Below are 56,304 nucleotides of genomic sequence, written 5' to 3'. Positions count from 1 at the left end.
GCTGGAAGCGATCCGCCCGAACAATGCCGAGGCGCTCTATGCCGTCGCGGAAGCCGCACTGGAGACACGCAATTTTGCGCTGGCCCGCGGCAAGGCCGAGGCCGCCGCACGCCTTGCGCCACGCGAAAGCGCCTTCCTGCTGCTGGCCGATATCGAGGATGCCGAAACCGGCGACCAGGGCCGCATCCGCCACTGGATGAACCAGGCGCTGAAAGCCCCGCGCGATCCGGCCTGGACGGCCGACGGCATCACCGCACCGGAATGGCGCGCCGTCTCGCCCGTCACCGGCCGTCTCGACGCCTTCGAGTGGAAGACGCCCGTCAGCGCGCTGGAAGGACCGGTCGAGGAAGGCTCGACGGATGCTGTCGACGAGGCGATCCGCACCCTGCCACCGCTCGCCATCGAGGCGAAGCCGGCCGCCAAAGTGGAAGAGGTCGTGAAGGTCAAGAAGGCGCCGGTCGAAAAGCCCGTCGTGGTGGCCGCCGTCGTCGAAAAGGCGCCCGTGGTGGTGGAAAAGGCCAAGGACGAGGCACCGGTTCAGGAGGAGGAACGCCCGTTCTTCGGCCTGCCGGATGATCCCGGTGTCAAGGAAGGCGCAGCCGTTAAACGGGATGGAACCAGCGGCTTCCGGCTGTTCTGATTGTACTGATTGTTCTTGGGGCTTGAGGGAACGGGGCTAAACCATCGATGTTCGAACGCTTGCAGCAGTTTCTGGCGAGCCTTTCCGGCGGCGACAGCAAACCGGCCTTCGCCGCCGACGATCCGCGGGTCGCGGTTATGGCCCTCTGCATCCAGGTGATGGAGGCGGACGGCCAGGTGCTGGATGTCGAGAAGAAAGCGCTGCACGACCATTTCAGCGAGCTTTACAGCGTCGATCCGGCGGAAATGGAGGCGCTGGTCGATGCCGGCGCCGATGCGGAGAGCGAGGCGATCGACTTCTTCCGCTTCACCTCCGAACTGAAGCGCCAGCTTTCAGAGGACCAGCGCATCGCGCTGATCGGCCTGCTCTGGGAGATCGTCTATGCCGATGGCGAACGCAGCGAGATGGAGGACCACGCCATCTGGCGTATCGCCGACCTGCTCGGCGTCTCCGGCCGGGAGCGCATCATGAAGCGACAGGAAGTGGCCGAACGAGTGGGCGCGGTGGCGCATGGGGAGCCGGACGAGGCCTGAGCCATGCTCGATTTCCCGCGAAAACCGCGTGCCAAACGCCCCGTTCTGATCGTGCTGCATCAGGAGACCTCCAGCCCCGGCCGCGTGGGGCAGATCCTGCAGCAGATGGGCCATGCGCTCGACATCCGCCGCCCCGTGCTCGGCGATCCCCTGCCGGAAACGCTTAGCCATCATGCCGGCGCCGTCGTGTTCGGCGGGCCGATGAGCGCCAATGACGACGAACCCTATGTGCGCCAAGAGATCGACTGGCTGAATGTGCCCCTGAAGGAGAACCGCCCCTTCCTCGGCATCTGTCTTGGGGCGCAGATGCTCGTGAAAAATCTCGGCGGCACCGTGTTCGGCCATACCGAGGGCTGGACGGAGATCGGCTGGTATCCGCTCGCTGCGACCGAGGCCGGCACCGCGCTGATGCCCTGGCCGGATATGGTCTATCAGTTCCACCGCGAGGGCTTCGACCTGCCCTCCGGCGCAACGCTGCTCGCCACCGGTCATCACTATGAAAACCAGGCCTTCCGCTATGGCGACAATGCCTGGGGCATCCAGTTCCACGGCGAACTGACGCTGGCCATGATGCACCGCTGGGTCGTGCGCGGCGCGCATCGCTTCGAGCTGCCGGGCGCCCAGACCGGCCGCCTGCATCTCGACGGGCGCCTGCTGCACGATGCGGCGCTGCGCCTCTGGATGACGTCCTTCCTCGACCGCATTTTTCACGAGGCCTGAGCGCCTCAAAAAATACCGGCACATTAAACATGTTACCGCACTGTCCGGCGCCGGCCTTGCTGGCAGGCCTTGCAATGGCTACATGTCGGGACGAAACCAATTGGAGACGTCAATGATAGCGGTCATCAACACCCTATTGTTCATCATCAGCATCGCATGGTTCCTGGTCATCGCCTCGGCGATCTTTTCCTGGCTCTATGCCTTCAATGTCATCAACGCGAACAATCAGGTGATCGCGACCATCGGCCGCTCGCTCTACCAGCTGACCGAACCGATCTATCGCCCGATCCGCCGCGTCCTGCCGAATTTCGGCGGCGTCGACCTGTCGCCGCTCGTCGTGCTGGTCATCCTGTTCTTCCTCGAACAGGTCATCCGCACGGTTCTGGCGCCCGCGGTTCTCTGACATTCGCTTTGACAAAAAAACCCTCCGGATCGCTGGCGACCCGGAGGGTTTTGTTTTGAGGCCCGAAAGCGCGCCTGCGCTTACTTCGAGGCGTTGTAGCGCTCGACGGCTTCGAGAATCATCTTCTTGGCCGTATCGACATTTTCCCAGCCGGCGATCTTCACCCACTTGCCGGGCTCCAGATCCTTGTAATGCGTGAAGAAGTGCTCGATCTGCTTGAGCGTGATTTCCGGCAGGTCGGTGTAGTTCGCGACCTTGTCGTAGCGGCGCGTCAGCTTCGGCACCGGCACGGCGATGATCTTCTCGTCCTTGCCGCCGTCGTCTTCCATGACCAGAACGCCGATCGGGCGCACATTGATCACGCAGCCCGGAACGAGCGGGCGGGTGTTGGCGATCAGCACGTCGATCGGGTCGCCGTCTTCCGACAGCGTGTGCGGCACGAAGCCGTAATTGCCCGGATAGGTCATCGGCGTGTAGAGGAAGCGGTCGACGACGAGCGCGCCGGCTTCCTTGTCCATCTCGTACTTGATCGGGTGGCCGCCGACCGGCACCTCGACAATGACGTTCACGTCTTCAGGCGGGTTCTTGCCAACGGAAATCGCATCGATACGCATGGGGGCTCCCTCAGTGAGATGCAGTGAATTCCGGGGCTTCCTAAAGCGAATCCCGCTGCGGCGCAACATGACTTTCGAATAGACGGACCGGATGTGCCGTCTTCCTTGCAACCGGAGGATTTTTCATGCGCCTGACGCCGCTTCTGCTTTCCGTCGCCCTTGCCGCATCCGCGGGCGCCGCCCGCGCCAACGAGAGCGCCTATACCGACCGGGACCTCGATGCCTGCAAGACGCTGTCCGAAGCGTCAGAGGAAGGCGAGAGCGTCAGCCTGCAATGCGCCGGCTACAAGGACCTTCCGGTCTATTTCAAGGAAGGCGATCTCCGGCAGAGCATCGCCTATGGCCCGGTCGGCAAGGCCTATATCGACGAAGCCTTCGAGACCTTCGGGCCGTTCAACCACACCGGCACCAAGATCGAATGGCGGCTTGGCGCAAAGGGCATGCCGGTCGCCACCATCGTGCGCTGGTTCGTCGCCGATCCCGAGACGACGGGCGAGGCCGATTCCAGGACGGGCCAGGTGCTCGTCGTCTCCACGGTGGCGACGAAGGACAATCCGACGAGCTGCGTCGTCGGTTATGTCGATGCGCTGGAGAACAAGGATGCTAACACACTCGCCCGCACGGTTGCGGATGAGGAGGCTGCGAACTTTGCCTGCGGCGTGAGCGAGCCGCAATGGCATGGGAAGCGGGGAAAGCTTGCGGGAGAACCGTCACGCACCCTGCCGGGTGCTGTCGAGTAGGCCTCAGGGCCAGACGAAACCGATCTTCTTCAGTTCCTTGTCGCCGAAATTCTCCATGCCCTCGGCAATGTCGCGTCCGCCGGCGGAGCGGAAGAAGCGGTCGGCATGTTCGCTGTCCTCAAGGCACCAGGCGATCATGCCGTTGCAGCCAAGCGACTTCAAAAGCCGCTGCGCCTCGCCGAACAGCAACCGACCAAGGCCGATGCCCTGGTATTCCGGGCGTAGATAGAGTTCGTAGATTTCGCCTTCCTGCGGCAGCGCGCGGGCGCGGTTGAGGCCGAGCGTGGCGTAACCGGCCACCGTGCCGGCGACATCGAGCACCAGCAGCGTCGCGGGGCCGCGGGTCGCCTTGCGCCACCAGGTCTCGTTGCGACGGTCGACCATCTGGTTGAGCGCAATATGCGGAATGAGGCCGCCATAGGCCTGCAGCCACGACACCCGATGCGTCTCGGATATCGCGCGCGCGTCCTGCGGCTCGGCGCGCCGCACATCGATCGACAGTGTCTTCATAACACCACTCTTATTCCCGCACCGATTCCACCGGAATCCCGCGCCTATACGAAGGCCTCCATTGCCCACAGGCGTGTTCCGGATGGCACGGGGAAAAGTTAACGCTTTTTTAACAAACGTCACAAGCCGTAAAACGATGGCACACACATGAAAAACCCCGGCCTTGCGACCGGGGTTCACATTTGTCCCGTTTCGGGAAGAAGCGCTTAGGCCGCGCCGGCAGCACGCTGCTTGTCGAATCGCTTGCGATCATTGGCGTCGAGGAACATCTTGCGCAGACGGATCGACTTCGGCGTCACTTCCATCAGCTCGTCGTCCTGGATCCACGACAGCGCCCGGTCGAGCGTCATGCGGATCGGCGGGGTCAGCTTCACGGCCTCATCCTTGCCGGCGGCGCGGATGTTGGTGAGCTGCTTGCCCTTGAGCACGTTGACCTCGAGGTCGTTGTCGCGCGAGTGGATGCCGATGATCATGCCCGCATAGACCTTCTCGCCCGGCTCGATGATCATCGGGCCGCGGTCTTCCAGGTTGAACATGGCGTAAGCCACGGCTTCGCCCGAACCGTTCGACAGCAGCACGCCGTTGACGCGGCCGCCGATGGCACCCTTGAAGGGCTGGTAGTCGTGGAACAGACGGTTCATGATCGCCGTGCCGCGCGTGTCGGTCAAGAGTTCCGACTGGTAGCCGATGAGGCCGCGGGTCGGTGCCAGGAACTTCAGGCGAACGCGGTTGCCGCCCGACGGACGCAGTTCCGTCATCTCGGCCTTACGCTCGGACATCTTCTGCACGACGATACCCGAATGCTCTTCGTCGACGTCGACGACGACTTCTTCGATCGGCTCCATGGTGTTGCCGTCTTCGTCCTTGTGCATGACGACGCGCGGACGCGACACGGCAAGCTCGAAACCTTCACGACGCATGGTTTCGATCAGAACGGCGAGCTGAAGTTCGCCGCGGCCGGAAACGTAGAACGAATCCTTGCCTTCGGCTTCTTCGATCTTCAGCGCGACATTGCCTTCGGCTTCCTTGAACAGGCGGTCGCGAATGACGCGGCTGGTGACCTTGTCGCCTTCGGTGCCGGCCAGCGGGCTGTCGTTGACGATGAAGGACATGGTGACGGTCGGCGGATCGATCGGCTGCGCCGTCATCGCTTCGGTGACCGAAGGGTCGCAGAACGTGTCGGCGACGGTGCCCTTGGAGAGGCCGGCGATGGCGACGATGTCACCGGCATGCGCTTCGTCGATCGCCGTGCGCTCGATGCCGCGGAAGGCGAGGATCTTCGAGATGCGGCCGGTTTCGATCAGCTTGCCGTCCTGGCCCAGAACCTTGACGGGCTGGTTGGACTTCAGCGTGCCGGATGCGATGCGGCCGGTGATGATGCGGCCGAGGAAGGGGTTGGCTTCCAGGATCGTGCCGATCAGGCGGAACGGGCCTTCTTCGGTGGTGGGCTCGGGAACGTGCTTCAGCACGAGGTCGAGCAGCGGCGCCATGCCTTCGTCCTTCGGGCCTTCCGGATTGAGGTTCATCCAGCCGTTACGGCCCGAACCGTAGAGGATCGGGAAGTCCAGCTGTTCGTCGGTGGCGTCGAGATTGGCGAAGAGGTCGAAGACCTCGTTCAGCACTTCCTCGTGGCGGCCGTCCGGACGGTCGATCTTGTTGATCGCGACGATCGGCTTCAGACCGACCTTCAGCGCCTTGCCGACCACGAACTTGGTCTGCGGCATCGGGCCTTCCGACGAGTCGACGAGAACGATGGCGCCGTCCACCATCGACAGGATGCGCTCGACTTCACCGCCAAAGTCGGCGTGGCCGGGGGTGTCGACGATGTTGATGCGAACGCCCTTCCATTCCACCGAGGTCGCCTTGGCGAGAATGGTGATGCCACGTTCCTTTTCGAGGTCGTTACTATCCATCACGCGTTCGGCGACGCGCTGGTTTTCACGGAAGGAGCCGGACTGCTTGAGAAGCTCGTCAACGAGCGTGGTCTTGCCATGGTCGACGTGCGCGATAATCGCGATATTGCGGATAGACATGGTTTAATCTCTGAGGTTCGGGGCGCGCAGGGTATAAGGGCGCCGTCTTCAATGGCCGGGCTCTTACATGTTTTTCCGCAAATGCGAAAGGGGCGGACCGCAACTCTGTTGCTCCGATGGCGCAGGGCTTCGCATCATGATGAACGCACGGGCGGCAGCACGACGCGCCAAAGCTCCTGATCCTCCCGGTCCATCAGCCGCACCGTCATCTCCTCGCTCGACCCGTTGATATCGACGAGACCGAAGAATTGCAGGCCGGCCGAGGGCGGCAGGTTGCTGTCGATGCCGCCCGAGGACGCCTTGATGAAGCGCACCTCCGGCCCGAAGGTCATGTCGAGCGGCTTCGGCCCATAGGTGCCGGAATGCAGCGGTCCGGAGACGAATTCCCAGAACGGATTGAACTCCTGGAATTTCGCCCGCGACGGGTCGTAGTGGTGCGCGGCCGTGTAGTGCACATCCGCCGTCAGCCAGACGACATTGTGAATGGCATTGTCGCGCATGAAGGAAAGGAGATCGGCAATCTCCCGCTCGCGCGCCGCCGGCGGGCCGTTCAACCCATCGGCCACGCCCTCGTAACCCAGGCTGTTGGCATAATCGTCCCAGATGACGAGGCCGAGCGGCATGTCGCAGGCGATGACCTTCCAGACCGCCTCAGAGGCGGCAAGCTCTCGGCGCAGCCAATCCGCCTGCCGCCAGCCGAACAGGCCGTTCTCCGTGCCGCCCTTGTTGGGGCTGCGATAGGAACGCAGGTCCACGAAGAACACATCGAGCAGCGGCCCGTAGCCGACCTTGCGAAAAATGCGGCCGGGTTCGGTGGGAAAGTAGCGGATCGGCGTCATCTCGTGGAAGGCGCGCCGGGCGCGCTGCTCGTAGATGCCGATATCCTTTTCCGGATAGCGCCGGTCGCCGGTCAGGTCGCTCGATTCCGACCAGTTGTTCAAAACCTCGTGGTCGTCCCACTGAAAGAAGGTCGGGCACTGGCTGTTGAAGGACAGCAGGTGCTCGTCGAGCAGATTGTATTTCCACTGGCCGCGAAATTCTTCGAGCGTGCGCGCCACGTTGCGCTTCTCGTCGGTGACGATACGGTTCTTCCAGATGCCGCCGTCACGCAGCGGGATTTCATCGGGGATCGGGCCGTCGGCATAGACCGTGTCGCCCGAATGGATGAAGAAATCCGGCTCGTGGCGCAGCATGGTCGAATAGGTCTTCATGCCGACATCGTCGATGCCCCAGCCCTGGCCTGCCGTATCGCCCGACCAGACGAAACGCACCGAGCGCTTGCGCATCGGCGCGGTGCGGAAACGGCCGACGACGGGCTCGGAGACGAGGTGGCTGGAATAGGGATCGTTTGCGGTAAAGCGATAGAAGATGTCCTGGTCCGGCAGGAGCCCTTCCAGCATCGCCTTAACGGCATTGTCGGAGGTGCCCATCGCCTTTTGAAGCGGCAGGCGCGTCACGTCGAGAAAACTGTCGGTGGTCGAATATTCGAGCGTCACCTCCGCCGGCCGGTCCGTGCGCGCCCAGACCATGCCGGAGGAACAATCGACATCGCCGGATTGCACGCCGTGCGAAAAGACCGGGCTGCCGTGACGCCGCGCATAATAGGGCACCGCCAGCGCCGAAGACGTCGCCAGCACACCGGCCCCTGCGGTCAAGAGAAACGAGCGCCGTGTCAGCGTCTCGGGAACAATCGCCATGCCACCTCCGGCCAAGCCCGCGAATCGACGGGCAGACCATCGGGCCGAGACATGTCAGTCCGGTAACGGCAGGATGACGGTTCACCCAAGCTTTGGTGACGGGAGAATGACGGGGGCGGACGAAGCCAGCGCCGTCTCCGACTGTATTTCTGCTTTAGCCACCACCCGCGCAGCCCAACTGACGTCATCCTCGGGCTCGACCCGAGGATCCACCGCCGCACCCGGAGCATGGATGGTCGGGTCAAGCCCGACCATGACGGAGGAGAGGTGGAGCCCCTACAGGAAACACCGACCTCAGGCGCCTTTCTGACAGACCGTTCAGGCCGCCAGCCCCTTCTTCTCCAGCATGGCCTCCGGCGTCGGCAGCTTGCCGCGGAAGGCCTTGTAGGCGTCCTCCGGGTCCACCGAGCCGCCGACGGCGTAGATATAGGTCTTCAGCCGCGCCGCCATGGCGGGGTTGAAGGCGTCGCCCGTTTCCGTGAAGGCGGAGAAGGCATCCGCGTCGAGCACTTCCGACCACATGTAGGAATAGTAGCCGGCCGAGTAGCCGTCGCCCGAAAAGACATGCTGGAAGTGCGGCGTCGCGTGGCGCATGACGATGGACTTCGGCAGGCCGATCTTTTCCAGAACCTCCGCCTGCACCGCCATCGGGTCCTCGACAGGCCCCCGCGTGTGGAACGCCATGTCGACCAGCGCCGAGGAGGTGAATTCCACCGTCGCGAAGCCGGAATTGAAGGTGCGGGCGGCGAGAACCTTGTCGAGCAGCGCCTGCGGCATCGCCTCGCCGGTCTGGTAGTGCACAGCGTAACGCGTCAGGATTTCCGGCACCGTCAGCCAGTGCTCATAGAGCTGCGAGGGCAGTTCGACGAAGTCGCGCGACACGCCCGTGCCGGAGACCGAGGGATAGGTGACGTCCGAGAGCATGCCGTGCAGCGCATGGCCGAACTCGTGGAACAGCGTGCGCGCATCATCGAGCGACAGCAGCGCCGGCTTGCCCTCGGCGGGTTTTGCGAAATTGCAGACATTGTAGATGATCGGGATCTCACCGACCGAACCGTTCGGCAGCGGCAGGCGATGCTGGCTCTGGTAGGAGCTCATCCAGGCGCCGGAGCGTTTGGAAGAGCGCGCAAAATAATCGCCGAGGAACATAGCGACCAGTCTGTCCTCGCGATCGCGGATTTCGAAGACCCGCACATCGGGGTGATAGACCGGCACGTCCTTCTTCTCGATGGCGCGGATGCCGAACAGCCGCTCGGCAACGTCGAAGCAGGCGTCGATGATCTTTTCGAGCTGGAGATAGGGCTTCAGTTCCGCTTCGGAGAAATTGAACTTCTTGGCGCGCAGCTTTTCGGCGTAGTAGCGCCAGTCCCAGGGCATGACCTCGTGGTTGCGGCCCTCGTCCGCGATGAGCGTGGCAAGCTCCGCCTCCTCCTCGCGCGCCCGCGCCACGGCCTTTTCCCAGACCTGCATCAAGAGGCCGTTCACCGCGTCCGGCGTCTTCGCCATGGTGTTGTCGAGCTTCAGCGCGGCAAAATTCGCGTAGCCGAGCAGCCCGGCCTTTTCCAAGCGGAGCGCAAGCGTGTCCTTCACGATGCCGCGATTGTCCGTCTCGCCGTCATTCTCGCCGCGCGCCACCCAGGCGCGGAACGCCTGCTCGCGCAGGTCCCGGCGGGCGGAGGAGGCAAGGAAGGGCTCGATGATCGAACGCGACAGGGTGACGGCATAGCGCCCGTCCTGCCCGCGGTCCCGCGCCGCCGACGCCATGGCGTCCTTCAGATAATCCGGCAGGCCGTCCAGCGCCTCGCCCTCGTCGAGGAAGAGCGCCCAGCTCTTCTCGTCGGCCAGCACGTTCTGCCCGAATTTCGCGCCGAGACCGGCCAGCGTCTCATTGATCGCCGAGAGGCGATCCTGTGCGGGCTTTGCAAGCTTGGCGCCCGATTTGACAAACCCCTTCCAGTGCCGCTCCAGCACGCGCACCTGCTCCAGCGAAAGGTTGAGGCCCGCACGCCCCTCCCACAGCGCATCGATGCGCTTGAAGAGCGCGGCATTGGTGCCGATCTTCGAATAGTGCCGCGACATTTTGGGTGCGATGTCGCGCTCCAGCGCCTGGATCGTGTCATTGGTGTTGGCGCCGGCGCGGCTCCAGAACAGGGCCGAGACCCGCGACAGCGCATCGCCGGCGATCTCCAGCGCCACGACCGTATTCTCGAAGGTCGGCACGTCGGGATTGCCGGCGATCGCGTCGATCTCCGCCTCATGGGCCGCTAGCGCCGCATCGAAGCTCGCCGCAAAGGCGTCGTCCCTTACGAGATCGAACCGCGGCAGGCCGTTGAGGCCGGTCCATTCGACGAGGGCGGGATCGATCGGCGTTTCGGTCATGGGAGATCCTTTCTGGCAAATCACTGTGCGGCGAATATAGGAACGGAGACGGGGCTTGGTACAGGGGAGCGGCACAAAAACCGGGAACAGAACCCCCGCTGCCGCGTTTGACCGGCTGCGGCACCCTGCCTCTTGACGCGGACGGCAACTTCGGTGAAAACAATCCGGTTCGCGGCCTTTTGACATCCTTGCCGCGACGAACCCTGGTGCCGGGCCCCTCTGGCGAGAGTTTTTACGGCGCTCTCGTGATGTCGGTACCGCCAGCAATTAGCCGGCGGATTCAAACGCACATGAACATCCTGACCATGCCTTACCCGCATGCCCGTCGTGGTATGCGCAATCTCACTTCCCGAACCTCCGTTGATATGGAGGCGCTGTCATGATCGGCAACGGCGAAGGCAAGACCACCCTCTCCTATCTCAAATGGGCCTTCATCTCGACGGTCATCGGCCTCGCGCTCGGCGCGTGGCTGGGCTGGCAGACGACCGGAACGATTTCCGGCATGGCGACCGTATTCTTCATCTGTACCGTTCTCGCGGTGCTGGAGATTTCGCTCTCCTTCGACAATGCCATCGTGAATGCCAACAAGCTCAAGGACATGACGCCGGTCTGGCAACACCGGTTCCTGACCTGGGGCATCGTGATCGCCGTCTTCGGCATGCGCATCGTGTTCCCGCTCCTGATCGTCGTCATCGCCGCCGGCATCGGCCCGATCGATGCGCTCATCCTCGCCGCCCGCGAGCCGGCGGAATACGCCCGCATCATGAACGAGGCGCATCTGCCCATCGCCGCCTTCGGCGGCACCTTCCTGATGATGGTCGGCCTCACCTACTTCTTCAACCATGAGAAGGACGTGCACTGGATCGGCTTCATCGAGAAGCACATGGCGCGCTCGGCGACCGTCAAGGGCATCGAGATCGCCTTCGTTCTGGCGCTGATCATCGGCTTCTCCAAGCTGCTGGAGCCGGCTGAGGCCAACACCTTCGTGCATGCGGCGGTCTATGGCCTCCTGACCTTCCTCGCGGTCGAAGTCGTCGGCGGCCTGCTCGATGCGTCGCAGAAGACCATGTCGGCAGCGGCAAAGGGCGGCCTCGGCGCCTTCATCTATCTGGAAGTGCTCGATGCCAGCTTCTCCTTCGACGGCGTCATCGGCGCCTTCGCGCTGACGCAGAACCTCTTCGTCATCGCCATCGGTCTCGGCATCGGCGCCATGTATGTTCGCTCGATGACCATCATGCTGGTGGAGAAGGGCACGCTTGCCGAATACCGATACCTGGAGCACGGCGCGTTCTATGCGATCCTGATCCTGTCGGTCGTCATGTACTGCCAGACCCTGGTGCACATCCCCGAGGTCATCACCGGCCTTGGCGGCGCGACGCTGATCGGCATCTCGCTGTGGTCCTCCATCCGCTATAACAGGCGGGAAAAGGAACTGGGGCATCATGCGGCCCCCCATGCCGGCGACCGCGTCGCCGCACAGCTTGGCGAGACCAAGGCTTAAAGACATTGGACCGGCCGTTTCGACGGCCGGCTTTTCTTTCAAAGCAACGCCAAAATACAGAAGGCCCGCTGGTCTTGCGACCAGCGGGCCTTTTTATCGGGAAATTCTCTTGTCGCGTTAGGAGCGCGGGAAGCCGGCGGGGTCGATGCCGAGCGTCTTGAGGTCGCGTTCCCTCGGGCGGCGGTGCCCTTCAACGGCCGCGGCGGCTGCGTTGGCAGCGCTCAGTACGGCGAAGGCCCGGCCGAAAAAGCCCTGGGCGAAGGAATTGCGGAGGGAGGTCATTGGAATGCTCGCTTTCTGTTTTAGCTTACGAGCACAAGATGATGTTTTAGGTCGAAAAGTACAACAGCCGGTTTGTCAGCCCAGCCATGCAACGAATGCAGGCCGGAAACGGGCGTTTCCGGCCTGCATTGTTTCAGCACCTCTGGGAAAGACTCAGTCCTCGTTGGCCGCAAGCTGCGAGAGAACTTCACCTCGGCCGCGGGCGCGCAGGATAAGCGGCACGGCGACGGCGAGGAAGGCAAGGCCGAAGAGCAGGACGGCGATCGGCGACATGAACAAAGCCGTCACGTCGCCCTGGCTGATCGCCAGCGCGCGGCGCAACTGCTGCTCGGCCATCGGCCCGAGGATCAGACCGACGACGACGGGCGCGATCGGATAGCCGAACAGCCGCATGGCAAAACCGAGCAGGCCGAAGGCGAGCAGCATGCCGAGTTCGAAGACCGACGGATTGGCGCCGATCGTGCCGAGCGTGGCGAAGACCAGGATGCCGGCATAGAGCCAGGGCTTCGGGATGCTGAGCAGCTTCACCCACAGGCCGATCAGCGGCAGGTTCAGCACCAGCAGCATGAAATTGGCGATCAGCAGGCTGGCGATGAGGCCCCAGACGAGCTGCGGATTGGTCGCAAACAGCAGCGGCCCCGGTTGCAGGCCGTATTGCTGGAAGCCGGCGAGCATGATGGCGGCGGTCGCCGAGGTCGGAAGACCGAGCGTCAAGAGCGGAACCAGCGTGCCGGCGGCCGATGCGTTGTTGGCCGCTTCCGGCCCCGCCACGCCTTCGATGGCGCCGTGGCCGAATTCTTCCGGATGTTTGCTCAGCTTCTTTTCCGTGGCGTAGGAGAGGAACGTGCCGATCTCCGCGCCGCCGGCCGGCATGGCGCCGATCGGGAAGCCGATCGCGGTGCCGCGAAGCCACGGTTTCCACGAGCGCGCCCAATCGTCCGCGTTCATCCAGACCGAGCCCTTTACGGCCTCGATCTTGTCCGGCTCGGAATCGCCCTTGGAGGCGATGTAGAGCGATTCACCGATGGCGAACATCGCGACCGCCAGCGTCGTCACTTCCACGCCGTCAAGAAGATCGGGAATGCCGAAGGACAGGCGTGTCTGGCCGCTCAGCTGGTCGATGCCGATGATCGCGAGCGTCAGGCCGACGAAGAGCGAGGTGAGGCCGCGCAGGGTGGAATCGCCGAAGGCCGATGAGACCGTCACGAAGGCGAGCACCATCAGCGCGAAATATTCGCGTGGGCCAAAGACCAGCGCGAGCTTGACGATAAAGGGCGCGATGAAGGCGAGCGCCAGCGTGGCGATGAGGCCAGCGACGAAGGAGCCGATGGCGGCTGTCGCAAGCGCTGGTCCGCCGCGCCCCGCCCGCGCCATCTTGTTGCCCTCGAGCGCCGTGACGATCGAGGCGCTTTCGCCAGGTGTGTTGAGCAGGATCGAGGCCGTCGAGCCGCCATACATGCCGCCGTAGTAGATGCCGGCGAACATGATGAGGGAGCCGGCCGGGTCAAGCTTGTAGGTGACGGGCAGGAGCAGCGCCACGGTGAGCGCCGGGCCGATGCCGGGCAGCACGCCGACGGCCGTGCCGAGCGTCACGCCGATCAGCGCATAGAGCAGGTTCATCGGCAAGGCTGCGACGGCAAGGCCTTGCAGGAAGAATTCGAATGTCGACATGGTCTGTCGCCCCTTCAGAAAAACAGGCGTTCGAGCGGCCCGGCAGGCAGAGATAGCTGCAGAAGCTTGGCGAAGATCACCCAGACGACGAAGGACAGCGCGATGCCGATGGGGATGGTCGCCCAGAGCTTGCGCCGGCCAAAGCCGCAGGCGGTGAGCGCGAAGAGCAGGCCCGTCGCGATCGAGAAGCCGGCCGGCTTGAGGAGCAGCATCTGCGCGGCGAGGCCCGCGACGAGACAGATGACCGGCATGCGGGCAACGGGCTCGCGCACCGGGAAATCACCGCGCCAGGCCTCGAAAATGGTCCAGATGCCGAGAATCACAAGGCCGATCGCGATCCAGTGCGGCACCGTGGCGGGGCCGATGGGCGCGACATTGCTGACGGCGGTGATGCGGGCGACATCCCACCAGATCACGGCGGCGACGATGAGGAGCGCGGGTCCGATGACCAGCGCCGCCCGGTCAGGGCGGCGCTTTCCTCGCGATTGGGAGGACGGGACCTCGCTCATTTGACGAGCCCGATGTCCTTGAGGATGCTTTCGGTAGCCGCGACATCCTTGTCGAGCTGCGCCTTGAAGGCGTCACCGGCGAGATAGGTATCCTGCCAGCCCTTGGTCTTCAGTATGTCCTTCCAGGCGGCGGATTTGACCATCTTCTCGATGTCGCCGTTGATCGCGGTCACCTGCTCGGCCGAGAGGCCGGGAGCAGCCGCCACCATGCGCCAGTTCTGGACGACGACGTCGAGGCCGCCTTCCTTGATCGTCGGCGCATCGATGCCTTCGATGCGCGCGTCGCTGGAAATGGCAATCAGGCGCAGCGTGCCGGCCTTCACCTGGCCTTCGAACTCGCCGTAACCGGAAATGCCCGCAGTCACTTGGTTGCCGAGAATGGCGGCCAGCGCCTCGCCGCCGCCGGCGTAGGCGATATAGTTGATCTTGGTCGGATCGACGCCAGCAGCCTTGGCGATCAGGCCGGCCGTGATGTGGTCCGTGCCGCCGGCCGAGCCGCCAGCCCAGGACACGGCGCCCGGATCGGCCTTCAGGGCCTTGATCAGGTCTTCCATGTTCTGGATCGGCGAGGCGGCGGGAACGACGATCGCTTCGTATTCGCCCGTGAGGCGGGCGATCGGCGTGACGTCCTTCAGCGAGACCGGCGACTGGTTGGTGAGGATCGCGCCGACCATGACATAGCCGCCGACGATGAGGGCGTTCGGGTTGCCGGAATTCTGGCTGGCGAACTGGGCAAGGCCGATCGTGCCGCCGGCACCCGGAACGTTCGTCACCTGCACGCTGCCGGAAATCTTCTCATCCTGCAAAACGGTCTGGATCGAGCGGGCCGTCTGGTCCCAGCCGCCGCCGGGGCCGGCCGGCGCGATGATCGAATAGTCGGCAGCAAAGGCCGGAAGCGCCATGGCGCCGGCGATAAGGGATGCCAGGAAGAAATGTTTCAAAGGTCTGTCCTCCGTCAGGCGCGGTTTTCGCGCACGTTTCCATGGCGGGGGATAGGCAGCCGTGGCGGCACGAACGTTTGGGTTCGCGGGCGCAAAAACAGTCGGCTGAAGTCTCCTCCCGATCTCCCGTCCGCCTCCACGGACGATGAAGAGCCCTAAACCAGCACAAGAAGCTGACATCTAACTGACATGGAGCGCAGCGGCGTGTTGTCGAGAGGCCAAACGGGTTATTAAAGCCGCAAAATCCGGCCTATTGCTTGCGCAGAACCTCGTTCCAGCGCGCGATCAGCCGGGCGCGCTTGACCTGGTCGAGATAGACCATCAGGCCGGGACTGACGGGAACGGGTTTCAGCTGCGCGCCGAGCAGCGCGCTCATGGTGCGCGCCGTGTTGGAGCCGGAGACATCGGGGCTGACGGCGGCGATCTGCAATTCGCGCGACAGGATTTCCTGGCCTTCCTTCGACATGAAAAAGGCGAGATAGCGCCGGCCGAGGTCCGGCGAGGCCGCTGCCTGCGGCACGAGGCCGATGCGCGACATCACGACGGTATAGTCCTTCGGCAGCACGATGCCGACATTCGGATCGCGCGAGGCCCAGTCGGCGGCATAGGAGCCGAGGATGTTGTAGCCGAGCACGAAGCGCCCGTCGGCGACGCGTTCAAGGATCGCCGAACTCGTCGAGTAGAGCTTGACACCGGCCGCACCCATCGCCTGGATCACCGTCCAGATATCGCCGAACTGTTCCTGGTCGCGTGCCATGAAGAGGAAGCCGACGCCCGAGCGCTCGATGTCATAGGTGCCGATACGGCCATAGACCTTTTCACCCTCGCTCTTCAGGTAATCCACGAACTCCGCCCGCGAGGCCGGCGGCTTTCTGCCCTTGAAGCTCGGCTTGTGATAGACGAAGACGGCGGGCTCGAAGGTCAGCGCATAGGCCGTGTTGCGCCAGTTGGCCCATTGCGGCCAGCGATCGCTCATCGGCAGGTCGCTGCGCTGGGCATAACCGTCATTGCTGAGCTTGACCTGCAAATCCATCGCTGAGGAGAAGGCAAAATCCGCGGTCTTCTCGCCGGCATCGGTCTCGTGCACGATGCGGTCATGCACCTCGCCGGTCAGCATTTCCTCATAGCGCACGGCGACATCGGGATTGGCCGCCTGGAACCCGCGGATCATCGGCCGCGCCAATGGCTCGTCGAGCGAGGAATAGACGACGAGAACGGGCGCCTGCGCATTGCCGTCGCGTGCCGGAAACAGGGTCGCATCGGCGAAAGCGGAGAGCGGCGCGGAAAGCAGCGCGAGAAGGGTGAGGACAAGACGCATGGCGCGACCTTGCCAAAGCGCAAGGCCGTTCACAAGCCCGCCCGCCACGGCTAAGGTCTGGCGGGGAGGACGACACGCTTGCGCATTCTACTGGTCGAGGACAACGAAGCCCTGGCGGATGGCCTTTTCGCGATCCTCAAGGGCACGGGCCATGCGGTGGACGTGGTGCGCGACGGCACCTCGGCGGATGCCGCCATCGCGTCGGAGAATTTCGATCTCGTCATCCTCGACCTGACCCTGCCCGAAATGGACGGGCTCGACGTGCTCCGCGCCATGCGCGCTCGCCAGAGTAGGGCCGCCGTCTTGATCCTGACGGCGCGCGGCGCCCCGGACGAACGGGTGCGCGGCCTCGATCTCGGCGCCGACGACTATATGATCAAGCCCTTCGACATCTCGGAATTCGAGGCGCGCGTGCGCATGCTGCTGCGCCGGCAGGCGGGCCTGCGATCCTCGGAAATCAGCTATGGTGCCATCGCGCTCGATCTCAATTCCCGCACCTTCTCCGCCGACGGCGCGCCGCTCGATATCCCGGCCCGCGAGGTCGGTCTTCTGGAAATCCTCTTCATGCGCGCGGGAAAAGTCGTCTCCAAGGAGGCGATCATGCAGTCGCTCGCCGCCTTCGACGACGACCTCTCCGCCAATGCCATCGAACAATATGTTAGCCGGCTCAGAAAACGCCTTGCGCCGCATGGCCTGACCGTGCGCACCGCCCGCGGCATCGGCTATTACCTCGACAAGGCGAGCGCGGCTTGACCCTCCTTCCCGCCTCCTCGCTGCGCCGCCGCCTGCTCGCCTGGCTGCTCGTCTCGACGGCCGTCATCGGCGTCGCCGCGCTCATCGATACCTGGCGCGAGGCGGTGAAGACCGCCAATGTCGTCTCCGACCGCGTACTGGCCGGCTCCGCGCTCGCCATCGCCGAACGCGTCGTGGTGACGGAAAACGGTGCACTGGAAGTGGACATCCCCTATGTCGCGCTGGAAATGCTGACCTCGGCGGCACAGGACCGCGTGTTCTACCGCGTCGATGGGCCGCCCGGCCAGTTCATCACCGGCTACCAGACCCTGCCGACCATCCTCGACATGCGGGGACAGTCCACCGCCTATCAGGATGCCACGTTCCGCGGCGAGCCGATCCGCATCGCCGTGCTGCAACGCTCCGCCTCGACCGGCATCAATTCCGTGCCCTTCGCCGTAACGGTCGCCGAGACCACCATCGCCCGCCGCCAGCTCGCGCAGGCCATCCTGCTGCGCTCGGCGCTGCGGCTGGCAATGATGATCGCGGGTGCCGCCACCATCGTCTGGATCGCCGTCACCGTGTCGCTGCGCCCGCTCTACCGGCTGAGCGATGCGATTGCCGAGCGCAATCCGAACGACCTGCACCCGATCGAGCAGCGCGTGCCGAGCGAGGTGCAGGGCCTCGTCGTGACCGTCAATTCCTTCATGGTGCGCCTGCAATCGGCGCTCGATGCGCTGCGGCATTTTTCCGGCAATGCAAGCCATCAGCTCAGAACGCCGCTCGCCATTATCCGCACCCAGCTGGCGCTCGCCGGCCGCGCCAATACGCTGGAGGAGGCGCAGGAGGCCGCCCGCAAGGGCGATGCCGCCGTGGCCCATGCCGAGCGTATTCTCGCCCAGCTCCTGCTGATGGCGAAGATCGATGCCGCCGGCTCCAACGAGCCGCAGAAACCGGCCCCGATCGATATCGCGGCATTGGCCCAACAGCTGACGGCCGACCGCGTGCCATCGGCCGCCGAAGCCGGCATCGATCTCGGTTATGAGGGCGACGGCCCCGCCTTTGCCCACGCCGAACCGCTGCTCTTCGGCGAGCTCTTGCGCAACCTCGTGGAGAATGCACTCGCCTATGTCGGCGACGGCGCGATGGTGACAGTCAGCGTGCGTCAGGCCGCCGATGCCGTGCTGCTGACCGTCGAGGACAACGGCCCCGGTATCGCGCCCGAGCGCCGCAACCTCGTGCGCCAGCGATTTTCACGCGGCGACCACCGCGATGCCCCCGGCATGGGGCTCGGCCTACCGATCGTCGAGGAGATCGCAACGCTCTTCGAGGCGACCATGGCACTGGAAAGCGGCGCGAACGATCGTGGCCTTCGCGTAACGATCCGCTTTCCCGCTGTCGTCGTTTAAGGTTTACGCCAGCCCAAGAGGCCGGGCGCGGCGTGCCAGACGGCCTGAACCGCAAAGCCCATGAAGAGCAGGCCGGACATGCGCACGATCGCCAACTCATGGCGGCGGTAGAAACGCCGCACCATTCCGGCGCCGATGATGCCGATCAGGATGATATCCGCCATCAGGAAGCCGAAGAAGGACACACCGAGCAGGGCCGGCAGCGCATCGAAATCCAGCGCATTGGACGAGCCGGCGAGCAGCGCCGTGAAGGTCGCCAGCGCCACCGGATAGCCTTTGGGATTGGTGAGGCCGAAGACGAGGCCACGGCGCAGCGGCCGTTCGACGGTCATGACGGCGGCTCCGTCCTGTCGAGGCTTGGCGCGCAGCGCCGACCAGCCGATCCAGGCGAGATAGAAGCCACACAACAGACCCAGCACGTCGAACACCATCGTGCCGATCGTCTTGGCGCCGACAATGGCGACGAGTGCCAGCGTCGACCACAGGAGATCGCCTGCGAGGTGGCCGCCCATGAAAAGCGCGCCAGCCTTGCGGCCCTGCCCCGCTCCGATGCCGAGAAGGGCGAGAAAGGCCGGGCCGGGGATAAGCACATAGAGCAGAGCAGCCATGAAGGCGCCGAATAGCATCGAGCTGGTCATGAAGGAATCCCCTTGAATCTCAAGGTATTCCAGCCCGTAGCAGCGGTTTCGTCAAGGGCGCATTTGCCGTTTCGCAAAGCAGCCATGCGCTACCGCTCTAGCTTGACGGTTGTTCATTCCGGCCGCGCATAGTAAGTTAAACTTACATAACTCAGAAAGCGATCATGCCCTCAAGACCCGATCCCGACGCCCTCGGTTTCGTCCTCATCGACGTTGCCCGCATGCTCCGCAGTGCCTTCGAGCGCCGCATCGCTACTGCCGGTCTCGGCCTGACGCCGGGGGAGGCGCGCACCCTGGTGCGTATCGCCACATTGGAAGGCAGCCGCCAGCTCGACATCGCCCAGCGCATGGGCATCGAGCCGATGACGCTTTCGACCTATCTCGACCGCCTACAGAGCCTCGGCTTCATCGAGCGCCGCGCCGACCCGTCCGACCGTCGCGCCAAATTGATCTACACGACACCGACCGCCGGCGTGCTGATCGGAAATATTCGTGACGAACAGGTCGAACTGATGCAGCATGTAACGAGCGGCATCGGCGAGCAGGACCTCGAAGCCATGCGCGAAAAACTGAAGCGGCTGCGCGCCAACCTGTCGGCCCTTGAGGAAGACAGCACCGCGCTAAGCCTCGTAAAGGAACTGGCGCAATGACACTGCCGCGCATGAGCGAACGGCGCACCAGCATCATCGCCGCCTTCCTCGTGGCGCTCGGCCCGGTCTCCATGGCGCTCTATACGCCGGCCATGCCGCAGCTGGTGCATGCCTTTTCCTCCACGGAATCGGCGATCAAGCTGACGCTGTCGCTCTATTTCGCCGGCTTCGCATTGGCGCAGCTGGTGTCCGGCACCACGTCCGATGTGCTCGGGCGGCGCAAGACGACGCTGATCTTCATGTCCGTCTATCTCGTCGGCAGTCTGATGGCCGCTTTTGCCCCGACCGTCGGCGTGCTGCTCGCCGGCCGCCTCGTGCAGGGCATCGGCGCCTCCGTCGGCATGACCGTCTCGCGCGCCATCGTGCGCGACCAGTTCACCGGCACCAAGGCCGCCCGTATCATGAATATGGTGGGCATGATGCTCGCCATCGGCCCGGCCGTCTCGCCCACACTCGGCGGCTTCGCACTCGGCCTGTTCGGCTGGCAATCGATCTTCTTCCTGATGGTCGGCTTTGCGCTCGCCGCCTGCGGCGCCGTCTATTTCTGCATGAGCGAGACGACGGTGCCCGATCCCGCCAAGGGCCATATCGGCCCCATCCTGCGCGGCTATGGTGAACTCGCCATGAGCAGCCGCTTCGTCTCCGCCACGCTCGTCATGGCCGGCGCCGTCGGCGCGCTCTACGGCCAGGCGACCATGCTGCCCTTCGTGCTCATCGACCGCGTCGGCCTGACGCCAACCCAGTTCGGCGTCGGTATGCTCATGCAGTCCGGTTTCTTCTTCGCCGGCACGGTCGCCGTGCGCCTGCTGATGCGCACATTCGCGCCCGATCGGCTCGTTCCGGCCGGTCTTTCCTTCATCGGCGTCGCCAGCATCTTCATCGCACTCGCCTCGCATCTCCTAGAGACACCAACCTTCCTCAGCGTCATGGGCCCGGTCGGCCTCTATGCCTTCGGCATCGCCTTCGTCATGCCCTATATGATGACGGCCGCCATGGAGCCCTTCCCGCATATCGCAGGCTCCGCCTCGGCCGCCATGGGCTTCATCCAGATGGGCTCCGGCTTCCTCGCCGGCCTGATCGCCGCCGCCATCGGCGTGCCGCTCTTCGCCTTTGGCACGATCATCCCGGCGATGGGCCTGATGGCAATCCTCTCCTATGCCTGGTATCGCGCGGTGTGCAGCCGCGAGGCACGGCTTGCGACGGAACCGGCGGAGTAGCTCGCCAACGCGATAACGAGGGCGAGACCCCGCCTCCTCCCCGCCGTCATCCTCGGGCTTGACCCGAGGATCCATGCATCCGCACCACTCGTGGTATGGATCCTCGGGTCAAGCCCGAGGATGACGAGGAGTGTGTGGCGTTGCTTTACACAAGAAACCTGCCTTCAAACGCAAAAAGGCCCGCTGCCATCTCCGGCAGCGGGCCTTTTCATGAATGCTGTCGCGATCAGCCGCGCTTGTTACGCGCGGCGAGGGTGCGCAGGCGCAGCGCGTTCAGCTTGATGAAGCCGGCGGCGTCCTTCTGGTCGTAGGCGCCCTGGTCGTCCTCGAAGGTGACGAGCTTGTCGGAATAGAGCGACTTGTCCGATTCGCGGCCGATAACCATGACATTGCCCTTGTAGAGCTTCAGCGTCACTTCGCCTTCGACATGCGTCTGGCTCTTGTCGATCAGCGCCTGCAGCATCTCGCGCTCCGGCGAGAACCAGAAGCCGTAATAGATCAGCTCGGCGTAACGCGGCATCAGCTCGTCCTTGAGGTGCGCGGCACCGCGGTCGAGCGTGATCGATTCGATGGCGCGATGCGCGGCGAGCAGGATGGTGCCGCCGGGCGTCTCGTAAACGCCGCGCGACTTCATGCCGACGAAGCGGTTCTCCACGAGGTCGAGGCGGCCGATACCGTTGTCGCGACCGTAATTGTTGAGCGCCGCAAGCAGCGTTGCCGGCGACATGCGCACGCCGTTGATCGAGACGGCATCACCGCGCTCGAAGCCGACCTTGATGATCGTCGCCTTGTCGGGTGCGGCTTCCGGCGAAATGGTGCGCATATGCACATATTCCGGGGCCTCGACGGCCGGGTCTTCCAGCACCTTGCCCTCGGAGGAGGAGTGCAACAGGTTCGCATCGACGGAGAACGGCGCTTCGCCCTTCTTGTCCTTGGCGACCGGGATCTGGTGCTCTTCGGCGAATTCGAGCAAGTGCGTGCGGCTCTTGAACGACCAGTCGCGCCATGGCGCGATGATCTTGATGTCGGGGTTCAGCGCATAGGCCGAAAGCTCGAAGCGGACCTGATCGTTGCCCTTGCCGGTCGCGCCATGCGCGATGGCGTCGGCGCCGGTCTTGGCGGCGATCTCGATCAGGTGCTTGGAAATCAGCGGACGGGCGATCGACGTGCCGAGCAGATAGACGCCCTCATAGACCGCATTGGCACGGAACATCGGGAAGACGAAATCGCGCACGAATTCCTCGCGCACGTCCTCGATGAAGATCTCCTTGATGCCCAGCATCTCGGCCTTCTTGCGCGCCGGCTCCAATTCTTCGCCCTGGCCGAGATCGGCCGTAAAGGTCACGACTTCGGCGTTGAGTTCGGTCTGAAGCCACTTCAGGATGATCGAGGTGTCGAGGCCGCCGGAATAGGCGAGAACGACTTTCTTCACGTCTTTATGTGATGCCATGATGATGAGGTCCGTTGCATGGAAGGGCCGCGGAAGACCCGCGAAGGCCCGGTGTCGCGGGCACTTTTAGCGAGATTGGCGCGTGACGCAAGGGCGGGCACCGTCGCATCCTGACGCAAGCAGGGTTTGACGCCGCCGCAAGCGACCCCATATTGCGCAGGACTGGACCATGGAAGGGGATGAACCCATGACCGACCTCAAGGACATCATCAAAAAAGACAATGTCGCCGTCGTCACCGGCGGCGCCTCCGGCATAGGCCTAGCCGCCGCGCGGCGCTTTGCCGAGGCCGGCATGTCCGTCGCGATCGCCGATCTCGGCGGCGACCGGCTGGGCGACGCCCGCCTCGAACTCGAAGCCATTGCCGGCGAGGCCAATGTCATGGCCGTGGAGACGGACGTCGCCCATCGCCACGAGCTGGAAGCCCTCGAACGCGCAGTATTGCAACGCTTCGGCCGTGTGCACGTCCTCATGAACAATGCCGGCATCCAGCCGGACACCTCGATCTTCAGCGCCGAGGCCAACTGGGACCATATCCTCGCGGTCAACCTGATGGGTGTCATCCATGGCACGCAGGTCTTCGGACCCAACATGCTGGCCCATGGCGAGCCCGGCCTCATCATCAACACCGGATCCAAGCAGGGCATCACCACCCCGCCCGGCAACCCCGCCTACAATGTCTCCAAATCGGGCGTGAAGGTCTTCACCGAGGCGCTCCAGCACGAGTTGCGCAACACCGAAGGCGCGAAACTGTCCGCCCATCTCCTCATTCCGGGCTTCGTCTTTACCGCACTCACCAGGGGCAACCGCACGGAAAAACCCGATGCCGCCTGGACGCCGGCCCAGACCGTCGATTTCATGCTCGAAAGCCTCGCGCGCGGCGATTTCTACATCCTCTGCCCCGACAACGACGTGCCGCGCAAACTCGACGAGAACCGTATGGCCTGGGCGATCGGCGATATCATCGAAAACCGCCCGCCGCTCTCGCGCTGGCACAAGGACTATGCCGAGGCCTTCCGGACCTTCCTGGAAGACCGGTAAAAGACCATCACAAAGCGTGATTGGTCATTTCGTAAAAACCGGATTAGGGTTGCGATCCCAAGCTTCTATGGCGACAAGAGGTAGATTTCACTATCCGCACCCAATAAAACTTCGCATCTCTTGCCATGGTTTTGGTGAGGAATGAGATATTCCAGCGCATCTTCAAGAATATTCTGGCATGGAGAATTTATGAGGAAGATAGTATATGGTGGCCTGATTTGCGCGTTGTGCACTGTCAATGCCGCAGCAGATGACGCTACTATTCACGGGCCGGCCACGGCAGAAATTTCCGTATGCTTCACACCATATGAACACTGCTCCAATCAGATTGTGGCAGCTATTGATGACGCCAAAACATCGATACTTGTTCAAGCTTACGAGTTTACAGCAAAACCCATTATTGATGCTCTGGTCAGAGCGAAAAATCGAGGCATCGACGTGAAAGTGATCCTTGATTTTCAAGAGGCCCATCAAGAGGAAAATAGCGGACTGCCAAGCATGATCAGCGCCAGCATTCCGGTCTGGATCGATCATCCGAAACACACCGCCCACAGCAAGCTTATCATTATCGATGAAACCCTTGTTATCGGCGGCTCTTACAATTACGCGCCGACCTCAGAGAACAAGAATGCGGAAAACGCGACGTTCGTAAACAGTGCAGAGGTCGCCGGCTGGTACGTCGAAAACTGGCAAAGCAGACAAAAAGTATCGCAGCCGTCTTCTGGTGAGCGTCCTTGAATTTATAGGGCGACGCGCCGGCCCCGTACCGCACCAGGCCAAGGAAAGGTTGTCCGGAAAATCTGCACCGCCAGGAGGAGTGGAGCTTCTACCTGAGTGTGGCCTGGATGCTGAAAATTGCGCTCTGCACAACGGACTTGCCGAGCGCAAAGGAGGGATCGGCCGCAGGCACAAGCTGTCGGTTATATGTCTGGCCTGACTTCTCGGCTTGTGTCGTCGCAGTGTCTGCGAGCGGTCGATCTTGTCTTTCTGTATCTGAGATAAATCGACGATCATCCTGTCCTGCGGCAGCCATTGTAGAATCGGTTACCGCCTTGAAGATGAAAGAACGGCTCCAGAGCCGCCGCGGAATCGGCGACGTTGCCGCCCATGGATATTGCATCCCTTTGGGTGCGATGATTGTACCTTGGTTCTCAAGTGTACTGTTGTAGGCATCGACATGGGCGGTATAGAGGCCGGTGTCATATCCAGAAAGATATGCGGTCTTGCCTACGAATAGATACTGATCATCTGTTTGACTGTTGCCCAGTTGATAGCGCGGGTTCAGCCAGGCGGCGAGTTGTTCGATGCCTAGCTGCAGCGAAACCCAAACGTGCTGCGCGGCATCGACTACACGTTCGCCGGCGTCTTCTCGGTCTTCGCGGCAAAAATCCTGCTCACGCAGGCGCGGTGACATCAGGCATCACGCTGAGGGCGGCCAGGCTCTGATGCTGCGGCAAGCGCACCGACGGCGATCTGCCGGCGGGCAGGAGTTCCGCCTTCTTCCGGCTCACGAAATCGACCAGTTCCTCGACTTCGATCCGCTCATGGGTCTGCGGGTTCACGTAGCGCGACGCCTCGATATAGGCGAAGTGGAAGACGTCCTCGATCGTGCGCTTGCGGCTGCGCCGCCCGGTTGCGCAATGATCCACGGTCAGGCCCCAGCCGGCGTAGAAGGGTGCGCCGTAGCAGTGAACCTGACGGCCAGCCATCAAGGCCTCGAAACCGGTGAGCGACGAGACGACGAAGACGATTTCGGCGAGATCGATCAGGGCATAGGGGTTGCTTTCTTCCTGAATGAAGAAGACCCGGTCGCGATCCTTTGCCGGCACCTGCGGCAAGCTCTTGTCGAAATAGCCCCGCTTGCCCCGGCCGCTCGGATCGACATAACCGCTGACGATGATGTCGTGGTCCGGATAGCCGGCAAGCGCGTCCTTCACCATCCGGTCGAACGCCCGCTCGTCGGCGAGGCCGAATTCGACGGACTCATTGCCGTATCGCTGGTCGATGACGAGCAGCTTCGCCCGACCGGGCCGCCCAACCTGCAGGGGAATATCCGGAGCGTGGTTATATCGCGATATCCGGGCTTCCACGATCTTCCGGATGGCGGCCAAAGCGCGTCGGCGTTCGATGTTGTTAAGGATACGTCCATGCTCGAGCACCCGCTCGAGGCCGGACTGGCGCGTCGCGTCGTAATGGGCGGTCGTATCGTCGATGATCACGGAAAGGGCCGGCTCGCTGGCAACACCCGTGCTCAACGACCGGATGAACCCCTCCTCGATGATCACGACCGGCTTGCCGAGCAGCCGCGCCGTGCGCTGCTGTTCCTTGGCGTCCCGCCCCTTGAGGCCGACCTGGAAGAACGCCTCGACCGAGGCCATTTCCATGAGGCTCTTTCCAAGGCTGCTTTTCAGCGCGCGGATATTGAGAAGTTTCGGCAGGAAATAATGTGCCGTGCCGAGGAGCTCGTCGTTGCTATCGACGGCAGCGACATCCAGCATCTGCCCGGAGGCGAGCTTCTGTATGGGCGTGGGCGCGGCGGACGGCGCAATCGTCCCTGAAACCATATCCGATAGGAAAGAGCGGATGCGCGGTGCGGCCTGGCCATCGAACGCGCCGATGCCGAACATATCCGCCGCCCATTGCATTCCATCCTCGTCCCGTTCCCAGCGGCCAGCCAGCATCCGGTCGAGAACCGGGGCGGCTTCCTCCAGCGAACGGACGACCGGAATGCCGGCCCGGTCCCAGAACTGCGCGAATTCGACATATTTCAGCGAGAGCGCGCAGCGTCCGAGCAGCAGCCCCTCGAACAGCATCGTGCTGTTGACCGAGGTCACGATATCGCAATGGAACAGCGCTTCCTCCGGGGCGACGAGATAGCAGGTCGCGTCATCGAAGGCCGCATAGGCGGATTGCAGGATCGCGTTTCGAAGGACGAGGCCGAGAATATCGTCCTTGGAAGGTGGAAGCCGGACGATGAGCTGTGCGTTGTTGGTCTCGCAATACCGCAGCAGGTCGGCGATGGCGGCACGCTGCGATTCCCGCGCCCGGGTGGTATCGAGCTGCGAATCCAGCGGCTGCGAAGCAAAAAGGATGATCTTCTTTTCGGGATTGAGGCCAAACAGCGCCGCGAACTGCGCCCGCGTCAGCATCGGTTCATAGTCGTAATAGGTATCGAATTTCGGCGCGCCGACGATCCGGAAGCGCTCGGCGGGATAGCCGCGCTCGACGAAGATATCCTTCTGCAGGCTGCCCCAGCCGAGGATCACATCCGAAAGCGGGATCGAGGCATGGCTGGAGGGATCCCAATAATATTTGCTTCGGTCGACGAAGACCGATTCATGCGGAATCAGGATCGTCGGGATGCCGAGCTCCTGACAGACGCTCACGATGATCCGCATGACCGGCGCCCAGTCGAACGTCACGATCACGCCCGCAATGGCCGAGCGGATCGGCACCAGCCGGCGCACCACCATCTGGCGGTAGAGATCGGGATGGGACCGTGCGAAGCGTAGGATGTTGCGGCGGTTTTCGTTGTTGTCGACATCCTTCATGATGTCGAAGGGCAGGATCTCGTAGGCCGGATCCTCGATGCGGCTCATCAGGGCATCGCCGTGTTCAGCAATCCAGGGCACATAGAGAAAGACCGGTTTGCCGGATGCCAGCGCCATTTTCGTGTGAAGCGTCGGACGGGACTGGAACCAGGAAGGGATCGACCGCTCGGCATCCGCCGATGCACGTCCCCCGGACGGCAGAACCGTCAGGAAGCTTGCCGGGATATCGGGACGGGTTTGCGTAAGATCGACGGTGGGAATGCGAAAGCGCGTGCAGAACGCCTGGACGAAACGCGGAAGTGGGCTGTCCGCACGATAGACACGCGCCCGGCCATCGGCCAGCAGCCAGGGCGCCCATTTCGTGTAGAACTCCCACCGTGATGGCCCGCCATCCCGCGAGCGAACCCGCTCACCGGGGAAATATTGCCGCAGCACTTCTTTCGGCGCCCTGCGCACGAAAAGGACACGCAAGGGTTCTTCGGACGGACGAAACCTGTCGAGGGGAATGCGCGCGTATCGATAGACCGCCTTCAGCGCTTCCATTGCCATAGCCCGCATCACATTCGCCCTCTAGAGCATTTCCAGCCGAAGCGGCATCGCTTCGGCGTCGGACAATGCGGTTAAGACAAAAACCAGAGCGGCGTAGAGCCGCGTGTTCGCTCCTCCGGAGGCTTCTCTATAGCGATGGTCTGCGACAGTTTTGTTGCAGCCTTGTTACCGCGGGGCACCGCTTCGAGCTCCACATTCAAGCCGCTGGAAACAAAGCATATAACGACAAAGGCCGGCTGTGCGTGCAGCCGGCCTTTGTTCGATTGTGACAGGATGGGCGCCTCAGCCGATCAGCAGGGCGTCGTCGTCCAGCGTCTGGCCGCGCATCTTGCGGAACATCGCGATCAGGTCCTCGACCTGGAGGTTCTTTCGGTTGTCGCCCGCCACGTCGAGCACGATCTCGCCGCCATGCAGCATGACGGTGCGGTGGCCGTAGTCGAGGGCCTGCCGCATGGAATGCGTCACCATCAGCGTTGTCAGCTTGCGCTCGGAGACGATCTTCTGGGTGAGGGTCATGATGAACTCGGCCATGCCGGGGTCGAGGGCTGCGGTGTGTTCGTCGAGCAGCAGCACGTCGGAGCCGGCGAGCGTGGCCATGACCAGCGAGACGGCCTGACGCTGGCCGCCGGAGAGCAAATCCATACGGTCGCGCATGCGGTTTTCAAGGCCGAGATTGAGTTCGGCGATGCGCTCGCGGAAGATGGAACGACGCTGCGGGCCGAGCGCCGAGGACAGGCCGCGGCGTTTACCACGACGGGCGGCGAGCGCCAGATTTTCCTCGATGGAGAGCGCGCCGCAGCTTCCGGTCAGCGGGTCCTGGAAGACGCGAGCGACACGGCCAGCGCGGGCGGCAGTGCCCTGGCGGGTGACGTCGGCTGTGCCGATCTTCACCTGGCCTTCCGTGGCAATGACATCGCCGGCGAGAACGCCGAGCAGGGTCGACTTGCCCGCACCGTTCGAGCCGATGACGGTGACGAACTGGCCTTGCTCGATGGTGAGGCTGACGCCGTTCAACGCCTGCTTCTGCAGCGGCGTGCCCTTGCCGAAGGTGACCTTGATATCGGAAACGGAGATCATCAGGCGGCTCCTCCGCGGCGAAGGCGCGGCAGGACGAGCGCCACGGTGACGAGCAGCGCCGTCACGAAATTGAGGTCGGAGGCCTGCAGGCCGAGCACGTCGGAGGACAGCGCAAGCTGGATGGCGATGCGGTAAAGGATCGAGCCGAGCACGCAGCCGATCAACGCCATCAGAATACCGCGTGTGCCGAACAGCGTCTCGCCGATAATGACGGCGGCAAGACCGACGACGATGGTGCCGACACCGGAGGTGACGTCGGCAAAGCCGTTGGTCTGCGCGAAGAGTGCGCCGCCGAGGGCGACCAGCGCGTTGGAGAGCGCGATGCCGAGATAGATCTGGCGGTTGGTATCGACGCCCTGTGCGCGGGCCATGCGGGCGTTCGCCCCGGTCGCGCGCATCGAGAGGCCGGCATCGCTTTCCAGGAAGCGCCAGACGAGGATGACGGCGAGGACGACGAGAACGAAGATGAAGAGCGGCCGGACGTAGAAATCCCTGAGACCATGGCCGAAGAACGGGCTCAGCATCGTCTCGGCATTGATCAGCGCGACATTCGGCTTGCCCATGACGCGCAGGTTCACCGAGAACAGCGCGATCATCGTCAGGATCGACGCGAGCAGATTGAGAATGCGGAAGCGCACATTGAGCATCGCCGTGACGAGACCGGCAGCGGAGCCGGCCAGCATGGCGACGAAAGCGGCAAGCCAGGGGTTCACGCCCGCGATGATCAGCACCGCCGTGACGGCAGCACCGAGCGGGAAGGATCCGTCCACGGTGAGGTCAGGGAAATCCAGCACGCGGAAGGCAAGGTAAACGCCAACGGCGACGAAGGCATAGACCAGCCCCAGTTCGACGGCACCCCAGAAGGCAATCAGGCTCACGGCTCTTCTTTCTTTCTCGCCCGTTCCGCAGATCGTGCGGGAAGGGTCTTTTTAACAGATCAACCGCTGCCGGCGATCCGGCAGCGGTTGATCCCAATTGGCAATGTCGGACCGAAGCTTATTCGATCACGCGGGTCGCGCGGCCGATGAGGGCTTCCGGCAGGGTGACGCCCATCTTGGCGGCCGCACCCTTGTTGACGACGAGGTCGGTACCGGCGGCAACCTTCACGGCGATATCGCCAGGGTTTTCACCCTTGAGGATGCGCACGACGATTTCACCCGTCTGCTTGCCGACGTCCTTGTAGTTGAAACCGAGGGCCGCGATGGCGCCGCGCGAAACGGAATCCGTGTCGGCGGTGAAGAGCGGGAGCTTGGCTTCCTCGGCAACGGAGACGGCACCTTCCAGAGCGGAGATGATCGTGTTGTCCGTGGGCACGTAGATCGCATCAGCACGGCCGACGAGGGCGCGCGCCGCACCCTGCACTTCGGCGGACTTGGTCGCAGCGGATTCGACGACCGTCAGGCCGGCCTTTTCGGCTTCGGCCTTGAGCACGGCGAGCAGCGACACGGAGTTCGCCTCGCCGGAATTGTAGAGGAAGCCGATCGTCTTGGCGTTCGGCAGGATTTCCTTGATGAGGGCCAGGTGCTCGGCGACCGGCGACAGGTCGGAAAGGCCGGTGACGTTGCCGCCGGGCTTGTCCATGTCGGTGACGAGCTGCGCACCGAGCGGGTCCGACACGGCCGTGAAGACGACCGGGATGTCCTTCGTCGCGGAAACCACGGCCTGCGCCGAGGGCGTGGAGATCGGGACGATCACGGTCGGATCTTCACCGACGAACTGGCGGGCGATCTGCGCGGCCGTCGCGGGGTTGCCCTGCGCCGACTCGTAGATGAACTTCAGGTTCTCGCCTTCCTTGTAGCCGGCCGCTTCCAGCGCTTCCTTGACGCCGTCACGGGCGGCATCGAGGGCCGGATGTTCGACGATGGCGGTCACGGCGACCGTGACCTCTTCGGCCTTTGCGGGAAGAGAAATCGCGACCGTGGCCGCGAGAGCGAGGAGAAGTTGACGCATGAAGGGTCTCCCTGGAATGATTTCAGGGCGTTTCTAGGCAAAACGGCCCTTCAGATCAATTCTTGGAAAGCGCTTCATCAATCACATTTCCTGATAGATGCCTGCGGCAAAACCGCCTCAGTCATCTTCGCCGTGGCCGACGATCATCATGGCCTCGAAGGCCATGCGCTCGACCTTGCGCATACGTTCGGATTCCGACTTCAGCTGGCCGCAGGCGGCGAGGATGTCGCGGCCGCGCGGTGTGCGGATCGGCGAGGCATAGCCGGCCTGGTTGATGAAATCGGCGAAACGCTCGATCTGCTCCCAGTCCGAACACTGATAGTTCGTGCCCGGCCAGGGATTGAACGGAATGAGGTTGATTTTTGCGGGGATGCCCTTGAGCAGCTGGGTCAGCAGCTTGGCATCCTCAAGGCTATCGTTGACGTCCTTCAGCATCACATATTCAAAGGTGATGCGGCGGGCGTTCGACAGGCTCGGATAGGCGCGGCAAGCGTCGAGCAGCTCCTTCAGCGGATACTTCTTGTTGATCGGCACGAGCATGTCGCGCAGCTCGTCGCGCACGGCATGCAGCGAGATCGCCAGCATCACCCCAATCTCGGAGCCCGTGCGGTAGATTTCCGGCACGATGCCCGAGGTGGACAGCGTCACGCGGCGCTTGGAAAGCGACAAGCCATCGCCGTCGGTGGCGATCAGCAGCGCCGTCTTGACGTTCTCGAAATTGTAGAGCGGTTCGCCCATGCCCATCATGACGATGTTGGAGACCTTGCGGCCCTCGGCAGGCGCAATCATGCCCGCAGGCGTGTCGCGGTCCGGAAAATCGCCGAGCCGGTCACGAGCGAGCAACAGCTGCGAGAGGATTTCCTCCGCCGTCAGATTGCGCACCAGCTTCTGCGTGCCGGTGTGGCAGAAGGAACAGGTGAGCGTGCAGCCGACCTGGCTGGAAATGCACAGAGTCCCGCGGCCCTCTTCGGGAATGTAGACGGTCTCGATCTCGACGGGCCGGCCAGCGCCGCGCGCGGGAAAGCGCAGCAGCCACTTGCGCGTGCCGTCGTTGGAAATCTGCTCGTCGACGATCTCCGGGCGGGCGATGGTGAAATGCGTCTTCAGCATTTCCCGCATGTCCTTGGAGACATTGGTCATGTCGTCGAAATCGGAGACGCCGCGCACATAGAGCCAGTGCCACAGCTGGCTGACGCGCATCTTCACCTGGCGCTCGGCCACGCCCTTCTCGACCAGCGCGCGGCCCATATCCTCGCGCGACAGGCCGATCAGCGTCGGCTTTTCGGCGGCCGGGATGGTGCGGACGACCGGCGCCTTGACCGGGTCGGCGATGTTGAGAAAATCCATGCTTGCCATCGGGTCAATCCTCAAGAACAGGCAGCGCCGGCGCAGGCTTTTGCGCCATGGCGGTCCATGCTCGACTGAAGTTCATTGCAGGCCAGGAAATGCCGGGAAGTGCGGCTTACGGCCCAGTTGCCGGCCCTTTAGCATTGTTTCACCGGAAAGTCACGGCCCATCAGGGCCGCTGGCAGATCTCGCGCAGGCAGGCTCGCAGCCAGCGATGCGCCGGGTCGGCATCCATGCGCGGGTGCCAGAGCAGCGAGACGGTGAAGTCGGGCAGATCGACAGGCAGCGTAAAAGCTGTCACGCCATCGCGAAACGACGCCGTTGACCGGTCGGAGACCTGCGCGATCAGGTTGGAGTTTTTTGCGAGCGTCGCGGCCTCGGTAAAACTCGGCACCGTCACGACGACGGTGCGCGACAGTCCCATCAGCGCCAGCACCTCGTCGACCGGACCACGGTCGCGCCGGCCGCGCGAGACGAGGATGTGGCCGCCGGCCGCGTAGCGCTCCGGCGTGATCGGCCCGTCGAGCAGCGGATGTCCCTCACGCACGATGCCGATGAAGCGATCGCGGAAGAGCGCCTGGGCGCGAACCTCCGGCCCCGTCGTGTCGCCAATCACGCCCGTTTCGAGATCGACGATCCCGTCGCGGAGCGGCGTGCTCTCCTTGTCGGGCTTCGGCACGAAGCGCAGTTTCACGCCCGGCGCCTCGAGCGCCACGCGTGCCAGCAGCGCCGGCCCATATGTATCGACGAAGCCCTCGCGGTTGCGCAGGGTAAACGTTCGCACAAGGGTCTTGAGGTCGAGGATCTCGGCCGGCCGCAGCAGCGCCTCCGCGTCCTGCACGATCTGCCCGACCCGCTGGCGAAGTTCTACCGCCCGCGGCGTCGGCACCAGGCCACGCCCGGCCCGCACCAGCAGCGGATCGCCCGTGGCGTCGCGCAGCCGCGCCAGCGCGCGGCTCATCGCCGAAGGGCTGAGCCGGAGCCGCCGGGCGGCCTTTGCGACGCTGCCTTCGGCAAGCAGCACGTCAAGCGTCACGAGAAGATTGAGATCGGGCCGGGACATGCATGATCCTAACATGCCGGCCGGAGAATGATATGGCGTCAGGCGCACGAATATAGTGCAATCCATGCGCATTCCGCCCTATCAGGGAAAGGCCTATCTGCTCTGGAGAACCAAGGAGCAGCTCCATGCAAGACAGAGAAACCTTAACGGCGGACCGGAACAGGGTCGGAGCCCTTGCCGGCCTGTCGCTCGCCATCCTGTTATCCTCGCTCGGCACGAGCATCGCCAATGTCGCCCTGCCGACGCTGGCACAGCACTTTGCCGCCCCCTTCCCGCACGTGCAGTGGGTCGTGCTCGCCTATCTGCTCGCCAGCACCGTGCTGATTGCCGGCATCGGACGCCTCGGCGATATCTTCGGCCGTCGCCGGCTGCTGCTGGCCGGCCTTGCGGTGTTTTCCGCCGCCTCGCTTCTGGCGGGCCTCTCGCCGTCGCTGCCCTTCCTCATCGCCGTCAGGGCCGTTCAGGGGGCGGGGGCGGCAGCCATGATGGCACTGGCCATGGCCTTCGTCAGCGAGACCGTGCCGAAGAAGCGGATCGGCAGCACGATGGGCCTGCTCGGCACGATGTCGGCGGTCGGCACCGCACTCGGCCCCTCGCTCGGCGGCCTGCTGATCTCAGCTTTCGGCTGGCCTTCGATCTTCCTCGTCGCCGTGCCCTTCGGTATCGCCGCCTTCGTCCTCGTGCGGCATTTCCTGCTCGCCGACCGCAAGGCCGCCACCACAGCCCACTTCGACCTCGTCGGCGCCGTGCTGCTTGCAACGTCGCTTGCCGCCTATGCGCTTGCCATGACGGCCGGCGAAGGCCGCATCGGACTTGTGAATACTGCGCTCGTCGCCACAGCCGTCATCGGTGCGATCCTATTCATCGTCAGGCAAAACCGAACCGCCTTCCCGCTGATCCGCCCGGCCGCCTTCCGCCGCCCCGGCTTTCCCGCCAGCCTTGCGGCCAACATCCTCGTCGCGACCGTCATCATGGTGACGCTCGTCGTCGGGCCGTTCTACCTGTCGCGCACGCTCAGCCTCGGCCCGGCGGAGGTCGGCTTCGTGCTGGCGGTCGGCCCCGTGGTGTCCGTTCTGACCGGCATGCTGGCCGGACGCCTCGTCGATCGTCTCAGTGCGGCCCCCATGGTTGCCGCCGGACTTGCCACGATGGCGGCCGGCGCGGCCGGCCTGCCCGTGCTCTCCGCGTTGTTCGGCCTGCCCGGCTATATCGCGGCGATCGTCGTGCTCACCCCCGGCTACCAGCTGTTCCAGGCTGCCAACAATGCCGCCGTCATGACCGGCATCGCCGCCGACGAGCGCGGCGTCATCTCGGGCCTGCTCAACCTGTCGCGCAATCTCGGCCTGATCACCGGCGCCTCGCTGATGGGCGCAATCTTCGCCGCCGCCACGGGCACAAAGAATCTTGCCGACGCGGCGCCGGCCGCCGTCGCCTTCGGCATGCAGGTGACATTCACCGTGGCCGCAGCACTGCTCCTCGTCGCGCTCGGCCTGTCGCTGCCCGGTTTCCGGCGCGCCACGGCCTGAACGGCGCAAACGAAAAAGGCCGGGATTTCTCCCGGCCTTTCTGCATTTTACGGCGATGGAACCGTGATCAGTTGAACGTACGGATGTCGACGAAGTGGCCGGCGATGGCGGCGGCCGCGGCCATGGCGGGCGACACGAGATGCGTGCGGCCCTTGAAGCCCTGGCGGCCCTCGAAGTTGCGGTTCGAGGTGGAGGCGCAACGCTCGCCCGGCTTCAGGCGGTCGTCGTTCATGGCAAGGCACATCGAGCAGCCCGGCTCGCGCCAGTCGAAACCGGCAGCCTTGAAGATCTTGTCGAGACCTTCGGCTTCCGCCTGCTCCTTCACGAGGCCGGAGCCCGGAACGATCATGGCGCTGACCGTGGAGGCAACCTGCTTGCCTTCAACGACGGCGGCGACAGCGCGCAAGTCCTCGATGCGGCCGTTGGTGCAGGAGCCGATGAAGACGCGGTCGATCGCGATGTCGGTGATCTTGGTGTCCGGCTTCAGGCCCATATAGTCGAGCGCGCGCCACTTGGAGGTTCGCTTCGTTTCGTCCTCGATCTCGTCAGGGTTCGGCACCACGCCTTCGATGGAGACGACGTCTTCCGGCGAGGAGCCCCAGGAAACGATCGGCGGGAGGTTCGCGGCATCGAGCACGACCACGCGGTCGAAATGCGCACCCTCTTCCGTGTAGAGCGTTTTCCAGTAGTCGATCGCCATGTCCAGCGCCTGGCCCTTCGGCGCGCGCGGCTTGCCCTTGATATATTCGAAGGTCTTTTCGTCGGGCGCGATGAGGCCGGCGCGGGCGCCGCCTTCGATCGTCATGTTGCAGATCGTCATGCGGCCTTCCATCGACAGCGAACGGATGGCTTCGCCCGCGAACTCGATGACGTGGCCGGTGCCGCCGGCCGTGCCGATCTCGCCGATGATGGCGAGGATGATGTCCTTGGCGGTGACGCCGTCCGGGAGCTTCCCGTCGACGCGCACCAGCATGTTCTTCGCCTTCTTCTGGATCAGCGTCTGGGTGGCCAGAACATGTTCCACTTCCGACGTGCCGATACCATGCGCCAGCGCGCCGAACGCACCGTGCGTCGAGGTGTGGCTGTCACCGCAGACGATGGTCATGCCCGGCAGCGTGAAACCCTGCTCGGGGCCGACGATATGCACGATGCCCTGGCGCACGTCCTTTTCGGAGTAATATTCGACGCCGAATTCCGCCGCGTTGTTGGCGAGCGCCTCGACCTGGATGCGGCTCTCCTCGTTCTTGATGCCCTGGTGGCGATCCGGCGACGTCGGAACGTTGTGGTCGACGACGGCGAGCGTCTTTTCCGGCGCGCGGACCTTGCGGCCGGCCATGCGCAGGCCTTCGAAGGCCTGCGGCGACGTCACTTCGTGAACGAGGTGACGGTCGATGTAGAGAAGACAGGTGCCGTCTTCCTGGCGGGAGACGATGTGGTCGTCGAAGATCTTGTCATAGAGGGTACGGGGTGCGCTCATGGCTTTTCATCCGTCTGGCATGTTTGGGATCATGGAAATCGACAGCGCGAGGCTGCAGGACCGCGAGCGATCAGGATAGGCGGCCGGTGAGCGTCCCGAAGACGCGCGCAAAGAAGCGTGCCGGCAGGCGCTTGTGATCCTGCAGCACGACGACATGCTTTTCCGTGCATCCGAATTTGGATTCCATGTGCTCGCATATAACGATTTTCTGCCGCCTCGGCAAGTTGGCGCGACGTGCCGCCGTTTACGCTTCTTCCGAAAATTTCCAGCCCGCCTCCTTGCCGCCACCCGGAATTTTTGACACTCGATAGACGTATCCGGCGGGAAGCCGGCTTTAGGGGACAGATATGAAGACGATTACCTGGCGGGACCGCCTGCGCTACCAGTTCGACAAGAGCATGGCGGCGGGGCCGATCGCCCTGATCGGCTGGCTGGCCGTGATCTCGCTGGTGGTGATCGTCATCGCCGGCCTGTTCCTGGCGCTGACCGGCATCGCGCCCGAGGGCGGCTCGCCGGTCTCCTTCATCGAGGGATCCTGGGAATCGCTGATGCGCACCATGGACGCCGGCGCCATGGGCGGCGACACCGGCTGGAGCTTCCGCGGCGTCTCGCTCGTCGTCACCGTCGCCGGCATCTTCGTCTTCTCCGCCCTGATCGGCGTGCTCTCCTCCGGCCTCGACGAGAAGCTGGACGAGCTGCGCAAGGGCCGCTCGCATGTGCTGGAGAAAGACCATACAATCATCTTCAACTGGTCGCCCTCGATCTTCGACGTGATCTCCGAACTGGTCATCGCCAATGAGAGCCGGCGCAATCCGCGCATCGTTATCATGGCAAGCAAGGACAAGGTGGAGATGGAAGACGAGATCGCCGACAAGATCGCCGATCTCAAGAACACCCGCGTCATCTGCCGCAGCGGCGACCCGACCGACCTCTACGACGTCAATATCGTCAACCCGCAGGCCTCGCGGTCGATCATCGTGCTGTCGCCGGAAAGCGACTATGCCGATTCCGAAGTCATCAAGACCGTGCTGGCGCTCGTCAACGATCCTGAGCGCCGCAAGGAACCCTACCAGATCGCCGCGGAAATCCGCGACGCCAAGAACGCCGAGGTCGCCCGCATTGTCGGCGGTTCCGAGCTCCAGCTGGTGCTGGCCGACGAGCTGATCTCGCGCATCGTCGTCAGCTCCTCGCGCCAGGCCGGCCTCTCGGCGGTCTATACGGAACTGCTGGATTTCGACGGTTCGGAAATCTACGCCCTCGAGCAGCCGGCACTGGTCGGAAAGTCCTTCGGCCATGCCGTGATGGCCTATGACACCTCGACGCTGATCGGTCTCTGCGACGTCGATGGTGTCGTGCATCTCAACCCGCCGAACAGCCGGGTCATCGCGGCCGGCGAGCGGGCGATCCTGATCGCCGAGGACGATGCCGCCATCAAGCCGCGCACCGGCGATTTCGACGTCGATCGCGAGATCGTGCGCCCGCCTGTGCAGCACACCGAAGGACCGGAACGCACCCTGCTGCTCGGCTGGAACCGCCGCGGGCCGATCATCGCGCAGGAACTGTCGCGGTATGTGGCACCCGGCTCCGAACTGCTGATCGCCGCCAATCGGCCGGATCTCGAAACGATCGTCGCCGGGCTGTCCTATCTCAAGGAAAACCTTGCCGTTCGCTGCACCGTCATCGACACGACGAACCGCGCATCCCTCGATGCGCTGGACGTTCCCTCCTACGACCACGTGCTGGTGCTCGGCTACAGCGACGACATGGCGCCGCAGCCGGCCGACACCACGACGCTGGTGACGCTCTTGCAGCTGCGCAAGATCGCCGACGCCGCAAACCAGCATATCGGCATCGTCAGCGAGATGATCGACGTGCGCAACCGCAACCTCGCCGCCGTCACCCGCGCCGACGACTTCGTCGTCAGCAACAAGCTGGTCAGCCTGATGCTGGCGCAGGCCTCGGAAAACGAGTTGATGGCCGACATTTTCGACGAGTTGCTCGACGAGGACGGTTCGGAAATCTACATGCGCCCGGTCACCGACTATATCGCCATCGACCGGCCGGTGAATTTCTACACCGTCACGCTCGCCGCCCTCATCCGCGGCGAAGTGGCGCTCGGCTACAGTCGCGCAACGACGGCCGGACATGATCCGCGCAACATGGGCGGGGTCGTGGTTAATCCGGTGAAGTCGGAGAAGCTATCGTTCGACGCTGCGGACCGCCTGATCATCCTTGCCCGGCAATAACGCTCAGGTGGCCCGGCGCATGCGCCTTTCGAAGCCGCGAAGCGCCAGCGACAGGCCAATGGTGAGGATCAGATAGACATAGGCGACGATGGAATAGGTCTCGAAGAACCGGAAGGACCCGGAGGCGTAGACCTTGCCCATCTGCGTGATGTCGGCGACGCCAAGCACGGAAACGAGGGATGAATCCTTCACCATCGCGACGAAATCGTTGCCGAGCGGTGGAAGAATGACGCGCACCGCCTGCGGGAAGACGACGAGCCGGAAGCGCTGGAAGCGCGACAGGCCAAGCGCCTTGGCCGCCTCCACCTGCCCCTTGTCCACGGACTGAATGCCCGCGCGAAAAACCTCGGCGATGAAGGCGGAGTAGCCGATCATCAGCGCGATGATCGCCCGCCACATCAGGGAGAGATCGCGCACCAGCATGGGCTCGGCATAACCGGCCGAAACCAGCGGGCCAATCACAAGGTTGATCACCGCCACCAGCGCTGGCGCACCGACGAAGGCGATGTAGAACAAGAGCACCAGGATCGGCACGCCACGGATGACCTCCGTGTAGAAGCGGGCGATCTGGCGCAGCGCCTTGTGCTCCGAAAGCGCCATCAGGGCGACGCCGAGGCCGAGCAGGGTGGCGAGCAGAAAGGCGACGAGGGTCACGAAAACAGTGACCCACAGCCCCTTCAGCACGACGCCGAAAACCTGCGAATAGAGATCATTGGCGACGATAACGCCGGCGATCCCCAGAGCAATCAAGGCCAAGGCGACCAGCCACCAGGGATAGTCGCCCTTGCCTGCGTCAGACGAAACGGGAGCCATGACCGGTCGTCACTGACCCATCTTGTAGTCGAGGAACCACTTCTTGTTCAGTGCATCGAGCGTGCCGTCCGCCTTGAGGGCTGCGATCGCCGCATTGATGGGCGCGACAAGATCAGAGCCCTTCGGGAAGATGAAGCCGAAGTCTTCCGTGCCGAGCGGGCCGCCGACGACCTTCAGCTTGCCGCCGGAGGCATCGACATAGCCCTTGGCCGCGACACTGTCGGTCAGCACGAGATCGACGTCGCCGGCCTGCAAGGCCTGCACGGTCGCGCCGAACGTCTCGAACAGCTTTATGCGCGGGTTCTGCTCGTTGCCGTCGAGGATTTCATAGACGGCGGTGTAAAAGGGCGAAGTGCCCGGCTGGGCGGCGATCAGGCCGTCCTTGAAGGCGCCGAAGGTCTTGGCATCCGTGAAGCGGCTTTCATCGGCGCGCACCAGCATGAACTGCTGCGAGCGCATATAGGGATCGGAGAAGTCGACCTTCTCCTTGCGGTCATCCTTGATGGTGATGCCGGTCATGCCGATATTGTACTGGTTGTCGGAGACGGCCTGGATCATCGCGTCCCAGGAGGTGTTCTGGTACTCGACCTTGAAGTTCAGCCGCTTGGCGATCTCGTTCATCGCATCATATTCCCAGCCGATCTGGTTGCCGGTCTTGGGATCGACGAACTGCAGCGGCGGATAGGCGTTTTCCGTGACGACGACGACGGACTTGCCGGCGAGGTCGGGAAGGTCCGAGGCAAGCGTTACAGCGGGCATGAGGGCAGCGGCGACGAGGCCTGCAAGGACGGTGCGGCGGGAAAACATCAAAATATGCTCCTGAATTGTGGCGGCGGAACACTGTCACAGGTTCAGGCGGTGAAGCAAGCACGACACTTGCGCGCAAAGCCTTTTCCGTAAAACAAAAAGCCGCCGGCCAAGGCCGACGGCTTCGAAATATTGGAATGCGGCTGCCGGATTATTCGGCGGCGGCTTCAGCAGCCTTTGCGGCTTCAGCGGCGGCTGCCTTTTCGGCGGCTTCGGCTGCGGCCTTTTCAGCGGCGAGAGCCTGTGCGGCTGCGACCTTCTCGGCTTCCAGACGTGCCTTTTCCTCGGCAACGGCGGCGCGCTCGTTGTCGTTCAGTTTGCGGGCGCGCGTGCCGGTGTTCTCGATGATACGAGCCGACTTGCCGCGACGATCGCGCAGGTAGTAGAGCTTGGCGCGGCGGACCTTACCGCGGCGGACGACTTCGACGCCTTCGACGAGCGGCGAGTAAACCGGGAATACGCGCTCGACGCCTTCGCCGTAGGAGATCTTGCGGACGGTGAAGCTCTCGTTGATGCCGCCGCCGGAACGGGCGATGCAGACGCCTTCATAGGCCTGGACGCGGGTACGCGTGCCTTCCGTGACGCGCACGTTGACGCGGACGGTGTCGCCCGGGGAGAATTCCGGGAGCTGGCGCTTGGCTTCGATCTTCGCTGCCTGTTCGGCTTCGAGCTGCTGGATGATGTTCATCGTGTCAAACCTTCGGTTTTTCTGAAACAGCCAGAGCGCTCGACGGTCACCTTATGAGGTCATGCCTCGTGAGGGTAGTCCGTTGCCGGACGGAGCGGGTTCGCCATTCTTTGATTGCAGGTCGGCAGGACCAAGACCAATCGAATGATCATGATCCCAAATCCGTGCGGGCCAATACACCAGGTAAAGCCGTTTGTCATCCCCTAGGGCCAAAAGAATCCGACTGGGAATGGCGGTTTCTCCGGCCTTGCCGGCTTGGTGGCACCACGATATCACGCTTTGCAGGAGGAGACAGCGGCCGATGGTCGTTGTTCGCGAGGAGTGCCATGACCTTTGCCGATGCCATTTTACTGTTTGCCGCGGGCTACCTCTCCGGTGTGGTCAACGCCATTGCCGGCGGCGGCACCTTCCTCACCTTCGGCGCCATGACGCTGACCGGCCTGCCGCCGATCGTCGCCAATGCCACCTCCTCGATCACCCAATTCCCCGGTTACGTCACCTCGTCGCTCGCCTATGCGAAGGAAATCAAGGCCGACTGGAAGGAGGCCGCCCTCCTCGGCGCGCTGTCGCTCGTCGGCGGTCTCGCCGGTGCGCTGTTGCTGCTGTCGCTCGACAATCCGTCCTTCCGCGCGCTCGTACCGTGGCTGCTGCTCGCCGCAACCATCATCTTCGCCGCCGGCCCCTATCTCAAGCCAAAGACGCTGCATGCGGAAACGCCGGTCTCGCCACTCGGCCTTGCCGGTCAGTTCGTCACCTCGATCTACGGCGGCTTCTTCGGTGCGGGCATGGGCATCATGATGCTGGCCGTCCTCGGCCTCACCAAGGGCGGCGATTATCACCGGCTCAACGCGCTGAAGAATTTCCTGGCCGTCGTCATCGCGGGCGTCGCCATCGTCGTCTTCGCCAGCGGCAAGGTCGTCGGCTGGCCGCAGGCTGCCGTCATGGTGCCGGCCGGCGCGCTCGGCGGCTGGTCCGGTGTCTGGGCGGCCCGACGCGTGCCGCAGCCGGTCATCCGCGGCCTGGTGGTCGCGGTCGGCATAGCGCTGACGATCTATTATTTCGTGACGGGCTGAGACAGCAAATCCGGTCGGCGCTCACGCGTCAGTTTTTCCGCCTCTTCGCGCCGCCACCGGTCGATGGCCGCGTGATTGCCCGAGGTCAGCACGCCGGGGATTTCGCGGCCTTCCCAGACCGGCGGACGCGTGTAGTGCGGATGCTCCAGCAGCCCGCCCTCGAAACTCTCGTGCTCGCCCGAGAGAGCATTGCCCATCACACCGGGCAGGATGCGCACGATGGCATCGATGAGGATCATCGCCGCCGGCTCTCCGCCGGAGAGGATGTAGTCGCCGATCGACACTTCTTCGAGTGCACGCCCGTCGATAACCCGCTGATCAACGCCCTCGAAACGGCCGCAGACCACGATGACGCCGTCCCCGGCCGCCAGTTCGCGCACGCGTTGCTGCGTCAGCGGCTTGCCGCGCGGGCTCATCAATAGGCGCGGACGGTTGTCGCCTTCCGAGGCATGATCGATGGCCTTGGCCAGCACGTCCGGCTTCAGCACCATGCCCGCGCCCCCACCGGCCGGCGTGTCGTCGACAGTGCGGTGGCGGTCTGTGGTAAAGTCGCGGATCTGCACGCAATCCAGTTCCCAGTCACCGCGCGAAAGCGCTTTTCCGGAGAGCGACTGGCCAAGCAGGCCGGGAAACATCTCCGGGTAGAGGGTCAGGATGGTGGCGCGGAAAGCCACGTTATTCCCCGTCGTCTTCCGGCGGGCGGCGGCGCCGGCTGCCGGGACCGGTCTGCTCTTCCTCCTCGAGGCCGGCGGCGATCGCGTCGATCACCAGACGTCCGCCCTCGACATCGATTTCCAGCACGGCGGCTTCGGAAAAAGGAATGAGCACCGGCCGCTTGCCGGGGCCTTTCAGCTCCAGCAGATCGCCGGCACCGAAATCGAAGATACCGGTCACCGTGCCGTGGCTGCGGCCCTGCGTGTCGACCGCTTCCAGCCCTTCGAGATCGGCATAGAAGAACTCGTCCTCATCCAGCTCGTCATCCGGCAGGTTGTCGCGTTCGATATAGAGGTCGGTGCCGTTCAGCGCCTCGGCAGCATTTCGGTCGTTGACGCCGCGAAAACGTATCACGACGACGTTCTTCGCCTCGCGCACTTCCAGCACCTCGAAGGAACGGCCGTCGGCCGTGTGCAGATGGCCGTAGTCGCCGATCGCCGTGGGGTCGATCGTGAAGGATTTCACACGGACTTCGCCGCGCAGGCCCTGGGCCGCGCCGATCGTGCCCATGAGGATGGGATTTTCGAGTTTCGCCATGGTTTCGTTCCGAGCGTTCGTGTGAAGCCTCATACGACGTCTCAGCCGAGGCTCCTAGAGCAATTCCAGCAAAAGTGCGTGAGCGGCGGTGGCGCAGACGCAAATGAAAACGGGCGGCATGAAACACGCCGCCCGCTTCAAAAGGATGATGCGAAGAATTATTCGCCGGCGGCAGCAGCAGCGGCGTCTTCTTCCTTCTGCTTCTTCTCGGCAGCGCGCTCGAGCGCCTTCTTGCCCGGCTTTGCCTTTTCCGGGTTGGTGCGGGCGTCGCGCTTCACAACGCCGGCTTCGTCGAGGAAGCGTGCAACGCGGTCGGTCGGCTGGGCGCCCTTGGCGAGCCATTCCTTGGCGCGGTCGGCGTCGATCTGAACGCGGTTTGCGTCGTCCTTGCCGAGCATCGGGTTCCAGGCGCCGAGCTTCTCGAGGAAGCGGCCGTCACGCGGCGAGCGGGCGTCGGCAACGACGATCTGGTAGTACGGACGCTTCTTGGAGCCACCGCGGGCGAGACGAATTTTCAGGGACATGTCATTACTCCTTGGATGTGGTGAACCCGCGTCTTGGTTTACGCGGGGGTGTTCTGGTTTGCGCCGCTGTGTTCAGCGGCAATGGCTTCATGGTGCCGGATCACCTCGCGGATGATGAAGTTCAGGAACTTCTCCGCGAAATCCGGATCCAGATTGGCATCCTTCGCCAGGCGGCGAAGGCGCTCGATCTGGTATTCCTCGCGCGCCGGATCGGCGGGCGGCAGTTCATGCGTCGCCTTCAGCACGCCCACCGCCTGGGTGCAGCGGAAGCGTTCGGCGAGCATATGCACAAGGGCAGCGTCGATATTGTCGATCGACTGCCGGTATTGGCCCAGTTGTTCCCTAATCTTCGGATCGATCGTCATGGTTCAACCCCTCACTTCTTCTTCGGCAGGCCGGGCAGGCCCGGAAGGCCGCCGCCGAGGCCGGGCAGGCGCAGACCACCGCCACCACCGAGACCCGGCAGGCTGCCCGGCTTGATACCGGCGGCTTCCGCCTGCTTGGCCAGCGCTTCGAGCTGCTTCGGGTCCATGCTGGAAAGGTCGGGCATGCCGCCCATGCCGCCGCCGAGGCCCATCTTGCTGGCAAGACCGCCCATCATCTGCTTCATCATGCCGCCCTTCTTGCCGCCCATCATCTTCATCATGTCCGCCATCTGGCGGTGCATCTTCAGAAGCTTGTTGATGTCGGCCGCATCGGTTCCGGAACCGGCGGCGATGCGCTTCTTGCGGGAATGCTTGAGCAGGTCGGGGTTGGCACGCTCGGCCTTGGTCATCGAGTTGATGATCGCGATCTGGCGGCCGAACAGCTTGTCGTCGAGGCCGGCGGCGGACATCTTGTCCTTCATGCCGGCCATGCCGGGCATCAGCCCCATGATGCCGCCCATGCCGCCCATCTTCTGCATCTGGCGCAGCTGGTCGGCGAGGTCGTTCAGGTCGAACTTGCCCTTGGCCATCTTGGCGGCCATGGCAGCCGCCTTCTCGGCGTCGATATTCTCCGCCGCCTTCTCGACGAGCGAGACGATGTCGCCCATGCCGAGGATGCGGTCGGCGACGCGGCGGGGATGGAATTCCTCCAGCTCGCCCATCTTTTCGCCGACGCCGATCAGCTTGATCGGCTTGCCGGTGACGGCGCGCATGGAAAGGGCGGCACCGCCGCGACCGTCGCCGTCCATGCGGGTGAGCACCAGGCCGGTAATGCCGACGCGGTCGTCGAAATTGCGGGCAAGGTTGACGGCATCCTGACCGGTCAGCGCATCGGCGACGAGCAGGATTTCATGCGGATTGGACTTCCGCTTGATCTCCGCCATCTCGATCATCAGCGGCTCGTCGATATGGGTACGGCCGGCGGTGTCGAGGATGACGACATCATGGCCGCCAAGCTTGGCGGCCTGCACGGCGCGCGCGGCGATATCGGTCGGCGACTGGCCGGCGATGACAGGCAGCGTGTCGATGCCGGTCTGCACGCCGAGCTGGCGCAGCTGCTCCTGCGCGGCCGGACGGCGCGTGTCGAGCGAGGCCATCAGGACCTTCTTCTTCTCGCGCGTCTTCAGCCGGTTGGCGATCTTGCCCGACGTGGTCGTCTTACCCGAGCCCTGCAAACCGACCATCATGATGACGACGGGAGCGGCGGCATTGAGATCGACCGAAACGCCCTCGGAACCGAGCATCGAGACCAGCTCGTCATGCACCAGCTTGACGACCATCTGGCCGGGCTTGATCGACTTCAGGATCTCAGCGCCGACGGCCTTCTCACGCACCGCATCGGTGAAGGAACGCACCACTTCCAGCGCCACGTCCGCTTCCAGAAGCGCACGGCGGACCTCGCGCAGCGCCGCGGCGACATCGGCCTCGGAAAGCGCGCCACGGCCTGTCAGTCCATTCAGAATGGAGCCAAGGCGGTCCTGGAGTGTTTCAAACATCACGTCATCCTTCTTGTTTCCGTTCGTGGCGGAAACGTCGGTGCTACCGGCGGCAAAAACAAGACGCAAAGCCAAAAAGCACCCGAGGGCGCATCGCGCTGTCGGGTGTTAACCTCCGGGATCTGTTTATACCGCTATGGGTCCCGGTCGGCGGCTTCAAGCATTCGTACTTGTCGCAGATGCGCGGCTTAAACAGCAACGGGGCCGGAAAGTCAAGGATTGGAGTCTTGCTGGAGGCGACGCGCCAAGGATTCGAAGACTCCAAGGGTTGCATCTGGTATTTTCAACCCGCTTGCGCCATATACGCGCGAGAAACTGAAGACTCCAGATGCAAGGATCAGCATTCGAATCCTTGCGGGAATATCCGACATGGCAGCAGACGTGCAATTCGCCCGCATGAACGGGCTGGGAAACATGATCCTGGTCGTGGATATGCGCGGCCGCCCGGATAACGTGACGCCGGCCGCGGCGATTGCGCTCAATGCCGACCCCGCCACGCGCTTCGACCAGATCATGGCGATCCATGACCCTCGCGTGGACGGCACCGATGCCTTCATCGATATCCTCAACTGCGACGGCACCAAGGCGCAGGCCTGCGGCAACGGTACGCGCTGCGTCGTGCAGGCACTGGCCAGCGAGACCGGCCGCAAGGTCTTCACCTTCCAGACTGTCGCCGGCATCCTGAACGCCGTCGAGCACGAGGACGGTACGATCTCCGTCGACATGGGCAGGCCGGTCTTCGAATGGAACCGCATCCCGCTCGCCGAGGAATTCTACGATACCAGCCGCATCGAGTTGCAGATCGGGCCGATCGACGATCCGATCCTGCATTCCCCCGCCGTCATGTCGATGGGCAATCCGCATGCCATCTTCTGGGTCGATCGCGACCCGATGAGCTTCGATCTCGACCGTTTCGGCCCGCTGCTTGAAAACCACCCGATGTTCCCGGAAAAGGCCAATATTACGCTGGCGCAGGTGACGTCGCCGACCTCGATGACGACACGGACCTGGGAGCGCGGCGCGGGCCTGACGCTCGCCTGCGGCTCGGCCGCCTGCTCAGCCGGCGTTTCCGGCGCACGCACCGGCCGCACCGGCCGCAAGGTCGAGATCACGGTCGCCAGCAGCCCGAACCGCGGCAAGCTCACCATCGAATGGCGCGACGACGACCATGTCGTGATGACGGGACCTGCCGCATGGGAATGGTCGGGTACGCTCGACCCCGTCAGCGGTGCGTTCCGCCGCGATGATGAAGCCGGGGCGGCCGCCCTTTGAGCGGCGTCGATGTCATAACCTTCGGCTGTCGGCTCAACACCTACGAATCGGAAGTGATGCGCGCCGAAGCCGAGAAGGCGGGGCTGAACAATGCCGTGCTGGTGAACACCTGCGCCGTGACGGGGGAAGCCGTGCGCCAGGCCCGGCAGGCGATCCGCCGCGCGCGCCGCGACAATCCCCATGCCCGCATCATCGTCACCGGCTGCGCCGCACAGACGGAAAGCGCCACCTTCGCCGCCATGCCGGAGGTGGACGCCGTGCTCGGCAACGAGGAGAAGCTGAAGAGCGCCTCCTACCGGGCGCTGCCGGATTTCGGCGTCTCCGCGGAAGAGAAACTGCGCGTCAACGACATCATGAGCGTGCGCGAGACCGCGCCGCAGATGGTAAAGCTGATCGACGGCCATGTGCGCGCCTTCGTGCAGGTCCAGAACGGCTGCGACCACCGCTGCACCTTCTGCATCATCCCCTATGGCCGCGGCAATTCCCGCTCCGTGCCGATGGGTGCGGTGGTCGAGCAGGCGCGCAAACTGGTCGAGAGCGGTTACTGCGAGATCGTGCTGACCGGGGTGGACGCGACCAGCTACGGCGCCGACCTGCCCGGCCGGCCGAGCCTCGGCCAGCTTGCCAAGACGCTGCTGAAGCAGGTGCCGGACATCCGCCGCCTGCGGCTCTCCTCCATCGACAGCATCGAGGCGGACGACCATCTCTGGGACCTGATCGCCGACGAACCGCGTTTCATGCCGCACCTGCATCTGTCCCTACAGCATGGCGACGACATGATCCTCAAGCGCATGAAACGCCGCCACTCGGCTGACGATGCCCGCGCCTTCTGCGGCCGCGTGCGCGATCTGCGCCCCGATGCCAGTTTTGGCGCAGACATGATCGCCGGCTTTCCGACGGAGACGGAGGACATGTTCGCCAATGCCGGCAAGCTGGCGGAAGATTGCGGCATCGCGCATCTGCACGTCTTTCCCTATAGCCCGCGCCCCGGCACGCCGGCCGCCCGCATGCCGCAGCTCGACCGCGCCCTCGTCAAGGAACGCGCCGCGCGGTTGCGGGAGACTGGAAAACGGCTGCATGAAGCCCATCTCGTTTCCATGATCGGGAAACGGGAAACGATCCTCGTCGAGAACAACGGCCTCGCCCACACCGAAAATTTCACGCTCGTCGATGCCGCAGGGCTAAAACCCCGCGACCTTGTGCCGGTCACCATCACCGGCCACAATGGCAGGCACCTGACGATGCGGCCCGAAAACCGCCTTCTCGCATAACCAGCGGATACACTTATGGCCCTCGGCTTCATCAAGAAGATTTTTACGTTCGGAAAAGACACCGCCCCCGAGCAGAAGCCGGAGGCCGAGGCCGCCGTCGTAGCGCCACAGGTGGAACAGGCCGCTCCCGCGCAGCCCATCGATGATGCCACCGCGACCGAGGAGCGGGACGCGCTGCTTGAGGAAGCCGAAGCGGCCAATCCAGAAGCGGCGAGCCACGTTCCCGACGAGCCGGAGCCGGATATCTATCCGTTGCCGCACACCCCCGCGCTGCCGGTCGCCGAAGACCCGGTTACGCCCACTGAGATGGAAACGGCCGGCGGACCGGCCGATGATATCAGCGAAAATGAAGAGGACGTCGCCGAGGAAGATCCGGTTGCGGCGGTAGAGGCGACTGTCGAGGATGAGCCGGAAGCAATCGTCGAAATCGAAGACGTCGCTACTCCGGTGGAAGAGGCGACGCCGGCCGAAATCGAAGACCCCGTTCTCGAAGAGGTTGCCCGCCTCGAGCCGAAGGCCCTGCCAAAGGGTTTTGCCAGCGCCGAAGACAAGCCGGTCGAAGTGGCTGCCGCGCCGCAGCCCAAGCGCACCTGGTTCCAGCGCCTGCGCGAGGGTCTGTCGCGCACATCCTCACAGCTCACCGGCCAGATCACCAGCCTCTTCACCAAGCGCAAGCTTGACGACGACACGTTGCAGGACCTCGAGGACCTGCTGATCCAGGCGGACCTCGGCGTCGAGACGGCGCTGCGCATCACCGATACGCTCGCCTCCGAGCGCTACGGCAAGGACGTGACGGGCGCGGACGTCTCGCGCATCATGGCCAGCGAGATCACCAAGGTCCTCTCGCCGGTCGCCAAGCCGCTGGCGCTCGAGCTCAATCACAAGCCGCATGTCATCCTCGTCGTCGGCGTCAACGGCACCGGCAAGACCACGACCATCGGCAAGCTCGCCGCCAAGCTCTCGGGCGCCGGCCTGAAGGTGATGATGGCCGCCGGCGATACTTTTCGCGCGGCCGCGATAGAGCAGCTGAAAATCTGGGCGGAGCGCACCGGCTCCGAGATCGTCTCCTCGAAACTCGGTGCCGATGCCGCCGGCCTCGCCTATGAGGCCTATGAGCAGGCGAAGGAGAAGAAGAGCGACGTCCTGATCATCGACACGGCCGGCCGCCTGCAGAACAAGACGGAGCTGATGGCGGAGCTGGAAAAGATCGTGCGCGTGCTCGGCAAGCTTGATCCGGACGCGCCGCACACCGTGCTCCAGACGCTCGACGCGACGACCGGCCAGAACGCCCTGAACCAGGTCGAGATTTTCCGCAATGTCGCGGGCGTCACGGGCCTGATCATGACAAAATTGGACGGTACGGCCCGCGGCGGCATCCTTGTGGCCATTGCCGCCAAACACAAGCTGCCGGTCTATTTCATCGGTGTCGGTGAAGGGATCGACGATCTCGAACCCTTCGAGGCCAAGGATTTCGCGGAAGCGATCGCAGGAGTTGGAGCATGAGCAAGGTTTCGCTGGAAACGCCTGCTAAAACCAAGGAGAAGGTCAGCCCGCTCCTCAAGATGGTGCTGGAACTCGGGCCCCTCATCGTGTTCTTCTTCGCCAATTCGCGCGGCGAATGGCTGGCGGCGCAGTTCCCGGTGCTCTCCGAACTGGGCGGCCCGATCTTCATCGCCACCGGCCTCTTCATGGCCGCGACGGCCATCGCGCTCATCGTCTCCTGGATGCTCACCCGCACCCTGCCGATCATGCCGCTGATTTCGGGCATCGTCGTCTTCGTCTTCGGCGCACTGACGCTCTGGCTGCAGAACGACACCTTCATCAAGATGAAGCCGACCATCGTCAATTCGCTGTTCGGCGCCATCCTGCTCGGCGGCCTGTTCTTCGGCAAATCGCTGCTCGGCTACGTCTTCCACGCCGCCTTCAAGCTCGATGACGACGGCTGGCGCAAACTGACGCTGCGCTGGGGCCTGTTCTTCCTGGTGCTTGCCGTGATGAACGAAGTGGTCTGGCGCAACTTCTCGACGGATTTTTGGGTCGCCTTCAAGGTCTGGGGCACGATGCCCATCACCATCCTGTTCACGCTCGCCCAGATGCCGCTGATCATGCGCCATTCGATCGAAACGCCGGAAGACGGCAAGACGTCGTAAAGCAGCATTCTTGCCGCCGCGCCAGCCATCGGCCGGCGCGGCGATCTCTTGCAAATCCGATCAGAACGTCGCCGTCATCGGATCGGGGCCGATACGCTTGCCGTCCTTTTCAAGCGTGGCGAAGGTCGCCATGTCCTCGGCATCCAGCTTGAAATCGAAGACCTTGAAATTCTCCTCGATGCGCGACGGCGTCACCGACTTCGGGATCACGACGAGGCCGTTGTCGATATGCCAGCGGGTGATGACCTGTGCCGGCGTGCGGCCGTGCTTGGCGGCGACCTTGGCGACCACAGGGTTCTCCAGAAGCTGACCCTGGCCGAGCGGGCTCCAGGACTGCGTGACGATCCGGTGCTTGTCGTGATAGGCACGGGCTTCCTTCTGCGGGAAATCCGGATGCAGCTCGATCTGGTTGATGACGGGCGTGATGCCGGTCTCGTCGATCAGCCGCTGCAGGTCCTCGGGATAGAAGTTGGACACGCCGATGGAGCGGGCGCGGCCGTCCTTCTGCAGCTGGATGAAGGCTTTCCAGGTGTCGACGAACTGGTCGCGCTTCGGCGCCGGCCAGTGGATGAGGTAGAGATCGACATAGTCGGTGCCAAGGCGCTTCAGGCTGGCATCGAAGGCCTTCAGGGTCGAATCGTAACCCTGATCGGAATTCCACAGTTTCGTCGTGAGGAAGATTTCCGGGCGCGCGACGCCGGAGGCGCGGATGCCCTCGCCGACGCCCTCTTCGTTCTCGTAGATCGCAGCGGTATCGATATGGCGATAGCCAGCGCCAAGTGCCGCCTTCACCGCCGTCACGGCCGTATCGTTCGGGGTCTGCCACACGCCAAGACCGACCTGGGGAATGCTGTTGCCGTCGTGAAAGAGAATTGTCGACTGATCGCTCATGAGAATGTCTCCATGAAAAGGAATGAACCCGGACGGGTTTTGGGAAGGCGAGGCTGCATATAGGTCGAGGCCACCGCCATTTCAGCGGCGCACGGGTAGAAAATGTCAGAGCACGCGCACGACCGTTCCGCGCCGCATATGCGGCAGGATGCGCAGCATGTCCGGCCGGGAAACCGCAACACAGCCGGCCGTCGGCTCGTAGCCGGGGCGGATGAGATGGAAGAAGATCGCCGAGCCGGCATTGCGGCGGCGCAACGTCACGTTCCAGTCGAGCACGAGGCAGATGTCATAGAGTTCATCCTTGCGCTGCATCTCCTAATGGCTCGGCTTGAAGGGCGCACGCACGAGCCTGTTGTAGCTAGGGTGACCAGGCGCATCGCACCAGAGCATCGACGGACGGGTGCGCTTGAGCGTCAGCGCCGTCTTCGGCTGGCCGAGCCGGTCGCCGCGCAGGAAACCGGAAAGCACTTTCATGGCGGCGATCGGCGTTGCGCCGTCGCCCTCGCGCTTGCGGCTGGTCCGCCCTGAACGGCCGATGGCGGCGGGGATGCGCAACGGCCCGACCTGCACGATGGCGCGGGTCTTCTTCCCCGGTGCCGGCCGCACCACAATGGTCTTCACGGATTGTTTAGGAGATGTGATCCGCCGCATTCGCCCCCGCCATATTCGCGCCATGCCACAATTCGACTGGCTAGACCGACCATAGGCCGCGCCGACGCGCCCTTCCATTTGAATTTTGGCCCTAACTCCCTTACTTTCCTGGGAAATGCCGAGAGGAAACGCATGACATCCCGCACGATCCTTCTTGTCGACGACGACAACGACCTTCGCGAGACGCTCGTCGAGCAGCTTTCGCTCTATGAGGAATTCACGACGCTGGAGGAAATGACCGCCGGCAAGGGCATCCAGACGGCGCGCGCCAACCAGATCGACCTGCTCATCATGGATGTCGGCCTGCCAGACATGGACGGCCGCGAGGCGGTGAAGCTCCTGCGCAAGGGCGGCTTCAAGGCGCCGATCATCATGCTGACCGGCCACGACACCGATTCGGACACGATCCTCGGGCTGGAAGCCGGTGCCAACGACTATGTGACGAAGCCCTTCCGCTTCGCCGTGCTGCTCGCCCGCATCCGCGCGCAACTGCGCCAGCACGAGAGCAGCGAGGATGCCACCTTCACGGTCGGCCCCTATACGTTCAAGCCCGGCCAAAAGCTGCTGACGCTGGAAAACGGCCAGAAGATCCGCCTCACGGAAAAGGAAGCGGCGATCATCCGCTATCTCTACCGCGCCGACCAGAAGGTGGTGACGCGCGACGTGTTGCTGGAGGAAGTCTGGGGTTACAATTCCGGCGTGACGACCCACACGCTGGAAACCCATGTCTATCGCCTGCGCCAGAAGATCGAGCGCGACCCTTCCAATGCCGAGATTCTCGTGACAGAGAACGGCGGCTACAAGATCGTACCTTAGTGTTTCGCGCAATTCCGGACGGAAAACCGCGTCACACTTTTCCTGGAATTGCTTTTTAGGGAGAACCCGCCGTGGCTCTCAGCGACGACATCGCCCTTCTAGCCCGCGTGCCGCTGTTCACCGGTCTTGCCGACGACAAGCTGCGGCTGATGGCCTTCGGCGCCGAACGCCGCCGGCTGGTCGAGGGCCAGACGCTGTTTCGCGAGGGTACGTCGGCCGATTGCGGCTTCGTCGTCGCCCACGGCTCGTTCCAGCTCACCTCGACGCTGCGCGACGGGTCAACCCGTGAGGAAGGCGTGGCGGATTACGGCACGCTGCTGTCGGAGCTTGCGATGATCTCGGCGGTCGAGCGCAAATATACCGCCGTGGCGCTGCAAGACAGCGAGGTCATCCGCATCAACCGTCCGCTCTTCCGCCGCATGCTGGAAGAATATCCCGACGTCGCCGTGCTCGTGGATGCGCGCATCCGCGAAAACCTCACGGCGATGATCACGCAGATGCGCGGCCTCGCCCGCCGCTTCGCCTAGCCCTTAAAAATCGAACTCGGCGATTACAGGCACGTGGTCCGACGGCCGTTCCCAGCCGCGCGCTTCGCGGATCACGGAAATGTTCGTGAGGTGCGGGTCAAGGTCGGCCGAGGACCAGATATGGTCGAGGCGACGGCCCTTGTTGGCGGCTTGCCAATCGGCCGAGCGGTAGCTCCACCATGTATAGAGCTTCTCCTCCGCCGGCACCTTGCGGCGCATCAGATCGACCCAGGCCCCCTTTGTCATGACCTCGGTGAGGCCCTCGGTCTCGATCGGCGTGTGGCTGATGATCTTCAGGAGTTGCTTGTGCGACCAGACGTCATGCTCCAGCGGCGCGATGTTGAGGTCGCCGACGAGGATGGAGGAAATCCCCGCTTCCGCTTCGGCATGCAACAGCTTCATCTCCTCGATGAAATCGAGCTTGTGGCCGAATTTCGCATTGATCGTGCGATCCGGCTCGTCGCCGCCCGCCGGCACATAGAAATTGTGCACGCGGATCGACTTGCCGCGATGATGCAGCAGCACCGAGACGTGGCGCGCATCGCCGACGCCGCAATAGTCGCGGCGCTCGACGATCTCGGTCAGCGGCAGGCGGGAGATGGTGGCGACGCCGTGATAGCCCTTCTGGCCATGCATGACGATGTGCTCATAGCCGAGCGCCTTCAGCGGCTTCGACGGGAACTGGTCGTTCGGGCACTTGGTTTCCTGCAGGCACAGGATGTCGGGCGAGAAGGTCTTCAGGAAATGCTCGACGAGCGGCATGCGCAGCCGCACGGAGTTGATGTTCCAGGTCGCGATCGAAAGTGCCATGCCAGCCCTGCCTCAAAAACATCCGGCCCGTCGAGCGGGCCGGTTTCAGGGCGTCTTAGAGCATTTCCAGCCGAAACGGAAACGCCGATTACTTGGCGCCGCGCTGGCGGACTTCGTCGTAGGGGATCGTGAAAACCTTGTCGTCGAGCGGAATACCGGTCTTCACGTTGAAGATCATCACCGACGTGTCCTTGCCCTGCGCGTCGGTGATCGTCCACTGGCGCAGGTCGTAGGTCTTCGGGTCGAACATCATGGTGATAGTCGAATCGCCGAACATGTTGCGGTCGCCGAGCACGATCGTCGTCAGATCCGCCTCTTCCTTGACGGAGCGCACCATCTTGGCCGAGAGGTCGATCTTGTTACCGAGCAGCAGGTTCAGCGGGGTCTTGGAGAGCGGATAGAGATCCCAGGTCTTGAGCTTGCGGTTGCCGATGACCACGGAGCGGCCGTCGGCGATCACGCGCATCGGCGAGGGGTCTTCGTAGTTGAAGCGGATCTTGCCCGGACGATCGATGAAGAACTTGCCGCCGGTCTGTTCGCCGCGCGGACCGAACTGCACGAATTCGCCGGCCATGGTCTTCACCGAGGCGAAGTGATCGGCGATCTTCTGGGCGGCCGCACTGGCCTGCGCAGAGGCCTCGACGGGCGACAGCAGCGAAAGGCCGGCAGCGAATGTCAGGGCCATGAGGCCGGTGAAGCCGCGGCGCGTCAGCGTTGCGGCCTTTTCGGATCGGTTCATCTTGGTCTCCTTCATGCGTTTTTCATGCGGGCCAAACGCGGCGCCATAATGGCACTCAGCCCAAGCAGAAATAATGGCGCGAGACTTGCCGGTCGAAACGTCGCAGAAGGCACTCCGTTCCCGGTCATCGTCCCGAAATTTCGTCTTCCGTCGGCACGAGGATTTCGCGCTTTCCGGCGTGGTTGGCGGGGCCGATCAGGCCCTCCTTCTCCATACGCTCGATGAGCGAGGCGGCGCGGTTGTAGCCGATGCCGAGGCGGCGCTGGATATAGGACGTCGAGGCCTTGCCGTCGCGCAGCACCACGGCGACCGCCTGGTCGTAGGGATCGTCGGAATCGTCGAGGTTCGCCGTGCCGGCCGGACCGCCGCCACCCTCGCCGTCCTCGTCGTCGTCCTCGGTGATGGCATCGAGATATTGCGGCGCGCCCTGCGCCTTGAGATGCGCGACCACGGCCTCCACCTCGCCGTCCGAGACGAACGGGCCGTGCACGCGCTGGATGCGCCCGCCGCCGGCCATGTAAAGCATGTCGCCCATGCCGAGCAGCTGTTCAGCGCCCTGTTCGCCGAGAATGGTACGGCTGTCGATCTTCGACGTCACCTGGAAGGAGATGCGGGTGGGGAAGTTCGCCTTGATCGTGCCGGTGATGACATCGACGGAGGGGCGCTGCGTCGCCATGATGACGTGGATGCCGGCGGCGCGCGCCATCTGCGCCAGGCGCTGCACCGCGCCTTCGATATCCTTGCCGGCGACCATCATCAGGTCGGCCATTTCGTCGATGATCACGACGATATAGGGGATCGGCTGAAGGTCGAACTCTTCCGTCTCGTACATGGCTTCGCCGGTCTGGCGGTCGAAGCCGGTCTGCACGGTGCGGGTCATCGTCTCGCCCTTGGCCAGCGCCTGCTCGACGCGGCTGTTGAAACCGTCGATGTTGCGCACGCCGATCTTCGACATCTTCTTGTAGCGCTCCTCCATCTCGCGCACGGTCCATTTCAGGGCGACGACCGCCTTCTTCGGATCTGTGACGACGGGAGAGAGCAGGTGCGGAATACCGTCATAGACGGAGAGTTCCAGCATCTTGGGGTCGATCATGATCAGACGGCACTGCTCCGGCTTCAGGCGGTAGAGCAGCGACAGGATCATGGTGTTGATGGCAACCGACTTGCCCGAGCCGGTGGTACCGGCAACGAGCAGATGCGGCATCTTGGCGATGTCGGAAATAACAGGCTCGCCGCCGATCGTCTTGCCGAGCGCCATGGCAAGGCGGGCCTTAGAGGTCTCGAAATCGCGAGATGCGATGAGTTCGCGCAGATAGACGGTCTCGCGGCTCTGGTTGGGCAGTTCGATGCCGATGGCGTTGCGGCCGGGCACGACGGCGACGCGGGCGGCGATCGCGCTCATCGAGCGGGCGATATCGTCGGCAAGGCCGATGACGCGCGACGACTTGATGCCGGGTGCCGGCTCCAGCTCATAGAGGGTGACGACCGGGCCGGGGCGGACATGGATGATCTCGCCCTTGACGCCGAAGTCCTCCAGCACGCCTTCCAGCATGCGGGCATTCTGTTCCAGCGCATCGGCGGATAGCGTCGCGTCGCGCACCTGGCCGCGCGGTTCGGCAAGCAGATGGATCGGCGGCAGCTGGAAGCCGTCGGCGCCGACGAAGGACGTCTGGGCTTCGCGCTCGATG

General features: G+C 63.7%; 52 protein-coding genes and 2 pseudogenes (1 of these 54 only partly in view). 22 read left to right on the top strand and 32 right to left on the bottom strand.

All coding sequences use genetic code 11. The features are described 5' to 3' along the window. The 4 genes from AC27VQ_RS20885 to AC27VQ_RS20870 all read left to right on the top strand — a co-directional run. A protein-coding gene (locus AC27VQ_RS20885; protein ID WP_488717802.1) for a heme biosynthesis protein HemY crosses the window boundary here: on the top strand, positions 1-640 show its final stretch. Its footprint begins 959 nt before the window's first position; the window shows 640 of its 1,599 coding nt (coding positions 960-1,599); its start codon lies off the left edge, out of view; it ends in the stop codon at positions 638-640. A gap of 47 nt (positions 641-687) precedes the next feature. Next, positions 688-1,173, top strand: coding sequence for a tellurite resistance TerB family protein (locus tag AC27VQ_RS20880; protein ID WP_488717801.1), 486 nt, complete (start codon positions 688-690; stop codon positions 1,171-1,173). A 3-nt stretch (positions 1,174-1,176) separates the two neighbouring features. Then, entirely contained in the window at positions 1,177-1,893 is a 717-nt protein-coding gene (locus AC27VQ_RS20875; protein WP_488717800.1) for a glutamine amidotransferase, read from the top strand. A gap of 112 nt (positions 1,894-2,005) precedes the next feature. Further along, complete coding sequence (locus AC27VQ_RS20870) at positions 2,006-2,296, top strand: YggT family protein (RefSeq protein ID WP_117371263.1); 291 nt, start codon at positions 2,006-2,008, stop codon at positions 2,294-2,296. An 80-nt stretch (positions 2,297-2,376) separates the two neighbouring features. Here the strand turns inward: AC27VQ_RS20870 and ppa are convergent, their stop codons facing one another. Further along, entirely contained in the window at positions 2,377-2,910 is a 534-nt protein-coding gene (ppa, locus tag AC27VQ_RS20865) for an inorganic diphosphatase (RefSeq protein ID WP_488717799.1), read from the bottom strand. Positions 2,911-3,035: 125 nt separating this feature from the next. Between ppa and AC27VQ_RS20860 the strand changes: the two genes are divergently transcribed. Beyond that, entirely contained in the window at positions 3,036-3,650 is a 615-nt protein-coding gene (locus AC27VQ_RS20860) for a hypothetical protein (RefSeq protein ID WP_488717798.1), read from the top strand. Between the two features lie 3 nt (positions 3,651-3,653). On the opposite strand, the gene AC27VQ_RS20855 is transcribed toward AC27VQ_RS20860, so the two are convergent. From AC27VQ_RS20855 to AC27VQ_RS20840, 4 genes are all read right to left on the bottom strand, one after another. After that, the gene (locus AC27VQ_RS20855) at positions 3,654-4,160 is read right to left on the bottom strand and encodes a GNAT family N-acetyltransferase (RefSeq protein ID WP_313527957.1); all 507 of its coding nucleotides are present in this window, start codon (positions 4,158-4,160) and stop codon (positions 3,654-3,656) included. Between the two features lie 206 nt (positions 4,161-4,366). After that, on the bottom strand, positions 4,367-6,193 hold the full coding sequence (typA, locus tag AC27VQ_RS20850; protein WP_313527959.1) for a translational GTPase TypA: 1,827 nt from the start codon (positions 6,191-6,193) through the stop codon (positions 4,367-4,369). A gap of 134 nt (positions 6,194-6,327) precedes the next feature. Further along, positions 6,328-7,890 carry an alkaline phosphatase D family protein gene (locus AC27VQ_RS20845; protein WP_488717797.1) on the bottom strand — a complete coding sequence of 521 codons (1,563 nt, stop codon included), beginning with the start codon at positions 7,888-7,890 and terminating at the stop codon, positions 6,328-6,330. A 318-nt stretch (positions 7,891-8,208) separates the two neighbouring features. Then, positions 8,209-10,269: a M3 family metallopeptidase gene (locus tag AC27VQ_RS20840; RefSeq protein ID WP_488717796.1), complete on the bottom strand. Its 2,061-nt coding sequence runs from the start codon at positions 10,267-10,269 to the stop codon at positions 8,209-8,211. A 379-nt stretch (positions 10,270-10,648) separates the two neighbouring features. On the opposite strand from AC27VQ_RS20840, the gene AC27VQ_RS20835 reads away from it, so the two are divergent. Further along, positions 10,649-11,770, top strand: a complete 1,122-nt coding sequence (locus AC27VQ_RS20835) for a DUF475 domain-containing protein (protein WP_488717795.1) — start codon at positions 10,649-10,651, stop codon at positions 11,768-11,770. A gap of 117 nt (positions 11,771-11,887) precedes the next feature. On the opposite strand, the gene AC27VQ_RS20830 is transcribed toward AC27VQ_RS20835, so the two are convergent. From AC27VQ_RS20830 to AC27VQ_RS20810, 5 genes are all read right to left on the bottom strand, one after another. Next, positions 11,888-12,052, bottom strand: coding sequence for a hypothetical protein (locus AC27VQ_RS20830; protein ID WP_199564225.1), 165 nt, complete (start codon positions 12,050-12,052; stop codon positions 11,888-11,890). A 153-nt stretch (positions 12,053-12,205) separates the two neighbouring features. Further along, positions 12,206-13,723 carry a tripartite tricarboxylate transporter permease gene (locus tag AC27VQ_RS20825; RefSeq protein WP_488717794.1) on the bottom strand — a complete coding sequence of 506 codons (1,518 nt, stop codon included), beginning with the start codon at positions 13,721-13,723 and terminating at the stop codon, positions 12,206-12,208. Positions 13,724-13,737: 14 nt separating this feature from the next. Then, positions 13,738-14,232: a tripartite tricarboxylate transporter TctB family protein gene (locus AC27VQ_RS20820; RefSeq protein ID WP_313527970.1), complete on the bottom strand. Its 495-nt coding sequence runs from the start codon at positions 14,230-14,232 to the stop codon at positions 13,738-13,740. Then, the gene (locus AC27VQ_RS20815) at positions 14,229-15,173 is read right to left on the bottom strand and encodes a Bug family tripartite tricarboxylate transporter substrate binding protein (protein WP_313527972.1); all 945 of its coding nucleotides are present in this window, start codon (positions 15,171-15,173) and stop codon (positions 14,229-14,231) included. The genes AC27VQ_RS20820 and AC27VQ_RS20815 overlap by 4 nt, the downstream gene beginning before the upstream one ends. A gap of 250 nt (positions 15,174-15,423) precedes the next feature. Further along, on the bottom strand, positions 15,424-16,491 hold the full coding sequence (locus AC27VQ_RS20810) for an ABC transporter substrate-binding protein (RefSeq protein ID WP_313527974.1): 1,068 nt from the start codon (positions 16,489-16,491) through the stop codon (positions 15,424-15,426). Between the two features lie 78 nt (positions 16,492-16,569). Here AC27VQ_RS20810 and AC27VQ_RS20805 point away from each other — a divergent pair, with 78 nt between their 5' ends. Further along, complete coding sequence (locus AC27VQ_RS20805; RefSeq protein ID WP_488717793.1) at positions 16,570-17,244, top strand: response regulator; 675 nt, start codon at positions 16,570-16,572, stop codon at positions 17,242-17,244. Beyond that, entirely contained in the window at positions 17,241-18,632 is a 1,392-nt protein-coding gene (locus AC27VQ_RS20800) for a sensor histidine kinase (RefSeq protein ID WP_488717792.1), read from the top strand. The genes AC27VQ_RS20805 and AC27VQ_RS20800 overlap by 4 nt, the downstream gene beginning before the upstream one ends. Here AC27VQ_RS20800 and AC27VQ_RS20795 read toward each other — a convergent pair. Next, positions 18,629-19,270, bottom strand: coding sequence for a LysE family translocator (locus tag AC27VQ_RS20795; RefSeq protein WP_488717791.1), 642 nt, complete (start codon positions 19,268-19,270; stop codon positions 18,629-18,631). The two genes, AC27VQ_RS20800 and AC27VQ_RS20795, sit on opposite strands and share 4 nt — an antisense overlap. 164 nt (positions 19,271-19,434) lie before the next feature. Between AC27VQ_RS20795 and AC27VQ_RS20790 the strand changes: the two genes are divergently transcribed. Both AC27VQ_RS20790 and AC27VQ_RS20785 read left to right on the top strand, forming a co-directional pair. Continuing rightward, positions 19,435-19,920 carry a MarR family winged helix-turn-helix transcriptional regulator gene (locus tag AC27VQ_RS20790; protein WP_488717790.1) on the top strand — a complete coding sequence of 162 codons (486 nt, stop codon included), beginning with the start codon at positions 19,435-19,437 and terminating at the stop codon, positions 19,918-19,920. Further along, positions 19,917-21,137 carry a multidrug effflux MFS transporter gene (locus tag AC27VQ_RS20785; RefSeq protein ID WP_488717789.1) on the top strand — a complete coding sequence of 407 codons (1,221 nt, stop codon included), beginning with the start codon at positions 19,917-19,919 and terminating at the stop codon, positions 21,135-21,137. Before AC27VQ_RS20790 ends, AC27VQ_RS20785 begins: the two co-directional genes overlap by 4 nt. Before the next feature lie 226 nt (positions 21,138-21,363). On the opposite strand, the gene AC27VQ_RS20780 is transcribed toward AC27VQ_RS20785, so the two are convergent. After that, positions 21,364-22,587: an argininosuccinate synthase gene (locus AC27VQ_RS20780; RefSeq protein ID WP_488717788.1), complete on the bottom strand. Its 1,224-nt coding sequence runs from the start codon at positions 22,585-22,587 to the stop codon at positions 21,364-21,366. 187 nt (positions 22,588-22,774) lie between these two features. Here AC27VQ_RS20780 and AC27VQ_RS20775 point away from each other — a divergent pair, with 187 nt between their 5' ends. The 3 genes and pseudogenes from AC27VQ_RS20775 to AC27VQ_RS20765 all read left to right on the top strand — a co-directional run. Beyond that, on the top strand, positions 22,775-23,626 hold the full coding sequence (locus AC27VQ_RS20775; RefSeq protein ID WP_488717787.1) for an SDR family NAD(P)-dependent oxidoreductase: 852 nt from the start codon (positions 22,775-22,777) through the stop codon (positions 23,624-23,626). A gap of 189 nt (positions 23,627-23,815) precedes the next feature. Then, positions 23,816-24,364, top strand: coding sequence for a phospholipase D-like domain-containing protein (locus tag AC27VQ_RS20770; protein ID WP_488717786.1), 549 nt, complete (start codon positions 23,816-23,818; stop codon positions 24,362-24,364). A 574-nt stretch (positions 24,365-24,938) separates the two neighbouring features. After that, positions 24,939-25,037, top strand: a pseudogene (locus AC27VQ_RS20765) (LysE family translocator); the annotation flags it as partial. Here the strand turns inward: AC27VQ_RS20765 and AC27VQ_RS20760 are convergent. From AC27VQ_RS20760 to AC27VQ_RS20735, 6 genes are all read right to left on the bottom strand, one after another. Next, positions 25,021-27,735, bottom strand: coding sequence for a capsular polysaccharide export protein, LipB/KpsS family (locus AC27VQ_RS20760; protein ID WP_488717785.1), 2,715 nt, complete (start codon positions 27,733-27,735; stop codon positions 25,021-25,023). The pseudogene AC27VQ_RS20765 and the gene AC27VQ_RS20760 sit on opposite strands and share 17 nt — an antisense overlap. 273 nt (positions 27,736-28,008) lie before the next feature. Continuing rightward, positions 28,009-28,803 (bottom strand): ABC transporter ATP-binding protein, encoded by a 795-nt coding sequence (locus AC27VQ_RS20755; RefSeq protein ID WP_488717784.1) that lies wholly within the window; start codon positions 28,801-28,803, stop codon positions 28,009-28,011. Continuing rightward, positions 28,803-29,681, bottom strand: coding sequence for an ABC transporter permease (locus tag AC27VQ_RS20750; protein WP_488717783.1), 879 nt, complete (start codon positions 29,679-29,681; stop codon positions 28,803-28,805). The genes AC27VQ_RS20755 and AC27VQ_RS20750 overlap by 1 nt, the downstream gene beginning before the upstream one ends. Positions 29,682-29,799: 118 nt before the next feature. After that, entirely contained in the window at positions 29,800-30,753 is a 954-nt protein-coding gene (locus tag AC27VQ_RS20745) for an ABC transporter substrate-binding protein (protein ID WP_488717782.1), read from the bottom strand. Positions 30,754-30,870: 117 nt separating this feature from the next. Further along, positions 30,871-32,109, bottom strand: coding sequence for a dual-specificity RNA methyltransferase RlmN (gene rlmN / locus AC27VQ_RS20740; RefSeq protein ID WP_488717781.1), 1,239 nt, complete (start codon positions 32,107-32,109; stop codon positions 30,871-30,873). Between the two features lie 160 nt (positions 32,110-32,269). Next, the gene (locus tag AC27VQ_RS20735; protein ID WP_488717780.1) at positions 32,270-33,163 is read right to left on the bottom strand and encodes a LysR family transcriptional regulator; all 894 of its coding nucleotides are present in this window, start codon (positions 33,161-33,163) and stop codon (positions 32,270-32,272) included. Positions 33,164-33,288: 125 nt separating this feature from the next. Between AC27VQ_RS20735 and AC27VQ_RS20730 the strand changes: the two genes are divergently transcribed. Continuing rightward, positions 33,289-34,689: an MFS transporter gene (locus tag AC27VQ_RS20730; protein WP_488717779.1), complete on the top strand. Its 1,401-nt coding sequence runs from the start codon at positions 33,289-33,291 to the stop codon at positions 34,687-34,689. 67 nt (positions 34,690-34,756) lie between these two features. Here the strand turns inward: AC27VQ_RS20730 and leuC are convergent, their stop codons facing one another. After that, the gene (gene leuC, locus AC27VQ_RS20725) at positions 34,757-36,166 is read right to left on the bottom strand and encodes a 3-isopropylmalate dehydratase large subunit (RefSeq protein ID WP_488717778.1); all 1,410 of its coding nucleotides are present in this window, start codon (positions 36,164-36,166) and stop codon (positions 34,757-34,759) included. Positions 36,167-36,513: 347 nt separating this feature from the next. Here leuC and AC27VQ_RS20720 point away from each other — a divergent pair, with 347 nt between their 5' ends. Then, on the top strand, positions 36,514-38,412 hold the full coding sequence (locus tag AC27VQ_RS20720; RefSeq protein WP_488717777.1) for a CASTOR/POLLUX-related putative ion channel: 1,899 nt from the start codon (positions 36,514-36,516) through the stop codon (positions 38,410-38,412). Positions 38,413-38,415: 3 nt separating this feature from the next. Here AC27VQ_RS20720 and AC27VQ_RS20715 read toward each other — a convergent pair whose 3' ends face one another. From AC27VQ_RS20715 to rplS, 3 genes are all read right to left on the bottom strand, one after another. Further along, entirely contained in the window at positions 38,416-39,225 is an 810-nt protein-coding gene (locus AC27VQ_RS20715) for an amino acid ABC transporter permease (protein ID WP_488717776.1), read from the bottom strand. A 9-nt stretch (positions 39,226-39,234) separates the two neighbouring features. Beyond that, positions 39,235-40,032 (bottom strand): basic amino acid ABC transporter substrate-binding protein, encoded by a 798-nt coding sequence (locus AC27VQ_RS20710; protein ID WP_488717775.1) that lies wholly within the window; start codon positions 40,030-40,032, stop codon positions 39,235-39,237. A gap of 151 nt (positions 40,033-40,183) precedes the next feature. Beyond that, on the bottom strand, positions 40,184-40,720 hold the full coding sequence (rplS, locus tag AC27VQ_RS20705) for a 50S ribosomal protein L19 (protein ID WP_313531999.1): 537 nt from the start codon (positions 40,718-40,720) through the stop codon (positions 40,184-40,186). A gap of 326 nt (positions 40,721-41,046) precedes the next feature. Between rplS and AC27VQ_RS20700 the strand changes: the two genes are divergently transcribed. After that, positions 41,047-41,793: a sulfite exporter TauE/SafE family protein gene (locus tag AC27VQ_RS20700; protein WP_488717774.1), complete on the top strand. Its 747-nt coding sequence runs from the start codon at positions 41,047-41,049 to the stop codon at positions 41,791-41,793. On the opposite strand, the gene trmD is transcribed toward AC27VQ_RS20700, so the two are convergent. The 5 genes from trmD to ffh form a co-directional block, all read right to left on the bottom strand. Then, positions 41,775-42,467, bottom strand: coding sequence for a tRNA (guanosine(37)-N1)-methyltransferase TrmD (trmD, locus tag AC27VQ_RS20695; protein ID WP_488717773.1), 693 nt, complete (start codon positions 42,465-42,467; stop codon positions 41,775-41,777). The two genes, AC27VQ_RS20700 and trmD, sit on opposite strands and share 19 nt — an antisense overlap. A 1-nt stretch (position 42,468) precedes the next feature. Beyond that, the gene (gene rimM, locus AC27VQ_RS20690; RefSeq protein WP_313532003.1) at positions 42,469-43,044 is read right to left on the bottom strand and encodes a ribosome maturation factor RimM; all 576 of its coding nucleotides are present in this window, start codon (positions 43,042-43,044) and stop codon (positions 42,469-42,471) included. Positions 43,045-43,202: 158 nt separating this feature from the next. Then, positions 43,203-43,568: a 30S ribosomal protein S16 gene (gene rpsP / locus AC27VQ_RS20685; protein WP_313532004.1), complete on the bottom strand. Its 366-nt coding sequence runs from the start codon at positions 43,566-43,568 to the stop codon at positions 43,203-43,205. Between the two features lie 38 nt (positions 43,569-43,606). Next, positions 43,607-43,933 (bottom strand): chorismate mutase, encoded by a 327-nt coding sequence (locus AC27VQ_RS20680; RefSeq protein ID WP_313532006.1) that lies wholly within the window; start codon positions 43,931-43,933, stop codon positions 43,607-43,609. Positions 43,934-43,944: 11 nt separating this feature from the next. Next, positions 43,945-45,489 (bottom strand): signal recognition particle protein, encoded by a 1,545-nt coding sequence (gene ffh / locus AC27VQ_RS20675; RefSeq protein WP_488717772.1) that lies wholly within the window; start codon positions 45,487-45,489, stop codon positions 43,945-43,947. Between the two features lie 369 nt (positions 45,490-45,858). Between ffh and dapF the strand changes: the two genes are divergently transcribed. Genes dapF through AC27VQ_RS20655 form a run of 4 tightly spaced genes read left to right on the top strand, consistent with a single transcriptional unit; the run spans position 45,859 to position 50,182 of the window. After that, positions 45,859-46,761, top strand: a complete 903-nt coding sequence (gene dapF, locus AC27VQ_RS20670; RefSeq protein ID WP_488717771.1) for a diaminopimelate epimerase — start codon at positions 45,859-45,861, stop codon at positions 46,759-46,761. Then, entirely contained in the window at positions 46,758-48,032 is a 1,275-nt protein-coding gene (gene mtaB / locus AC27VQ_RS20665) for a tRNA (N(6)-L-threonylcarbamoyladenosine(37)-C(2))-methylthiotransferase MtaB (RefSeq protein WP_488717770.1), read from the top strand. Before dapF ends, mtaB begins: the two co-directional genes overlap by 4 nt. Positions 48,033-48,047: 15 nt before the next feature. Beyond that, positions 48,048-49,535: a signal recognition particle-docking protein FtsY gene (gene ftsY / locus AC27VQ_RS20660; RefSeq protein WP_488717769.1), complete on the top strand. Its 1,488-nt coding sequence runs from the start codon at positions 48,048-48,050 to the stop codon at positions 49,533-49,535. Further along, entirely contained in the window at positions 49,532-50,182 is a 651-nt protein-coding gene (locus tag AC27VQ_RS20655; RefSeq protein WP_488717768.1) for a septation protein A, read from the top strand. The genes ftsY and AC27VQ_RS20655 overlap by 4 nt, the downstream gene beginning before the upstream one ends. Positions 50,183-50,242: 60 nt before the next feature. Here AC27VQ_RS20655 and AC27VQ_RS20650 read toward each other — a convergent pair whose 3' ends face one another. Continuing rightward, positions 50,243-51,073, bottom strand: coding sequence for an aldo/keto reductase (locus AC27VQ_RS20650; protein ID WP_488717767.1), 831 nt, complete (start codon positions 51,071-51,073; stop codon positions 50,243-50,245). Positions 51,074-51,178: 105 nt separating this feature from the next. Further along, positions 51,179-51,724 (bottom strand): annotated as a pseudogene (locus tag AC27VQ_RS20645) (L,D-transpeptidase family protein). Positions 51,725-51,856: 132 nt separating this feature from the next. On the opposite strand from AC27VQ_RS20645, the gene AC27VQ_RS20640 reads away from it, so the two are divergent. Together AC27VQ_RS20640 and AC27VQ_RS20635 are read left to right on the top strand one after the other, a co-directional pair. After that, positions 51,857-52,540: a response regulator transcription factor gene (locus AC27VQ_RS20640; RefSeq protein WP_421594446.1), complete on the top strand. Its 684-nt coding sequence runs from the start codon at positions 51,857-51,859 to the stop codon at positions 52,538-52,540. 71 nt (positions 52,541-52,611) lie between these two features. Then, positions 52,612-53,067, top strand: coding sequence for a cyclic nucleotide-binding domain-containing protein (locus tag AC27VQ_RS20635; RefSeq protein WP_421594447.1), 456 nt, complete (start codon positions 52,612-52,614; stop codon positions 53,065-53,067). A 3-nt stretch (positions 53,068-53,070) separates the two neighbouring features. On the opposite strand, the gene AC27VQ_RS20630 is transcribed toward AC27VQ_RS20635, so the two are convergent. From AC27VQ_RS20630 to AC27VQ_RS20620, 3 genes are all read right to left on the bottom strand, one after another. Then, on the bottom strand, positions 53,071-53,877 hold the full coding sequence (locus AC27VQ_RS20630; RefSeq protein WP_488717766.1) for an exodeoxyribonuclease III: 807 nt from the start codon (positions 53,875-53,877) through the stop codon (positions 53,071-53,073). A gap of 88 nt (positions 53,878-53,965) precedes the next feature. After that, positions 53,966-54,631, bottom strand: a complete 666-nt coding sequence (locus AC27VQ_RS20625; RefSeq protein ID WP_488717765.1) for an outer membrane lipoprotein carrier protein LolA — start codon at positions 54,629-54,631, stop codon at positions 53,966-53,968. 109 nt (positions 54,632-54,740) lie between these two features. Beyond that, a partial coding sequence (locus AC27VQ_RS20620) for a DNA translocase FtsK (RefSeq protein WP_488717764.1) occupies positions 54,741-56,304 on the bottom strand: 1,564 nt, incomplete at its 5' end.

It is taken from the genome of Shinella sp. 20P9.1.1, assembly GCF_057798995.1.
This window is presented reverse-complemented; position numbering and strand designations above follow the sequence as displayed.

What these genes read in the sequence shown, in the direction of transcription:
- AC27VQ_RS20880 (WP_488717801.1), top strand. Translation starts at nt 688, where the DNA reads ATGTTCGAACGCTTGCAGCAGTTTCTGGCGAGCCTTTCCGGCGGCGAC.
- AC27VQ_RS20875 (WP_488717800.1), top strand. Translation starts at nt 1,177, where the DNA reads ATGCTCGATTTCCCGCGAAAACCGCGTGCCAAACGCCCCGTTCTGATC.
- AC27VQ_RS20870 (WP_117371263.1), top strand. Translation starts at nt 2,006, where the DNA reads ATGATAGCGGTCATCAACACCCTATTGTTCATCATCAGCATCGCATGG.
- ppa (WP_488717799.1), bottom strand. Translation starts at nt 2,910, where the DNA reads ATGCGTATCGATGCGATTTCCGTTGGCAAGAACCCGCCTGAAGACGTG.
- AC27VQ_RS20860 (WP_488717798.1), top strand. Translation starts at nt 3,036, where the DNA reads ATGCGCCTGACGCCGCTTCTGCTTTCCGTCGCCCTTGCCGCATCCGCG.
- AC27VQ_RS20855 (WP_313527957.1), bottom strand. Translation starts at nt 4,160, where the DNA reads ATGAAGACACTGTCGATCGATGTGCGGCGCGCCGAGCCGCAGGACGCG.
- typA (WP_313527959.1), bottom strand. Translation starts at nt 6,193, where the DNA reads ATGTCTATCCGCAATATCGCGATTATCGCGCACGTCGACCATGGCAAG.
- AC27VQ_RS20845 (WP_488717797.1), bottom strand. Translation starts at nt 7,890, where the DNA reads ATGGCGATTGTTCCCGAGACGCTGACACGGCGCTCGTTTCTCTTGACC.
- AC27VQ_RS20840 (WP_488717796.1), bottom strand. Translation starts at nt 10,269, where the DNA reads ATGACCGAAACGCCGATCGATCCCGCCCTCGTCGAATGGACCGGCCTC.
- AC27VQ_RS20835 (WP_488717795.1), top strand. Translation starts at nt 10,649, where the DNA reads ATGATCGGCAACGGCGAAGGCAAGACCACCCTCTCCTATCTCAAATGG.
- AC27VQ_RS20830 (WP_199564225.1), bottom strand. Translation starts at nt 12,052, where the DNA reads ATGACCTCCCTCCGCAATTCCTTCGCCCAGGGCTTTTTCGGCCGGGCC.
- AC27VQ_RS20825 (WP_488717794.1), bottom strand. Translation starts at nt 13,723, where the DNA reads ATGTCGACATTCGAATTCTTCCTGCAAGGCCTTGCCGTCGCAGCCTTG.
- AC27VQ_RS20820 (WP_313527970.1), bottom strand. Translation starts at nt 14,232, where the DNA reads ATGAGCGAGGTCCCGTCCTCCCAATCGCGAGGAAAGCGCCGCCCTGAC.
- AC27VQ_RS20810 (WP_313527974.1), bottom strand. Translation starts at nt 16,491, where the DNA reads ATGCGTCTTGTCCTCACCCTTCTCGCGCTGCTTTCCGCGCCGCTCTCC.
- AC27VQ_RS20795 (WP_488717791.1), bottom strand. Translation starts at nt 19,270, where the DNA reads ATGACCAGCTCGATGCTATTCGGCGCCTTCATGGCTGCTCTGCTCTAT.
- AC27VQ_RS20790 (WP_488717790.1), top strand. Translation starts at nt 19,435, where the DNA reads ATGCCCTCAAGACCCGATCCCGACGCCCTCGGTTTCGTCCTCATCGAC.
- AC27VQ_RS20785 (WP_488717789.1), top strand. Translation starts at nt 19,917, where the DNA reads ATGACACTGCCGCGCATGAGCGAACGGCGCACCAGCATCATCGCCGCC.
- AC27VQ_RS20780 (WP_488717788.1), bottom strand. Translation starts at nt 22,587, where the DNA reads ATGGCATCACATAAAGACGTGAAGAAAGTCGTTCTCGCCTATTCCGGC.
- AC27VQ_RS20775 (WP_488717787.1), top strand. Translation starts at nt 22,775, where the DNA reads ATGACCGACCTCAAGGACATCATCAAAAAAGACAATGTCGCCGTCGTC.
- AC27VQ_RS20770 (WP_488717786.1), top strand. Translation starts at nt 23,816, where the DNA reads ATGAGGAAGATAGTATATGGTGGCCTGATTTGCGCGTTGTGCACTGTC.
- AC27VQ_RS20760 (WP_488717785.1), bottom strand. Translation starts at nt 27,735, where the DNA reads ATGCGGGCTATGGCAATGGAAGCGCTGAAGGCGGTCTATCGATACGCG.
- AC27VQ_RS20755 (WP_488717784.1), bottom strand. Translation starts at nt 28,803, where the DNA reads ATGATCTCCGTTTCCGATATCAAGGTCACCTTCGGCAAGGGCACGCCG.
- AC27VQ_RS20745 (WP_488717782.1), bottom strand. Translation starts at nt 30,753, where the DNA reads ATGCGTCAACTTCTCCTCGCTCTCGCGGCCACGGTCGCGATTTCTCTT.
- rlmN (WP_488717781.1), bottom strand. Translation starts at nt 32,109, where the DNA reads ATGGCAAGCATGGATTTTCTCAACATCGCCGACCCGGTCAAGGCGCCG.
- AC27VQ_RS20735 (WP_488717780.1), bottom strand. Translation starts at nt 33,163, where the DNA reads ATGTCCCGGCCCGATCTCAATCTTCTCGTGACGCTTGACGTGCTGCTT.
- AC27VQ_RS20730 (WP_488717779.1), top strand. Translation starts at nt 33,289, where the DNA reads ATGCAAGACAGAGAAACCTTAACGGCGGACCGGAACAGGGTCGGAGCC.
- leuC (WP_488717778.1), bottom strand. Translation starts at nt 36,166, where the DNA reads ATGAGCGCACCCCGTACCCTCTATGACAAGATCTTCGACGACCACATC.
- AC27VQ_RS20720 (WP_488717777.1), top strand. Translation starts at nt 36,514, where the DNA reads ATGAAGACGATTACCTGGCGGGACCGCCTGCGCTACCAGTTCGACAAG.
- AC27VQ_RS20715 (WP_488717776.1), bottom strand. Translation starts at nt 39,225, where the DNA reads ATGGCTCCCGTTTCGTCTGACGCAGGCAAGGGCGACTATCCCTGGTGG.
- AC27VQ_RS20710 (WP_488717775.1), bottom strand. Translation starts at nt 40,032, where the DNA reads ATGTTTTCCCGCCGCACCGTCCTTGCAGGCCTCGTCGCCGCTGCCCTC.
- rplS (WP_313531999.1), bottom strand. Translation starts at nt 40,720, where the DNA reads ATGAACATCATCCAGCAGCTCGAAGCCGAACAGGCAGCGAAGATCGAA.
- AC27VQ_RS20700 (WP_488717774.1), top strand. Translation starts at nt 41,047, where the DNA reads ATGACCTTTGCCGATGCCATTTTACTGTTTGCCGCGGGCTACCTCTCC.
- rimM (WP_313532003.1), bottom strand. Translation starts at nt 43,044, where the DNA reads ATGGCGAAACTCGAAAATCCCATCCTCATGGGCACGATCGGCGCGGCC.
- rpsP (WP_313532004.1), bottom strand. Translation starts at nt 43,568, where the DNA reads ATGTCCCTGAAAATTCGTCTCGCCCGCGGTGGCTCCAAGAAGCGTCCG.
- AC27VQ_RS20680 (WP_313532006.1), bottom strand. Translation starts at nt 43,933, where the DNA reads ATGACGATCGATCCGAAGATTAGGGAACAACTGGGCCAATACCGGCAG.
- ffh (WP_488717772.1), bottom strand. Translation starts at nt 45,489, where the DNA reads ATGTTTGAAACACTCCAGGACCGCCTTGGCTCCATTCTGAATGGACTG.
- dapF (WP_488717771.1), top strand. Translation starts at nt 45,859, where the DNA reads ATGGCAGCAGACGTGCAATTCGCCCGCATGAACGGGCTGGGAAACATG.
- ftsY (WP_488717769.1), top strand. Translation starts at nt 48,048, where the DNA reads ATGGCCCTCGGCTTCATCAAGAAGATTTTTACGTTCGGAAAAGACACC.
- AC27VQ_RS20655 (WP_488717768.1), top strand. Translation starts at nt 49,532, where the DNA reads ATGAGCAAGGTTTCGCTGGAAACGCCTGCTAAAACCAAGGAGAAGGTC.
- AC27VQ_RS20650 (WP_488717767.1), bottom strand. Translation starts at nt 51,073, where the DNA reads ATGAGCGATCAGTCGACAATTCTCTTTCACGACGGCAACAGCATTCCC.
- AC27VQ_RS20640 (WP_421594446.1), top strand. Translation starts at nt 51,857, where the DNA reads ATGACATCCCGCACGATCCTTCTTGTCGACGACGACAACGACCTTCGC.
- AC27VQ_RS20630 (WP_488717766.1), bottom strand. Translation starts at nt 53,877, where the DNA reads ATGGCACTTTCGATCGCGACCTGGAACATCAACTCCGTGCGGCTGCGC.
- AC27VQ_RS20625 (WP_488717765.1), bottom strand. Translation starts at nt 54,631, where the DNA reads ATGAAGGAGACCAAGATGAACCGATCCGAAAAGGCCGCAACGCTGACG.